The organism is Hymenobacter edaphi (genome assembly GCF_003258365.1).
In the GTDB taxonomy this organism is placed as follows: domain Bacteria; phylum Bacteroidota; class Bacteroidia; order Cytophagales; family Hymenobacteraceae; genus Solirubrum; species Solirubrum edaphi.
The window spans coordinates 1-57,671 of the sequence record NZ_QHKM01000001.1; the positions used below are offsets into that span (position 1 = coordinate 1).

General features: G+C 65.5%; 35 protein-coding genes and 1 pseudogene (1 of these 36 running past the window's edge). 17 read left to right on the plus strand and 19 right to left on the minus strand.

What is annotated here, in order from left to right:
- Nucleotides 1–14: 14 nt before the first annotated feature.
- The 5 genes from DLM85_RS00005 (at nt 15) to DLM85_RS00025 (ending at nt 8,600) form a co-directional block, all read left to right on the plus strand.
- Nucleotides 15–710 carry an L-ribulose-5-phosphate 4-epimerase gene (locus DLM85_RS00005; protein WP_111476022.1) on the plus strand — a complete coding sequence of 232 codons (696 nt, stop codon included), beginning with the start codon at nt 15–17 and terminating at the stop codon, nt 708–710.
- A gap of 255 nt (nt 711–965) precedes the next feature.
- Nucleotides 966–2,456, plus strand: a complete 1,491-nt coding sequence (araA, locus tag DLM85_RS00010) for an L-arabinose isomerase (protein WP_111476023.1) — start codon at nt 966–968, stop codon at nt 2,454–2,456.
- A 272-nt stretch (nt 2,457–2,728) separates the two neighbouring features.
- A complete protein-coding gene (locus DLM85_RS00015) occupies nt 2,729–4,432 on the plus strand; it encodes a sodium:solute symporter family transporter (protein WP_111476024.1) in 1,704 nt (567 codons plus the stop codon).
- Between the two features lie 222 nt (nt 4,433–4,654).
- Nucleotides 4,655–6,427 (plus strand): family 43 glycosylhydrolase, encoded by a 1,773-nt coding sequence (locus DLM85_RS00020; protein ID WP_111476025.1) that lies wholly within the window; start codon nt 4,655–4,657, stop codon nt 6,425–6,427.
- Nucleotides 6,428–6,524: 97 nt separating this feature from the next.
- Entirely contained in the window at nt 6,525–8,600 is a 2,076-nt protein-coding gene (locus DLM85_RS00025; RefSeq protein WP_111476026.1) for a glycoside hydrolase family 127 protein, read from the plus strand.
- Nucleotides 8,601–8,809: 209 nt separating this feature from the next.
- On the opposite strand, the gene tal is transcribed toward DLM85_RS00025, so the two are convergent.
- From tal to DLM85_RS00050, 5 genes are all read right to left on the minus strand, one after another.
- Nucleotides 8,810–9,967, minus strand: a complete 1,158-nt coding sequence (tal, locus tag DLM85_RS00030; protein WP_207890933.1) for a transaldolase — start codon at nt 9,965–9,967, stop codon at nt 8,810–8,812.
- A gap of 24 nt (nt 9,968–9,991) precedes the next feature.
- Nucleotides 9,992–12,043, minus strand: a complete 2,052-nt coding sequence (gene tkt, locus DLM85_RS00035) for a transketolase (protein WP_111476028.1) — start codon at nt 12,041–12,043, stop codon at nt 9,992–9,994.
- A 312-nt stretch (nt 12,044–12,355) separates the two neighbouring features.
- The gene (locus tag DLM85_RS00040; RefSeq protein WP_111476029.1) at nt 12,356–13,414 is read right to left on the minus strand and encodes an arabinan endo-1,5-alpha-L-arabinosidase; all 1,059 of its coding nucleotides are present in this window, start codon (nt 13,412–13,414) and stop codon (nt 12,356–12,358) included.
- A 7-nt stretch (nt 13,415–13,421) separates the two neighbouring features.
- Nucleotides 13,422–14,429, minus strand: coding sequence for a glycoside hydrolase family 43 protein (locus DLM85_RS00045; protein WP_111476030.1), 1,008 nt, complete (start codon nt 14,427–14,429; stop codon nt 13,422–13,424).
- Nucleotides 14,430–14,435: 6 nt separating this feature from the next.
- Nucleotides 14,436–16,508, minus strand: coding sequence for an alpha-L-arabinofuranosidase C-terminal domain-containing protein (locus DLM85_RS00050; RefSeq protein ID WP_111476031.1), 2,073 nt, complete (start codon nt 16,506–16,508; stop codon nt 14,436–14,438).
- 407 nt (nt 16,509–16,915) lie between these two features.
- Here DLM85_RS00050 and DLM85_RS00055 point away from each other — a divergent pair, with 407 nt between their 5' ends.
- Nucleotides 16,916–17,971, plus strand: coding sequence for a LacI family DNA-binding transcriptional regulator (locus DLM85_RS00055; protein ID WP_165821950.1), 1,056 nt, complete (start codon nt 16,916–16,918; stop codon nt 17,969–17,971).
- A 122-nt stretch (nt 17,972–18,093) separates the two neighbouring features.
- Nucleotides 18,094–19,719 (plus strand): family 43 glycosylhydrolase, encoded by a 1,626-nt coding sequence (locus DLM85_RS00060; RefSeq protein ID WP_243635824.1) that lies wholly within the window; start codon nt 18,094–18,096, stop codon nt 19,717–19,719.
- 285 nt (nt 19,720–20,004) lie between these two features.
- On the opposite strand, the gene DLM85_RS00065 is transcribed toward DLM85_RS00060, so the two are convergent.
- From DLM85_RS00065 to DLM85_RS00085, 6 genes are all read right to left on the minus strand, one after another.
- A complete protein-coding gene (locus DLM85_RS00065; protein WP_207890934.1) occupies nt 20,005–21,228 on the minus strand; it encodes a 5-(carboxyamino)imidazole ribonucleotide synthase in 1,224 nt (407 codons plus the stop codon).
- 23 nt (nt 21,229–21,251) lie between these two features.
- Nucleotides 21,252–21,785 carry a 5-(carboxyamino)imidazole ribonucleotide mutase gene (gene purE / locus DLM85_RS00070; protein ID WP_111476034.1) on the minus strand — a complete coding sequence of 178 codons (534 nt, stop codon included), beginning with the start codon at nt 21,783–21,785 and terminating at the stop codon, nt 21,252–21,254.
- 59 nt (nt 21,786–21,844) lie between these two features.
- Nucleotides 21,845–22,189 (minus strand): hypothetical protein, encoded by a 345-nt coding sequence (locus tag DLM85_RS24850; RefSeq protein ID WP_133256803.1) that lies wholly within the window; start codon nt 22,187–22,189, stop codon nt 21,845–21,847.
- Nucleotides 22,190–22,264: 75 nt separating this feature from the next.
- The gene (locus tag DLM85_RS00075; RefSeq protein WP_111476035.1) at nt 22,265–23,542 is read right to left on the minus strand and encodes a dihydroorotase; all 1,278 of its coding nucleotides are present in this window, start codon (nt 23,540–23,542) and stop codon (nt 22,265–22,267) included.
- 146 nt (nt 23,543–23,688) lie between these two features.
- On the minus strand, nt 23,689–24,669 hold the full coding sequence (locus tag DLM85_RS00080; protein ID WP_111476036.1) for an aspartate carbamoyltransferase catalytic subunit: 981 nt from the start codon (nt 24,667–24,669) through the stop codon (nt 23,689–23,691).
- A gap of 794 nt (nt 24,670–25,463) precedes the next feature.
- Nucleotides 25,464–26,498 carry a quinone-dependent dihydroorotate dehydrogenase gene (locus DLM85_RS00085; RefSeq protein ID WP_111476037.1) on the minus strand — a complete coding sequence of 345 codons (1,035 nt, stop codon included), beginning with the start codon at nt 26,496–26,498 and terminating at the stop codon, nt 25,464–25,466.
- A gap of 859 nt (nt 26,499–27,357) precedes the next feature.
- Here DLM85_RS00085 and DLM85_RS00090 point away from each other — a divergent pair.
- A pseudogene (locus tag DLM85_RS00090) lies at nt 27,358–27,678 on the plus strand (glycosyl hydrolase 2 galactose-binding domain-containing protein); the annotation flags it as partial.
- A 207-nt stretch (nt 27,679–27,885) separates the two neighbouring features.
- Here the strand turns inward: DLM85_RS00090 and DLM85_RS00095 are convergent.
- Together DLM85_RS00095 and DLM85_RS00100 are read right to left on the minus strand one after the other, a co-directional pair.
- The gene (locus tag DLM85_RS00095; protein WP_111476039.1) at nt 27,886–31,500 is read right to left on the minus strand and encodes an ABC transporter permease/M1 family aminopeptidase; all 3,615 of its coding nucleotides are present in this window, start codon (nt 31,498–31,500) and stop codon (nt 27,886–27,888) included.
- A complete protein-coding gene (locus tag DLM85_RS00100; protein ID WP_111476040.1) occupies nt 31,497–32,453 on the minus strand; it encodes an ABC transporter ATP-binding protein in 957 nt (318 codons plus the stop codon). Before DLM85_RS00100 ends, DLM85_RS00095 begins: the two co-directional genes overlap by 4 nt.
- Before the next feature lie 238 nt (nt 32,454–32,691).
- On the opposite strand from DLM85_RS00100, the gene DLM85_RS00105 reads away from it, so the two are divergent.
- Both DLM85_RS00105 and DLM85_RS00110 read left to right on the plus strand, forming a co-directional pair.
- A complete protein-coding gene (locus DLM85_RS00105) occupies nt 32,692–33,717 on the plus strand; it encodes a sensor histidine kinase (protein WP_111476041.1) in 1,026 nt (341 codons plus the stop codon).
- Complete coding sequence (locus DLM85_RS00110) at nt 33,686–34,414, plus strand: LytR/AlgR family response regulator transcription factor (protein WP_111476042.1); 729 nt, start codon at nt 33,686–33,688, stop codon at nt 34,412–34,414. Before DLM85_RS00105 ends, DLM85_RS00110 begins: the two co-directional genes overlap by 32 nt.
- A gap of 89 nt (nt 34,415–34,503) precedes the next feature.
- Here DLM85_RS00110 and DLM85_RS00115 read toward each other — a convergent pair whose 3' ends face one another.
- The 5 genes from DLM85_RS00115 to DLM85_RS00135 all read right to left on the minus strand — a co-directional run bounded on the left by DLM85_RS00115 (nt 34,504) and on the right by DLM85_RS00135 (nt 42,653).
- Nucleotides 34,504–35,736: an NADP-dependent isocitrate dehydrogenase gene (locus tag DLM85_RS00115; RefSeq protein ID WP_111476043.1), complete on the minus strand. Its 1,233-nt coding sequence runs from the start codon at nt 35,734–35,736 to the stop codon at nt 34,504–34,506.
- A 234-nt stretch (nt 35,737–35,970) separates the two neighbouring features.
- Nucleotides 35,971–36,681: a dihydrofolate reductase family protein gene (locus DLM85_RS00120; RefSeq protein WP_111476044.1), complete on the minus strand. Its 711-nt coding sequence runs from the start codon at nt 36,679–36,681 to the stop codon at nt 35,971–35,973.
- Between the two features lie 156 nt (nt 36,682–36,837).
- Nucleotides 36,838–38,274, minus strand: a complete 1,437-nt coding sequence (locus DLM85_RS00125; protein ID WP_111476045.1) for a TolC family protein — start codon at nt 38,272–38,274, stop codon at nt 36,838–36,840.
- Nucleotides 38,267–41,458 (minus strand): efflux RND transporter permease subunit, encoded by a 3,192-nt coding sequence (locus DLM85_RS00130; protein ID WP_111476046.1) that lies wholly within the window; start codon nt 41,456–41,458, stop codon nt 38,267–38,269. Before DLM85_RS00130 ends, DLM85_RS00125 begins: the two co-directional genes overlap by 8 nt.
- A 106-nt stretch (nt 41,459–41,564) precedes the next feature.
- A complete protein-coding gene (locus DLM85_RS00135; RefSeq protein WP_111476047.1) occupies nt 41,565–42,653 on the minus strand; it encodes an efflux RND transporter periplasmic adaptor subunit in 1,089 nt (362 codons plus the stop codon).
- 753 nt (nt 42,654–43,406) lie between these two features.
- On the opposite strand from DLM85_RS00135, the gene DLM85_RS00140 reads away from it, so the two are divergent.
- Nucleotides 43,407–46,040, plus strand: coding sequence for a GDSL-type esterase/lipase family protein (locus tag DLM85_RS00140; protein WP_111476048.1), 2,634 nt, complete (start codon nt 43,407–43,409; stop codon nt 46,038–46,040).
- 161 nt (nt 46,041–46,201) lie between these two features.
- Here DLM85_RS00140 and DLM85_RS00145 read toward each other — a convergent pair whose 3' ends face one another.
- Nucleotides 46,202–47,245, minus strand: a complete 1,044-nt coding sequence (locus tag DLM85_RS00145; RefSeq protein WP_111476049.1) for a LacI family DNA-binding transcriptional regulator — start codon at nt 47,243–47,245, stop codon at nt 46,202–46,204.
- 233 nt (nt 47,246–47,478) lie between these two features.
- On the opposite strand from DLM85_RS00145, the gene DLM85_RS00150 reads away from it, so the two are divergent.
- From DLM85_RS00150 to DLM85_RS00175, 6 genes are all read left to right on the plus strand, one after another.
- Nucleotides 47,479–48,075 carry an RNA polymerase sigma-70 factor gene (locus tag DLM85_RS00150; protein ID WP_165821951.1) on the plus strand — a complete coding sequence of 199 codons (597 nt, stop codon included), beginning with the start codon at nt 47,479–47,481 and terminating at the stop codon, nt 48,073–48,075.
- 636 nt (nt 48,076–48,711) lie between these two features.
- Nucleotides 48,712–49,719, plus strand: coding sequence for a FecR family protein (locus DLM85_RS00155; RefSeq protein ID WP_111476051.1), 1,008 nt, complete (start codon nt 48,712–48,714; stop codon nt 49,717–49,719).
- Nucleotides 49,720–49,775: 56 nt separating this feature from the next.
- Nucleotides 49,776–53,201 carry a SusC/RagA family TonB-linked outer membrane protein gene (locus tag DLM85_RS00160; protein ID WP_111476052.1) on the plus strand — a complete coding sequence of 1,142 codons (3,426 nt, stop codon included), beginning with the start codon at nt 49,776–49,778 and terminating at the stop codon, nt 53,199–53,201.
- Nucleotides 53,202–53,225: 24 nt separating this feature from the next.
- Nucleotides 53,226–54,689, plus strand: a complete 1,464-nt coding sequence (locus tag DLM85_RS00165; protein WP_111476053.1) for a RagB/SusD family nutrient uptake outer membrane protein — start codon at nt 53,226–53,228, stop codon at nt 54,687–54,689.
- Between the two features lie 348 nt (nt 54,690–55,037).
- Nucleotides 55,038–56,309, plus strand: a complete 1,272-nt coding sequence (locus DLM85_RS00170; protein ID WP_111476054.1) for a sugar MFS transporter — start codon at nt 55,038–55,040, stop codon at nt 56,307–56,309.
- Between the two features lie 29 nt (nt 56,310–56,338).
- Nucleotides 56,339–57,671 carry the 5' portion of a glycoside hydrolase family 30 protein gene (locus DLM85_RS00175; RefSeq protein ID WP_243635825.1) on the plus strand. 128 nt of this gene lie beyond the right edge of the window, so only the first 1,333 of its 1,461 coding nucleotides appear in the window; the start codon lies at nt 56,339–56,341; its stop codon lies beyond the right edge, outside the window.

The following is a 57,671-nucleotide window of genomic DNA, read 5'->3' on the forward strand; positions in this document are numbered from 1 at the left end:
TGACAACTCCCAACATGTACCAAGACCTGAAACAGGCCTGCTACGAGGCCAACATGCAGCTGCCCCGGCTCGGGCTGGTGCTCTTCACCTTCGGCAACGCCTCGGTGGTGGACCGCGACAACCGCGTTTTTGCCATCAAGCCCAGCGGCGTGCCCTACGAGACGCTGCGCCCCGCGGACATCGTCGTCGTGGACTTCGCCAACCACATCGTGGAGGGCAGCAAGCGGCCCTCGTCGGATACCAAGACCCACGCGGTGCTCTACGCGCACTGGGAGCACCTCGGCGGCATCGTGCACACGCACAGCACCTACGCCACGGCCTGGGCCCAGGCCCAGCTCGACATTCCCCTGCTGGGCACCACCCACGCCGACCACCTCACCGTGGACGTGCCCTGCGCCCCGCCCATGGCCGACCCGCTCATCCAGGGCGACTACGAGCACCAGACCGGCTGGCAGATCCTCAACGAGTTTCAGCAGCGCGGCCTCTCGCCCGCGGAGGTGGAAATGGTGCTCATCGGCAACCACGCGCCCTTCACCTGGGGCACGACCGTGGCCAAAGCCGTCTACAACAGCGCCGTGCTCGAGGAAATTGCCCGCATGGCCTACCTCAGCTGCACCCTGCGCCCCGGCGTGCCCCGCCTCAAGGACGCGCTCATCCGCAAGCACTACGAACGCAAGCACGGCGCCGGCTCTTACTACGGGCAGAGCTAGCAACGGCAAGCTTCAACGTTACAGCAGGCCGTCGTGTCGGCCACAGCCGAGACATCCCGCGGGCCGATGTTGCACGACAACACCAGTCTTGTCATGCTTCGACTCCGCTCAGCACGACAAGACTGGCCGTCGAGATGTCCCGGCTGCGCTCGGAATGCCGTGCCGATGTCCGTTTCACACAAGCGCTAATTCAATACCACCCAACCTACCCGCGTGGCTGTCACCCTCAGCAGCGCGCCCAACTTTTTCCCTCTCATGATTGACATTTCGAAGTACGAAGCCTGGTTTATCACCGGCAGCCAGCACCTCTACGGCCCCGAAACCCTGGAGCAGGTGGCGCAGCACTCCCAGCAGATTGCCGAAGCCCTGGGCACGGCGCTGCCCATCAAGGTGGTGTACAAGCCGGTGCTGACCGGCCCCGACGAGATTTATAAGCTGATCCAGGAGGCCAATACCACTCCGAACTGCGTGGGCCTGATTGCCTGGATGCACACCTTCTCGCCGGCCAAGATGTGGATCAACGGCCTGAAGATCCTGCAAAAGCCGCTGGCCCACCTGCACACGCAGTTCAACCGCGACATTCCGTGGTCGGACATCGACATGGACTTCATGAACACCAACCAATCGGCGCACGGCGACCGGGAGTTTGGCTTTATCGGGGCGCGCATGCGCATCAAGCGCAAGGTGGTGGTAGGCCACTGGCAGAGTGCCGACGTGCACGAGCGGCTGAGCATCTGGGCCCGCGCCGCCTGCGCCTGGGCCGACTGGCAGGGGGGGCGCATCGTGCGCTTCGGCGACAACATGCGCTACGTGGCCGTGACCGAGGGCGACAAAGTGGAGGCCGAAATCAAGTTTGGCTACTCCGTCAACACCTACGGCATCGGGGATTTGGTGGCCACCATCAACACCATCAGCGACGGCGAAATCGAGGAGCTGCTGCGCGACTACGAGGCCGAGTACCAGCTGGCCGACACGCTGCAGGACGGGGCCACGTTCCGCTCCTCCCTGCGCGAGGCGGCCCGCATCGAGCTGGGCATGCGCCGCTTTCTGAAGGACACCAACGCCATCGGCTTCACCGACACTTTCGAGGACCTGCACGGCATGGCCCAGCTGCCCGGCATTGCCACCCAGCGCCTGATGGCCGAGGGCTACGGCTTCGGCGGGGAAGGCGACTGGAAAACCTCGGCCCTGGTGCGCGCCATGAAGGTGATGGGCGCCGGCCTGCCCGGCGGCAACTCCTTTATGGAGGATTACACCTACCACTTCCAGCCCGGCAACGAGCAGGTGCTCGGCTCACACATGCTGGAAATCTGCCCGAGCATTGCCGAGGGCAAAGCCAAGGTGGAAGTGCACCCGCTGGGCATCGGCGGCAAGGCCGACCCGGTGCGCCTGGTATTCAACTGCCCCGCCGGCCCGGCCCTGAACGCCACCATCGTCGACCTTGGGCACCGCTTCCGCCTGGTGGTGAACGAAGTGGAGGCCGTGGCGCCCGAGCAGGAGCTGCCCAAGCTGCCCGTGGCCCGCGTGCTCTGGAAGGTGCAGCCCGACCTGGCCACCGGCGCGGCCGCCTGGATTTACGCCGGCGGCGCCCACCACACCGGCTACAGCCAGAACCTGACCACCGAATACCTCGAGGACTTCGCCGACATGGCCGGCATCGAGTGCGTGGTTATCGACGAGGACACCAAGCTGCGCCGCTTCAAAAACGAGCTGCGCTACAACGAGGTAGCCTTCAGCCCGCGCTAATACTTGGGCGTCGGCCGCGCCAGCGGCCGACGCTTTTTTTCGTCGCCTCAAGCGCACCCCGCTCCCCCCACAATACCTGAGTCGAGCACCGCTGCGGCCGCCCCCGGCCACAATTGGTGAGTGAATGGCCCCCGGCTGCGGCGCAGGGGTGCTTGGCCCGGGCCGGTCGGCCCCGCGCGGCTTCGGCCGCCCCTACCAAGGCGTTTTTTGAACCCCGGGCACTGGCCGTTTGGCCGGTTGCCAGCTCCCTTATTGCCTTCCCACAGCCCCGTATGAACGCTTTCAACTCGCTCGACATAGCGGTTTTCCTTTTTTACCTCGTGGGCGTGTCAGCCTACGGCTACTACGTCTACCGCAGCAAGCAGAAGGCGCAGATGGACACCAAGGACTACTTCCTGGCGGAAGGCTCGCTGACGTGGTGGGCCATCGGGGCCTCGATGATTGCCTCCAACATTTCGGCCGAGCAGTTCATCGGCATGTCGGGCAACGGCTTTACGGTGGGCGTGGCGGTGGCCGCCTACGAGTGGGTGGCGGCCATCGTGCTCATCATCGTGGCGGTGTTCTTCATGCCCATCTACCTGAAGCAGAAGATTTACACCATGCCGCAGTTCCTGGAGCAGCGCTACAACGCCACGCTGAGCCTGATCATGAGCATCTTCTGGCTGTTCCTGTACGTGCTGGTCAACCTCACCTCCATTCTCTACCTCGGCGCGCTGGCCATCAGCAACCTGGTGGGCGGGGGCGGCAACGCCTTTCACCTCATCATGGTGGCCCTGGCCGTGTTTGCTCTCGTCATCACCCTAGGCGGCATGAAGGTGGTGGGCTACACCGACGTGATTCAGGTGGTGGTGCTCATCGTGGGGGGCCTGGCCACGACCTACCTGGCGCTGACCTTGGTCAGCGAAAAGTTTGGCCTCGGCCACAACGCCGTGGCGGGCTTCAACATGATGATGCAGGACGCGGGCGACCATTTTCACATGATCTTCGAGAAGCCCGCGCCGGGCGACCCGCAGGTGGAAATCAACAAGTACCTGATGTTGCCGGGCATTGCCATGTACCTGGCCGGGCAGTGGATCGTGAACCTGAACTACTGGGGCTGCAACCAGTACATCACGCAACGTGCCTTAGGTGCCGACCTCAAGACGGCCCGCACCGGCATTCTGTTCGCCGGCCTCTTGAAGCTGTTGATGCCGGTGATTGTGATGCTGCCCGGCATTGCGGCTTACGTGCTGCACAAAAACGGCGGGCTGCAGGCCGAAATGAACTCAACGGGCTCCTTCAACCCCGACAACGCCTACTCGGCCATCCTCACCTTTTTGCCCAACGGCCTGAAGGGCCTTTCGCTGGCCGCGCTGACGGCCGCCATCGTGGCCTCGTTGGCCGGCAAGGCCAACTCGATTTCCACCATCTTCACCCTCGACATCTACAAGCGCTACCTGCGCCCGGAGTCGGACGAGAAAAAGCTGGTGTGGGTGGGCCGCATGACGGTGCTGGTGGCCATGCTGCTGGCCGTGGCCCTGACCTGGCAGGACTTGCTGGGCATCGGCGGGGAAGGCGGCTTCACCTACATTCAGAAGTACACCGGCTTTATCTCGCCGGGCATCGTGGCGGTGTTCATCCTGGGCTTGTTCTGGCAGCGCACCACCGCGCCGGCCGCCATTGCCGGCATCCTGTCGGGTTTCCTGCTCTCGGTGTTCTTCAACAACTACGCCCCGGCCGTCTTCGGCCACGAGACGCTGTTTTACACGGCCTTCCCCAACGGCAAGGGCGGCTACGAAATTCCCTTCCTGATCTGCATGGGCCTCTCCTTCGCCTTCACCTTCGCGCTGATGGTGGGCATGAGCCTGGCCGGGCCGGTGGTCAACCCCCGCGCCCTGCACTTCGACGCGCGCATCTTCAAGGTCAGCCCCGCGGTGATGTCGCTTATCGTGGTGACCATGCTCATGATTACCGCCCTCTACGTGAAGTTCTGGTAAGTCCGCCGGCACGGCTCCGGCCCGTCATCTGTTTACTACTTCCAACTCCACGGAGGCGCGGCTGCTCAGGCGGCCTGTCCAGAAAGTCTAGCGCGGCAAGCTCAGCATGACGCTCCTTGTTTAGCTCGGACGAATTTCCTGAGAAGTTACTCCGGCGGCCCGCCCCCGTGCTGCTTTCCCCTCGTCTACTCGCTCCCATGTACCACAACCAACATTCCCACCATGACCCCAACCCCTACCACGCCGCGCCCGACCCGGGTGGGCCGACCCTCTTTTGCCGCCGCTGAGCGCCTGGCCCGCGGCCTGCGCCTGCTCGTGCTGCTGCTCGCACTAAGCGCCCTGAGTAGCCCCGGCGCCCACGCCCTGCAGGGCAACGACAACTGCCACGACCCGTCGAGCATCGTCAAGGACGGCGGCAAATACTGGGTTTTCACCACCGGCACGGGCATCTACGGCATGTACTCCACCGATTTGGTGACCTGGCAGTCGGGGCCGCGGCCGGTGTTCGAGGCCGGGCAGTACCCGAGCTGGATCAACGGCCGGGTGCCCGGCTTCTCCGGTGACTTCTGGGCCCCGGAGTGCGTGTACCGCAACGGCAAGTTCTACCTGTACTACTCGGTGTCCACCTTCGGCTCCAGCGTGTCGACCATCGGGCTGGCCACGAACGTGACGCTGGACCCCGCCAGTCCCAACTACCAGTGGATCGACCAGGGCGAGGTGGTATCGAGCACCACGGGCAGCGCCTGCAACGCCATCGACCCGGCCGTGGTGACTGACGCCAGCGGCGGGCTGTGGATGAGCTACGGCTCGTTTTTCAAGGGCCTGGGCCTCATCAAGCTCGACGCCACTACCGGCAAGCGCTCCGGCACGAGCTTCTACTGGCTGGCCGGCAACCTGGCCGCCGACGGCGTGAGCCGCAGCAACAGCGGCAGCGAGGCGCCCTACATCGTGCGCAACGGCGGCTACTACTACCTGTTCCTCAACAAGGGCGCCTGCTGCCAGGGCTCGAGCAGCACCTACTACATCCAGGTGGGCCGCTCCACCAGCGTCACCGGCCCCTACCTCGACCGTAACGGCGTGGACATGAACCGCAACGGCGGCACCACGCTCATTGCCACTCAGGGCAATTACGTGGGCCCGGGCCACGTGGGGCTGTTCGTCGAGGGCGGCGCCAACTACCTCAGCCACCACTACTACGACAGCAATCAGAACGGCCGCGCCCGCCTGAGCGTGGGCAACCTGGGCTGGGACGGCGCCGCCTGGCCCTTCATTACCCGCGACTGGCTGGCCGCCGGCCGCTACACGCTCACCAACCAGAACAGCGGCCAGGTGTGGGATGCCTGGGGCTGCAGCGGCGTGCAGGGCCAGGCCATTGCTCAGGGCACCGCGGCCGGCCTCAACTGCCAGCAGTGGAACCTGACGCCCGTCGGCAACGGCGAGTACAAGATTACCTCGGCCGTGGGGGCGGGCTTGGCCGCCGACGTCATCGGCAACAACCCCAACAACGGCGCCAAGCTGAACCTGTACCCCTACAGCGGGGCGGCCAACCAGCGCTTCAAGATCGAGCGCAGCGCGGGCGGCGGCTACGTGCTGGCCTCCGTCAACGGCAACCGCGTGGTGGAGGTGCCGGCCTGCGCCACCACGGCCGGCGTGCAGCTGGCCCTCTACGACTACCTCGGCAACGCCTGCCAGAAGTGGACCATTGCGCCCGCCCCGGCGGCCCGCGCCCTGGCCACCGCCGCGCCGACAGCGGCTTTATTTAGCGTGTACCCCAACCCGCTTACCGGGCGCCGCTTCGTGGTGGCGCTGGACGCGGAGTTGGCCGCCGCGCCCGTCGGCATCCGCCTGACTGACCTGCGCGGCCGCACGGTGTACGCCCGCCGCAGCACCGGGCAGGCCTCGGTGGCAGTGGAAGCCGACCTGCCGGCCGGCCTCTACGTACTGCACGTGGAAGGCGCAGCGGGCAGCCAGACGCAGAAAGTGGTTGTGCCTTAGCTTGTTGTCCGACCGGGCCGCGCTCCGCTGGGGCGGCAATACATGGGACCCGCTGCTGGCGCAGCGCGGCCCGGCGAAACGCTCATTCCCCTGCTCCATGACCTTACCCTTGTCTCACTGCTGCCGGAGCGCCGCGCTGTGGCTGGTCGCCGCCGCCCCGGCGCTGGCCCAGCCCGCCAAACCCGCCCGGCCCGCCGATTACCCCATTCAGGCCGTGTCGTTTACCCGGGTGAAGCTGGCCGACAACTTCTGGCTGCCGCGGCTCAAGACCAACACCGAGGTGACCATCCCGGCCTCGTTTCAGCGCTGCGAGGCCACCAACCGGGTCAAGAACTTCGAAATGGCGGCGGCCCGCACGGGTAAGTTTGCCACCATCTTTCCCTTCGACGACACCGACATCTACAAGACCCTGGAAGGCGCCGCGTACTCGCTCCAGCTCTACCCCGACGAAAAGCTCGACCAGTACATGGACGCGCTCATTGCCAAGGTGGCCGCGGCCCAGGAGCCCGACGGCTACCTCTACACCGCCCGCACCATCGACCCGGCGCACCCCCACGACTGGGCCGGGCCCGAGCGGTGGGTCAAGGAGCGGGAGCTCAGCCACGAGCTCTACAACGCCGGCCACCTCTACGAAGCCGCCGTGGCCCACTACGAGGCCACCGGCAAGAAAACCCTGCTCACCATTGCCCTGAAAAACGCCGATTTGGTGTGCTCGGTGTTCGGGCCGGGCAAGCGCGCCGTGGCGCCCGGCCACGAAATCGTGGAAATGGGGCTGGTGAAGCTCTACCGCGTCACGGGCAAGCCCGAGTACCTGCGCACGGCCCGGTTTTTTCTGGAGCAGCGCGGGCAGCACTCCGGCTACGACGCCAAGAGTCCCGACCCCTGGCGCAACGGCTCGTACTGGCAGGACCACCAGCCCGTGGTGGCCCAGAAGGAGGCCGTGGGCCACGCCGTGCGCGCCGAATACTTGTACTCCGCCATGGCCGACGTGGCCGCGCTGACCGGTGACCAGCGGATGCTGGCGGCCGTGGACTCCATCTGGCAGAACATGGTCGGCAAAAAGCTGTACGTGACGGGGGGCACCGGCGCGGTGCCCGGCGGGGAGCGGTTCGGGGGCAACTACGAGCTGCCCAACGCCACGGCCTACAACGAAACCTGCGCTGCGGTGGCCAACGTGTACTGGAACCAGCGCATGTTCCTGCTCCACGGCGAGGCCAAGTACATCGACGTGCTGGAGAAGGTGCTCTACAACGGCCTGATTTCGGGCGTAGGGCTCGACGGCAAGTCGTTCTTCTACTCCAACGCCCTGCAGATCAAGAACTCAGCGAGCTTTCCGCAGACCGAGCCCCAGCGCGCCGGCTGGTTCGACTGCTCCTGCTGCCCCACCAACCTGGCCCGGCTGTTTCCGGCCCTGCCCGGCTACGTCTACGCCCAGCGCGGCCGCGACGTGTACGCCAACCTCTTCATCAGCGGCACGACCGACCTGACCGTCGATAAACAGGCCGTGCGCGTCACCCAGCAGCACAACTACCCCTGGGACGGGCAGCTGAAGTTTACCGTCAGTCCCGCCACGGCCACCGAGTTCAACCTGCTGCTGCGCCTGCCCGGCTGGGCCCGGGGCGAGGCCCTGCCCTCCGACCTCTACCGCTTTGCCGACGCCCCGGCCGCCCCGGCCATCGGCATCCGCGTAAACGGGCAGCCGGTGCGCTACGCCATGCGCAACGGCTACGCCGTGCTGGCGCGCAAGTGGCGCAAAAACGACGTGGTGGAGCTTGTGCTGCCCATGGACGTGCGCCAGGTGCTGGCCAATCCCCGCGTGGTGGACAACCAGGGCAAAGTGGCTCTGCAGCGCGGCCCGCTGGTGTACTGCGCTGAATGGAAGGATAACAACGGCAAAGCCAGCAACCTGCTTGTGCCCGCCGCCACCGCCTTCACCGCCCGCTACCAGCCCGCCGAGCTCAACGGCATCGTGCAGCTCACCGCCACCGTGCCCGCCGTGCAGGTCGATGCGGGCAGCAACAGCATCAGCACCGCCCGCCAGACGCTGACGGCCATTCCCTACTACGCCTGGGCCAACCGCGGCCCCGGCGAAATGACCGTGTGGTTTCCCGCCCGCATCCTCGACGTGGACCTGGTAACGCGCCCGGCCCTGCAGGCTGAGCAGAAGAAGTAAGCGGCGGCGGAATCCTTGGGCTGAAGCCGAGTGCTGTGCTGCGGGCCGGTTCAGAAGCTGCTACTTACTGAGGCGTAAGGCTGCGCTCAGCAGGGTCCTGCTTCGGCTGCGCTCAGCAGGACATAGGCCTAAACCCAGACCAGCCCGAAACCGAAAGCGCGGCGGCCAGTTCTGGCCGCCGCGCTTTCGGTTTCGGGCAAGGAGTAGGGCTAGCTTGCCGGTTGGGCTTCCGGCTCGGCCAGGGCTTGCAGCCGCTGCGTTTCCAGCACGGCCAGCAGCTTGCCGAAGGGCTCGGTAAACTTCTGCGCGCCCTCGCGCTCCAGCTGCTCGGCCGTGGCCTCCACGTCGATGCCCAGCTGGCGCAGCCCATCCAGCACGTCGAGGGGCAAAGGCTCGGCCAGGCGGGCAGCGGGCTGGCCCTTGGCGCGGTAGAGGTCCAGGGTTTCCACCGGGATGGTGTTGACGGTGTCGGGGCCGATGAGCGCCTCCACGTACTTCAGGTCGTCGTAGCGCGGGTTTTTGTTGCCGGTGCTGGCCCAGAGCAGGCGCTGGGGCCGGGCGCCGTAGGCCCGCAGGGTCTGCCAGCGCGGGCCGGCCACAATTTCCCGGTACACCTGGTAGGCTTCCTTGGCGCTGGCAATGGCCACCTGCCCCACCAGTTGCCGGGCCAGTTCCGCGTCGGGGCCGCTGGCCGCGGCCAGTTGCTCCAGCCGCGGGTCCAGCAGCACGTCGATGCGCGAGAGGAAGAAGCTGGCCACCGAGTCGAGGCGCTGCACGGGCTGGCCGGTCTGCACCCGGTCTTCCAGGCCCAGCAGGTAGGCCTGGGCCACGGCCCGGTACCGCTCCACGCTGAAAATCAGCGTCACGTTCACGTTGACCCCGGCCGCAATCAGCTGGCGGATGGCGGGCAGCCCGGCTTTGGTGGCCGGCACCTTGATCATCAGGTTGGGCCGGCCGACGGTTCGCCAGTAGTGCAGCCCTTCGGCCACGGTGCCCGCCGTGTCGTGAATCAGCGCGGGCGACACTTCCAGGCTCACGTAGCCGTCACTGCCGTAGTCGGGCTGGTCATAGAGCGGGCGCAGCAGGTCGCAGGCCCGCTGCACGTCGGCCACGGCCAGCGCGGCGTAAATCTGCTCGGCCGAGTGGCCCTGTCGGGCCAGCGCCTGGATGTCGGCGGCGTAGTCCTGACTGCCGGCAATGGCTTTTTCGAAGATGGCCGGGTTGGAGGTCACGCCGCGCAGCCCGTCCTCGTCGACGAGGCGTTGCAGCCCGCCGTTGTGCAGGATGTTGCGGCGGATGTAGTCCAGCCAGATGCTCTGCCCAAAGCCGTGCACGGCCTGGAGCGGGTTCATTGACGAAGTCGTCATCAAAGGGAAGAATAGGTAAGCAAATCAGGACAGCACCTGCTTGGGCTCGACGCCGGCCGGCTGGCCTTGCAGCACCAGCCGGGCCTGTTGCACCACGTTGTCGACGGTGAAGCCGAAGTACTCCAGCACCTCCTCGCCCGGCCCGGAGGCGCCGAAGCTGTTCAGGGCCACCACGGTGCCCTCGTCGCCGGCGTACTTGTGCCAGCCCATGGGCGAGCCGGCCTCGATGGCCACACGCATCCGTACGGCCGGCGGCAGCACCTGCTGGCGGTAGGCGCGGTCCTGCTGCTCAAACAGCTCCCAGGACGGCATGCTGACCACCCGCGTCGGGGTGCCCTCGGCTTCGAGCTGCGCCTGGGCCTGCAGGGCCAGCGTTACTTCCGAGCCCGTAGCCATTAGGATAAGCTGCGGCTGCCCGCCCGCGGCTTCCCGCAGGATGTAGGCGCCGCGCGCTACGCCCTCACGGGCCGAGCCAAACCGGCTTTGGTCGAGCACCGGCAGCTTCTGGCGCGAGAGAATCAGCACCACCGGCGACTTGGGCGTGGTCAGGGCTACGCGCCAGGCTTCCACGGTTTCGTTGGCGTCGGCCGGGCGCAGCACCACGATGTTCGGAATGCTGCGCAGGGCGGCCACCTGCTCCACCGGCTGGTGGGTGGGGCCGTCCTCGCCCAGGGCAATGCTGTCGTGGGTAAACACGAAAGTGGCGGCCGACTCGGCCAGGGCCGTCAGGCGGATGGCGCCGCGCATGTAGTCGGAAAAGGTGAGGAAGGTGCCGCCGTAGGGGCGCACGCCGCCGTGCTGGGCCAGCCCGTTCAGGGCCGCGCCCATGGCGTGCTCACGCACGCCCCACCACACGTTGCGGTGCTCGTAGCTGCCCGGCTGAAAGCTCGCGGCTTCGCTGGTGGGCATTTCGTTGGAGCTGGCCAGGTCGGCCGAGCCGCCGAACAGGTAGGGCACGGTTTGCTTGAGCGCGTTGAGCGCCTTGCCCGAGGCCTGGCGGGTGGCCAGGGCGCCGTCGGCGGCGGTAAAAACGGGCAACGAGGCGTCCCAGCCCGCAGGGAGTTCCCCCGCGAACGAAGCCCGAAACAGTTCCCACTCCGCCTGGAACTTCTGCCGGTACGCCTCTGATTGCCCTTGCCACTCGGCTTGCAGGGCAGCCCCGCGCTGGCCGGGCTCGGCCAGGTGGGGCCGCACCTCGGCGGGCACCACGAAGGAGGCCGCCGGATCGAAGCCGAAAAACGTTTTGGCCTGGCGCAGGTTGTCGGGCCCGAGCGGGGCGCCGTGCACCTTGCTGCTGCCCTGTTGGGGGCTGCCGTAGCCGATGATGGTTTTGACGGAAATCAGCGAAGGCCGCGTGGTTTCGGCCTGGGCCGCCCGGATGGCCGCCTCGATGGCGTCCAGGTCGTTGCCGTCGGTTACGCGCTGGGTGTGCCAGCCGTAGGCCTCAAAGCGGGCCAGCGCGTCCTCGGTGTACGAGAGGCTGGTGGGCCCGTCGAGGCTGATGTCGTTGTCGTCGTAGAGGTAGATGAGCTTGCCCAGCTGCAGGTGCCCGGCCAGCGAAGCCGCTTCGGCGGCAATGCCCTCCATCAGGTCCCCGTCGCTGACGATGGCGTAGGTGTAGTGGTCGACCAGCGCGTGACCCGGGCGGTTGTACACCGCGGCCAGGTGCGCTTCGGCCATGGCCATGCCCACCCCGTTGGCGAAGCCCTGGCCCAGTGGCCCGGTGGTGACTTCCACGCCCGGCGTTATGTTGCTCTCGGGGTGGCCCGGCGTGCGGGAGTGCAGCTGCCGGAACGCCTTCAGGTCGTCGAGCGAGAGGTCGTAGCCGTAGAGGTGCAGCAGGCTGTAGAGCAAGGCCGAGCCGTGCCCGGCCGACAGCACAAACCGGTCCCGGTTGGGCCACTGCGGGTCCTGCGGATTGAAGCGCAGAAAGCGCGAGAACAGCACGTAGGCCATGGGCGCTGCGCCCAGCGGCAGGCCCGGGTGGCCGGAGTTGGCCGCCTGCACCATGTCCGCCGACAGCAGCCGGATGGTGTTGACGCTCCGCTCCGCCAGGGAAGTCGAGGTGTGAGTCATCTTAATCAGGGAAAGAAGGTCGGAAAACGGGTAGGGGGTATTCGTTGCACGTCATGCTGAGCTTGTCGAAGCATCTCTACCGCTTCGTTGCGCCTGGTGTGCGCCTCACCCCCCGGCCCCCTCTCCGAAAAGGAGAGGGGGAGCCAGACGAAGCGGTAGGAAGTAGATTCGGGTGTTCAGCTTTCCTCTGAATGACGTTCTGATTGTGTCGTTCAACGAAGCAGTAGAGATGCTTCGACAAGCTCAGCATGACGGCCTTTTTGCTCAGTAGCTCAACACAAACGATTGTGTTTGCGCGGCAAAAAAACGTGGTTACGGCTGCACTACGGGCCAGCCGGCCGCATCCCAGCCAAGCTTTTCCAGGCGCAGCTTGGAGCGGCCTTGGTCAGCCGCGTCGTAGCCATGGAACACCAAGTAGTCCGCGCCGTCGAAGGTGTAGACGGAGTTGTGGCCCAGGCCGTACCAGTTTTTGTCGCCGCTGAGCACGGGGGTGCCGCCGCCTTGCTCCAGGGGCAGGCCGGCCCGGTCGAGGTAGGGGCCGGTTACGGCCTTGGAGCGGCCCACCACGATGCGGTAGGTGCTCTGCGGACCGCGGCAGCAGTAGTCGAAGGAGGTGAAGAGGTAGTAGTAGCCGTTTTTACGGAAGATGAACGGCGCTTCGATGGCTCCGTCGCCGGGCTGGGCGTCGGGCAGCTTCGGGTCGCGGGGGCGGCTGGCCAGGGTGCGCCACTGTTCGGGCTGGGCGGGGGCGCGCAGGTCGGGGCGCAGCTGCACCAGCTTGATGCCGCCCCAGAAGGAGCCGAAGCTCAGCCAGGGCGTGCCCGCTTCGTCGCGGATCAGGTTGGGGTCGATGGCGTTCCAGTTGTCGCGCCCCGGCACCGACTGCAGCACCTTGCCCTGGTCTTCCCAGCGAAAATCCGGGGAGCGAGGGTCCAGGGTTTTGTTCGTGGCCAGCCCGATGCAGGAGGTGTTCTTGCCGAAAGCCGAGACGGAGTAGAACAGGTAGTAGCGCCCGTTGTGAAAGGAAATGTCGGGCGCCCAGATGTGGTCCTTGAAGCCCGGCACGGCCTGCTGGGCCCAGGCCGGCGGGGTGGCAAACACCGGCGCCTCGGCCTGCCAGGTTTTGCGGTCCTTGGACGACCACACCGCAATGCCGCGGCCGGTGCAGAACAGGTAGTAGGTGCCGTTCTGCTGCGCCATTACCGGGTCGTGGGCCGGAATCAGCGCCGGCGTTTTGGTCTGAGCCGCCGTGGGTTGCGCCGGGGCCGGCGGCGTCGTTTGGGCGGAGCCCGGCCGGGTGGCCAGGCCCAGCAGCAAGGTCAGCGCCAGCAGGCGGCCCGGCGTGGTGAGCGAAGACGGGGAGTAGCTCATACCGCTTTTACTGCACCGGTTTGACGCCCTCCGAGGTCATCTGCACCCGCTTCATCGTGCCGTCCTGGTTGTAGTACAGGTAGTCGATGCACACGGAGCGGCGGAACGAGCCCCCGTCGGTGGGGATGCTGCCGTTGTGGTAGATGAAGTAGCTCTGCCCCTTGAAGTCGATGATGGCCTGGTGGTTGGTGTTGGAGTTGCCGGCCACCTCGTTCAGCAGGCCCTTGAACTCCCAGGGCCCCTCGGGGCTGCGGCTCATGGCGTAGGCTATTTTCTCCGGAAACTGGTAGGCATAACTCAGGTAGTACCAGCCGTTGCGCTTATGTAACCAGGGCGCTTCGGTGAAGCTGGGCAGGGTCTTGATCTGGTTGATCGGCCCGTCCAGCTCGGTCATGTTGGGCTTGAGTTTGGCCCAGTAGCAGATGGTGTTGCCCCAGTACAGGTAGGCCTGCCCCTTGTCGTCGATGAACACGGTGGGGTCAATATCGTCCCAGCTGATTTTGGCGTCCGTGGTCATGTTGTTGGTAATCAGCGCCGAGCCGCGGGCATCCTTGAAGGGCCCGGTGGGGCTGTCCGACACGGCCACGCCGATGGCCTTGCCCGGCACCGTGCCGTGCTCCACGGCCGCGTACCAGTAGAACTTGCCGCCGCGCTCCACCACCTGCGAGGCCCAGGCGTCGTCCTTGGCCCAGCCGAACGCCTTCACGTTGAGCGGCGACGGGTGCTCTTTCCAGTTGACCATGTCGGTGGAGGAAAAGCACAGCCACTCGTGCATCACGTAGCGCTGCTCGGGCGCCGGGGCCTCGTCGTGGCCGGCGTAGAGGTACACCGTGCCCTTGTGCACCAGCGCCGCCGGGTCGGCCGTGTACTTGTGCTTGATGACGGGGTTGCGGGGCGCCGGGGGCGCGGGCAGTTGCTGGGCCTGGCTCAGGCCAGCTACAGCCAGCAGCCCGGTGAGCAGCAGGGGGCGCAGCCCACTGGCCGCGCGCCCCCGCAAGGAAATCTGCTTGTTCATGGCCGCTTAGCGTTTGCCGGGAATGCGCAGAGTGGTAAAGGAGTAGGGCGCCAGCGTGTAGCTCACCTTGGGCGAGGCCACCTGGAAGCTTTCCTCCTTGGGCGCCACGTTGGTGGGCTGCTCCAGGCTGTTCACCGCGTTCAGGTCGGTCGAAGCCAGCACGATGGCCTTGCCGGCTTTGCCCAGCTTTTTGGCGCCCTGCAGGTTCAGCGTCACGGGGCGGGCCTGGGCCGAGTAGTTCACCAGCTTCACCACGATGTCGCCGGTTTGGGCGTCGACCACGGCGCTGCTGAAGAGGTTGTCGTCGCCGTTCTTGGCACCCGCGCCGCGCTGCACCGGCAGCACCGCGCTGCCGCGGTTGGTGCCGAACAGCTTCTGCACGTAGTAGTTGGGCGTGCCGTAGGCGCGCAGGTTGTCAAACCAGATCATGTCCGGCGTCCACTGCCAGGCATCGACGTGGGCGAAGAGCGGCGCGTACGAGGCCATAACCACCACGTCGGCGTTGCGCTCGAGCCCGGTCATGAACGCGGCCTCCGAAATGGCGCAGTCCCAGCTGTTCTTGTTGTCGGGCGAGCCGATGGCCACGCTCTGGGCGGCGTACTCGCCGGCGAAAATCTTGGGCCCGGTGCGGGCGTAGCTGTCGTAGCGGCCGGCGTTCTGGCGGAACCACTCCGGCTTGGCGTAGTAATGCTCGTCGATGAGGTCGGCCTTTAGCTCGCCCAGGCGCTTGGATGCGGCCGTAAACAAATCCCCGTCGGGGCTGGGGCCGGCGCTGCTCACAATCTTGATGTCGGGATACTTGGCGCGCAGGGCCTTGGCAAACGGCTCGTAGCGCTCCAGGTACTGCGGCCCCCACTGCTCGTTGCCGATGCCCAGGTACTTCAGGTTGAAGGAGGCCGGGTGGCCCATGGCGGCGCGCTTGGCCCCCCAGGGCGAGCTGACGGGCCCGTTGGCAAACTCCACCAGATCAAGCGCGTCCTGGATAAAGATGTCCAGCGACACGTCCCCGGTGCCGGGACCGGCTTCGCCCGCGTTGGGGCCGCCGGCGCGGCTCATGGGCGCCAGCTCACCGGAGTTGAACTGGCAGGCCATGCCCACGTTCAGCACCGGCAGCGGCTCGGCGCCGATGTCCTCCGAGAGCTGGAAGTACTCGAAGAAGCCTAGTCCGAACGACTGGTAGTAGTCGGGCGTGGAGCGGTGCCTAAACTCCATGTTCCAGCGGTTCACCAGCGGCGTGCGCGCGCCCACGTCGCCGATGGTGGTCTTCCACTGGTAACGCTCGGCCAGGGTGCGGCCCTCCACGATGCAGCCGCCGGGAAAACGCAGAAAACCCGGCTGCATGTCCTTCAGCAGCTGCACCAGATCGGGGCGCAAGCCGTTGGGGCGCTGGTTGTAGGTATCCTTGGGAAACAGCGACACCACGTCCAGGTCGACCACCCCGGCTCCGTCCAGGGAAATGTCGAGGTGGGCCTTGGCCGTGGTGCCGGTGGGGCGTAGCGCCACTTTGTACTGCTTCCACTCGCTCGTCAGCCCGGTAATCTTGGTTTCGGCCAGCGCCTCGCCTTTCTCGTTTTCCAGCCGCACCAGCAGGCCGCTGAGGTTGCTGCCGGCCGGGCGCCGGGCGTACAGCGAGAGGGTGTACTCGGCGCCCTGCTTTACGCCCATACCGCGGAAACCCTCGTTACTCACCCCCGCGTCGGCATTGGCCGTGCGGGTGCCGATGCGCAGGTAGTGCGGGTTGGCGGCGCTGAGGGGCTGCTGGCTCATCACCGCGTAGGTTTCCAGCGTGAAGCCGCCCTTGCGCGCCTTCCAGCCCACCAGGGCCTGATCGGGCACTTCAAACGACTTGTTTTTCACCAGCTCCGGGTACAGCCCGCCGTCGGCGGCGAAGTTGATGTCTTCGAAGAACAGGCCGTACATGGTCTTGGACACCGGCGCGCCGGGTTTATCGACCTGCACGGTGATGGTGTTGCTGGCCGAAGGGGCCTGGGCTTGCACCAGCGCCGGCGCGGCTACTGCGCCGGCCAGGGCCAGCGGCAGCGCCCGCAACGCAACGCGAACGGGAGAAGCAGTCAGCATGGATTGTGGGAATGACGGGTGTGGGAAAGTAGAACCGGGCCCAGCCGTCGGCCGCGAGTAAACCGCGGGCCGTGCGGCGGTAAGCCGGACCAATATTAACAAGTTGTTTTCACAAACGATTGTGTAAAGCGCAATTTATTCTTCGGCCCTCCGCCGCTTACCCCCTTTCAACCGGGGCTGATCTGCTTACTGGCCTGACTGGCCCTGATTCTCTACGTTTACTGAAACCTACCGCAGCGAGGATAGAAACAGCTTGCCCTTCAAGCCGTAGGGCCACGCGTCTAGGTCTGCCTCGTCGCAGTGCTATTTATCTGCGGCTTTGTTTATCTTTACACAAAGCATTGTGTAACCATTGTTGTATGGCTCCCCGGAAAAAAGCTACCTCCGTGCCAAATTCCCCCGTATCCATGGCCGATTTGGCCCGGGAGCTGGGCGTATCGATGACCACCGTTTCGCGGGCCCTGAGCGACCATTTCAGCATCGGGCCCGAGATGAAGCTCAAGGTGCAGAAGCTGGCCAAGAAGTACAACTACCAGCCCAACCGCATGGCCTCGGCCCTGCGCAAGGGGCAAAGCAAACTGCTGGGCATCATCGTGCCCTACCTGGAAGGCCGCTTTTTCCCCAAGGTGGTGCGCGGCATGGAAACGGCCGCCAGCCGCGCCGGCTACAACGTGGTCATCTGTCAGTCGAACGAGGACTTGACCCACGAGCGGCGCAACATCGAGTCCTTGCTCAGCGCCCAGGTGGCCGGCATCCTGGTCTCCGTTTCGCGCACCACCGACGACTTCCGCCACTTCGAGAAAGTGCGCGGGCGCGGGCTGCCGCTGGTGTTTTTCGACCGCATGATGCCCGGCGACGCCCTCAACGCCGTCGTGCTCGACGACCGGGAAGGCGGCTACTTGGCGACCCGCCACCTGCTGGCCCAGGGCGGCCGCCGCGTGGCCCACTTCGGCGGCCTGCAGCAGTTGACCATCTACCGCAACCGCTACCAGGGCTACCGCGACGCGCTGGCGGAGGCCGGCTTGCCCGTAGAAGAGGAGCTAACCTATTTCGGCGACAACACCGAAGAGGCCGGCGCCGAAGCCATGCGCCGCTGGCTGGCCCTGCCCAATCCGCCCGACGCCGTGTTTGCCGCCGGCGACTACGCCGCCCTCGGGGCCATGCAGGAAGCCGAACGGCAGGGCCTGGTGGTACCCACTGATATGGCCGTCGGTGGTTTCAGCAACGAAACGTTTACCCCCATTGCCAAGCCTTCCATCACCACCGTCGACCAGCGCTGCGATGAGATGGGGCAGGCAGCGGTGCGGCTGCTGCTGGAGCTCATCGACGCGCAGGCCCAGGGCCTCGACTTTGCTTCCCGGCAGCTCGTGCTCCGGCCGGAGCTGATCATTCGAGAGTCCTCGCAGCGTCTGGGCCGCCTCAGCCCCACGCCCGAGCCGCTGGCTGATGCCGCCGTGCAGTAACACGCCGGCTCCATTCGCGCGGTAAGGCCAGGGCGCCGGGTGGTCGCGCTGGCGGCACGTCTTCACTCTGTTCAAGAGGAAATAGCCCTTTCCTGATGCCTGCACCTCTCTTTCCCGCCCGCGTGTTCCCATTTTTCCGCCTTTCCCTCGCCGCCCCGCTGCTGACCGCGGGTATGCTGGGCCTGCTGCCTGCCTGCCGGCAGCCCGCCGCGCCGTCGCACAAAACGACCGCGCCGAAACAGGCTGCGGCTCCGCCCGCTACGGTCGCCGCCCCCATCAGCAACCCCGTGCTGCCCGGCGACTACCCCGACCCGTCCGTCGACAAACTGGGCGACACGTATTGGGCTTCGGCCACTACCTCCAACTGGGGGCCGATCTTTCCGTTGCTCAGGTCCAAGAACCTGAGCGAGTGGGAGCTGGTCGGCCACGTCTTCCCCGATAAGCTGCCCGCCTGGGCCGACTACTACTTCTGGGCGCCCGAAATCAGCTTCGAGAAGGGCAAAACCTACATCTACTACACCGCTCACAAGCGCGGCGGCAACCTCTGCGTGGCCGTGGCCAGCGCCGACCGGCCCGAAGGCCCCTACACCGACCACGGCCCGCTGGTAGGGCAGGAGGTTGGCTCCATCGACGGCTTCCCGATGCGCGACGAAAACGGGGTGCTCTACCTGATCTGGAAGGAAGACGGTAACAGCCGCAACCGGCCCACGCCTATCTGGGCCCAGCAGCTGAGCGAGGACCGCAAAAGCCTGCTGGGGCAGCCGCGGGAGCTGTTTCGCAACGACCAGCGCTGGGAGGGCAACCTGGTGGAGGGCGTCTCCATGGTCCGCCGCGGCGACTATTTCTACGCCTTCTACGCCGGCAACGGCTGCTGCGGCAATGCCTGCACCTACGGCACCGGCGTAGCCCGCGCCAAAAAGCTGCTCGGCCCCTGGGAAAAGTACGCGCAGAACCCGGTGATGCTCAGCAACGATACCTGGAAGTGCCCCGGCCACGGCAGCGTGACGCAGCGCAACGGGCAATGGTTTCTCCTGCACCACGCCTACCACAACCGCGGTTGGGAGTACGTGGGCCGGCAGGGCGTGCTCAGCGAATTCCGCTGGACGGCTGCTGGCTGGCCCGAATTTATCAACCAGCGCACGTCGGGCACCCCCGGCGTGCCCACCACCCAGAGCCGGCAGGCCGTCCGGGACGAGTTCGAAGGCCGCGCACTGGGCCGTGCCTGGCAGTGGCCCGTCGAAGCCAAGCCCACCTTCGCCCTGAAAGACGGGCAGCTGCGCCTCACGGCCCGCCCCGATGCCGGCGGGGCCGCGCTCGGCCACCCCGTTTACACTGCGGATTTCACGGCCTCGACCACGCTGCTGGCGGCCAGCCAGCTACCCGCCGGCGCCGCGGCCGGCCTGGCCGCCCTGGGTGACCCGGAAAACACGCTGGCCCTGACCGCCGGCGGCGGCAAGCTGCAGCTCTGGCAGCTGGAAAAGGGCAAGCGCCGGGTGCTGGGCGAAACGGTCTTACCGGCCGTGCCGGCCGTCACGCTGCGCCTGGAAGCGCAGGGCGGCAAGCAGTACCGCTTCAGCTACAGCACCGACGGCGGCAAGGCCTGGCAGCCCCTGCCCGCGGGCAACGCGCCCATCGACGGCGCCTACCTGCCGCCCTGGGACCGGGGCGTGCGCGCCGGCGTGCTGGCGCTGGGGCCAGCTACAGTAACGGCCGCCTTTGACGACTTCGTGCTGGATGGTAAGCCGTAACGCTTAATACATTCGATTATTAAGCGTCGCTGGTTAATTCAGGGATTGACGGGCAACGGAACGTGCTTAATCTACACGACGGTATTGTGGTTGACCACCAGCCCGTCCTTGCGCAAGCCCATCCCGCTCTTCCTGGGGAGCAGGAGAGCCACGGCGGCACGACCAGAAACGATTATTGCTCAAGGGAACAGCGGCGTTGGCCAGGCCCTGGCGGTGGTTAGGGCCTGGCCAGCAGCAGGTCGAGAAGCACCGGTTATCCGCCTGATCAAGTTCAGACAATGGCCCCTAGATGGCGTCCAGCCCCGGCAAGCCGAGCAGATCGGCGGCGCGGCGCGCCACAGTTTTGACACCGGCGACGTCCGGACCGGTGATGGTCAGGTGGCCCATCTTGCGGCCTGGGCGTGCGTCCAACTTGCCGTACAGGTGCAGGTGCGTACCCGGCAGGCTCAGCACGCCCTGCCAGTCCGGCTCCTGTAGCTGCCCGTTGGCGTCAAACCACACCTCACCCAGCAGGTTGAGCATGATGGCCGGGGAATGGTGGCGCGGCTGCGGCAGGGGCAAGCCCGCCATAGCATGGACCTGCAGGTCAAACTGCGACGCGTCGCAGGCGTCCAGGGTATAGTGGCCGCTGTTGTGCGGGCGCGGGGCCATTTCGTTGACCACCAGGCCGCCGTGCGCGCTGCCGTCGTCCACCACAAAAAACTCAATGCACAGCACCCCGACGTAGCCCAGATGCTGCGCGATGGAAACGGCCGCCTCGCGGGCTCTGGTGGCCAGGACGGGCGGCAGATTGTCTTCGTAGGCGTGGGTCACGGCCAGAATGCCGTCGACGTGCACGTTGCGCTGCGGAGCGAAGCTGACCACTTGCCCGTCCCAGCCGCGCGCTACCAGCACCGAACACTCGGCGGTGAGCGGCAGCATCTTTTCCAGCACGCAGGCGACGCCGCCCAACGCCGTCCAGGCGGCGGCCAGCTCTGCGGCGGTCCTGACGCGGACCTGGCCCTTGCCGTCGTAGCCCATGCGCGCGGTTTTCAGGATGCCGGGCAGCAAATCCGCCCGGTCGGCCTGCACGGCCTGCAGCTGGGTCGGCGTTTCAATCACCGCGTAGGGCCCGCAGGTCACCCCCGACACGGCCGCGCAGGCCGCGAAGTGGGCTTTTTCCTCAATGCGGTTTTGGGCAATGCCCACCGCGCCCGCGCCCGGTGCCACGGGGCGAGTCTGCGCCAGCGTTTGCAGAACCAGGGCCGGCACGTTCTCAAACTCGGTGGTAATGGCCTGGCACAGCTGCGCCAGCTGCGCCAGCCCGGTCGGGTCGTCGTAGCTGGTCCGGATGTGATGGTGACTCACCAGTCCGGCCGGGCTTTGCGCGTCCGGGTCCAGCACGGCGGTGAAGTACCCCAGGCGCTGGGCGGCGTGCACAAACATGCGCCCCAGCTGGCCGCCGCCCAACACGCCCAAGGTAGCGCGCTGGCCCGCGGCGTCCACACTGCCCGGGTAAATTGGCATCATGGCTGCAACGTGAATTTCGTCGTTCATACCGGCAGCTTCATGGCGCGGGCGGCTTCCGTTTGTTCGGCGCGAAACGCCAGCAGCTTGGCCGCCAGGTCCGCATCGTGCAGGGCCAGCAGGCTGACGGCAAACAGCGCCGCATTGGCCGCCCCGGCATTGCCAATAGCAAACGTGGCTACCGGTATTCCTTTGGGCATTTGCACGATGCTGTGCAGCGAATCCACCCCCTGCAAGTGGCGGCTGGCTACCGGCACGCCCAGCACGGGCACCGTCGTTTTGGCAGCTAGCATGCCCGGCAGGTGGGCCGCCCCGCCCGCGCCGGCAATGATGGCCTGCAAGCCGCGCGGACCGGCTTGTTCGGCGTAGGCAAACAGGTCGTCGGGCATGCGGTGGGCCGACACCACGCGCGCTTCGTGGGCCACGCCAAAGTCCGTGAGAATCTGCACGGCGTACTGCATGGTGTCCCAGTCGCTGCTGGAGCCCATGACCACGCCGATAAGCGGCTTGCCTAGGGCGTCGCTCGGGGTGGAGGTATCGGAGGTGAAAAGGGTACTCATCGAAAAATGCTTTGTGTCTGCTTGCCGAAGCATCTTTACCGCTTCGTTGGGGTTCAAGATTAGCTGCGTTTTAGTCCATAAGACATGACGCCAATCTTGTTGAACTTCATAGCCTTTGTAAACGAGGTATTGCAGAGCAATATGTCTGTCGATATCAAAAGCTCACTCACCTTCTCTAGCGCTTCTGCTAAAGTTGACAAGTATGAGTCGTGACGTCCGATAACGACATACACCTCTTCTTGATCGAAGAGCGAACGTGCACATTCCGCAACCTCTTCTGCTTTGTACTCATTTGCCTGTGCATGATTCAAGCCCACATAAATCAAGTCTGACCATTCGATATTAGTTAATCGATGTTGGCTGGAAATGAAGATGTTTCTTGAATCCATAGACTTAGACTCCATAAGCTTTTTTAGAATCAACTGAGCCCCGCGAAGCGGTAAAGATGCTTCGCGGGGCTCAGCATGACTTTCTGCGTATCAGCGCTCCAGCAGGATTTCCGGGCCCAGAATCACCAGGTCTACCCGGCCTTTCAGCGTCTGGTCGATGAAGGGCGTGTTCTGGGATTTGGATTTCATGAACTCCTTCGTGAAGGTCGTTTCCGCTTCGGTATCGAACAGCACGCACTCGGCTTGCTGGCCGACCTCGATGGTGGGCACCGGCAGGCCCATCAGGCGGCGGGGCTCGGCCGAATAGCGCTTCACCACCAGGTCCCAGCCGAACTTCTCGGGCCGCACGAAGTAGTGGTAGAGCGACACCAGGGCTGTATCCAGGCCGGTGATGCCGTTGGGGGCGCTGATGAAATCCTGGGCTTTTTCGTAGGGCGTGTGCGGCGCGTGGTCCGTGGCAATGAGGTCGAATACGCCTTCCTTGAGCCCTTCGAGCAGCGCGTCACAATCGGCCTGCGTGCGCAGCGGCGGGTTCATCTTGTAGTTCGTGTCATAGTCGCCGATGTGCTCGTCGGTGAACAGCAGGTGGTGCGGGGCCACTTCGGCCGTGACTTTCACGTCGCCGCGGGACTTCCACCAGCGGATGGTTTCCATGCCGAGCTTGCTGGACACGTGCTGGATGTGAATGTGGGCGCCCGCCGCCCGGGCCAGGCGAATGTCGCGGTCAATGATGATTTCCTCCGCGCAGGCCGGCGAACCTTTGATGCCGAGCCGGTAGCTCATCACGCCTTCGTTGAGGGCGCGCGGCCCGGCCAGCTCCGGCACCTCGCAGTGGCTGGCGAAAAACATCCCGAACTCGGTGGCGTACTGCATGGCCCGCAGCAGCACGGCCGGGTCGTTGGTGGTGTCCCCGTCGTCGGTCAGCATTTGCACGCCGAGCATGCGCATGCCGTCGATTTCGGCCAACTCCTTGCCCTCGCGGTTCTTGGTGACGCAGCCGGAAGTGTACACCGGAATGCGGGAGCGGAGTTTGGCATTGTCCAGCACGGCCGCCACCACCGCCGCCGAGTCGATGGCCGGACGGGTGTTCGGCATCATCACCACGCCGGTCACGCCGCCGTTGATGGCCGCTTCGCTGCCCGTGGTAATGGTTTCCTTGTTCTCGAAGCCCGGGGCGCGGAAATGCACGTGGGCATCAAACATGGCCGGCATCAGCACCCGGCCGCGCGCGTCGATGACGCGGGCGCCCTCGGGAACGGCAAGGCCGGTGCCGATTTCCTGAATTTTTCCTTCGACAATCAGGACGTCGCCCTCGCGTAGTGCAGGTGAATGTTCGGAGGCGATGCGGGCGTTTTGCAGGAGGAGCATGAAGGGTTGATTTCGGTAAACGGGCAAGGGAAGGGTGGGAGGTCCGGGCTATCGGAGCTGCAAAGAAAGAACGGAATCAGCTGCCGCCGGCGTGCAAGGCACGAGCCGTGGAGCTAGCCCGCTGTCGTGCGGCGGCCAGGACCGGGCTAGGCCGTCAGGTGCGGAAGCTGCGCGAAAGACCGCTCGAACGTCGGCTCCGACTTCGGGGCTTCGCCGCCCGGCGTGAGCCAGTCGAGCACGGCCATCCGGATGGCAATGCCGTTTTCGACCTGGTTGTTGATCAGGCTTCGCTCATAATCCATGACGGCGTCGCACAGCTCGACTCCGCGGTTCACGGGGCCGGGGTGCATGATGTAGAGGCCGCGCTGGCGAATTTCCGCCAGCCGGTCGTTGGTGATGCCGTAGATCCGGTGGTATTCCCGCAGGCTGGGGAAAAACTGCACGTCCTGGCGCTCCATCTGCACGCGCAGCAGGTACACCACGTCGGGCGCCCAGGCCATGGCCTCTTCGTAGTTGGTGAAGCGGCGGATGTTTTCCGGGCCATATTTGGGCACCAACGAGCCCGGACCGAGGTAGGCCACGTCGAGGCCCAGCTTTTTCAGCAAAGTGCTGGTGGAGCGCGCGACGCGAGAATGGAGAATATCCCCGATGATGAGGACTTTTTTGCCCACGGGATTGGGGAATTTCTCCCGGATGGTGAAGGCGTCCAGCAGGGCCTGGGTGGGGTGCGCGTGCGCCCCGTCGCCGGCATTGATGACGGAAGCCTTGGTGAGGCGGGCAATCATGCCGGGCAGGCCCGAGCGGCCGTGGCGGACGACGATGTAGTCGGTGCGCATGGCCTGGAGCGTTTCGACCGTCTCGCGCACCGATTCGCCCTTGGTGATGGAGGACTGGGCGATGTCGAAATTCGTCACCTCGGCAGAGAGGCGCTTGGCCGCGACTTCGAAGGAGGTGTGCGTGCGGGTGCTGGGCTCGTAAAAGAGCATGAGCACGGACTTGCCCTCGAGGGAGGGGACTTTCTTCACCGAGCTGGTGAACTGTTCCTTAAAGGACGTGGACTGGTCGAGCAGGAACTCGATTTCCTCGCGGTGAAGAGATGCAATGTCGAGCAGGTCTTTACGGGCCATACCGGAGTGGAGGAAAAGTGAGGTCGTCTGGCTAAAACGGACGGTGTGAAGGCTGATCTACTGCTGCCCAGGCCGGAGACGCGGGCGGCCGGCGCGGGCTGCGGGGCTGGGGGCCGCTGCCACGCTTGAGGGCGAGGAGGCTGGCGTTCAAGGGCAGTTTGCGGGGCGTGCTTGAGTTACGGCGTGGCTGCGGGGCGGCCGCCGACGAACCCGACGGACATAAAAAAACCGTTTCGAAATCCGAAACGGTAGCGGGGCAACACCCAGAAAAAACAACGGAAATGCCAGCGGCAAAATCGGGAGAACCGATGGGGGCGAGGACCTTCTGGCCCCCTCGCGGTTCCTTGCCGAGCACGGCCCCGCGCTTCATCAACGAGTTTTTTGGTTGAAGCACGGTGCAAAGCTACGGCAATGTTACGCCCGCCAATTCATCGGCAATGTTAATTTTTTTCCACCGCGGGTTTCTCAACTTTTGTTTTCGGGCTAAGGGGCTGAACGACGCATTCTTTGTCATGCTTTTCGGCATCAAAACAAATGATGGCTCGCGTAACCAATTGCTTTGCAAGTACAAGCCAGCTTACTTTGGCTCTTTGTTCCACTGCCCTGGCTGGCGGGCCGCCACTCTCCGGCGGCCAGCAGCACCTGAAATACCCCACCCGGCCGCTGCCCCTGCGGGGTTCCGGCTGAAACGTGGGGAAAGTCGATTTCTCCCGGTACGTGCGGCCTTGCCAAGCCCCGCCGCACCTCTCATGGAGTAGGGACCGGTTTAAGGGGCAGCAAAGGGCGCGGCAAGGCTACTCCTGAATCAACGCCTTATTGATCCGACTCACCAGCGCCGGCCCTTCGTAAATAAAGCCCGTGTAAAGCTGCACCAGCGACGCGCCCGCTGCTAGTTTTTCCTGCGCATCGGCCGCCGAGTGGATGCCGCCGGCGCCGATGATAGGCAACTCGCCCCGGCTGCGCTGGTGCAGGTAGCGAATTACTTCGGTGGCCCGCGCCCGCAGTGGCCGCCCGCTCAGGCCACCCGCCCCCAACGCCGCCACCTGCCCGGCATCCGTGACCAAGCCCTCCCGGCTGATGGTGGTATTGGTCGAAACGAGCCCGCTGAGCTTGGTTTCGCGGGCAATATCGAGAATGTCGTCCAGTTGCGAATCCGTCAGGTCCGGGGCTATTTTCAGCAGCAGGGGGCGCGGTTGGGCGCGGCTCAGGTTCCGTTCCTGCACGCGCTGAAGCAAGTCGATCAGGGGTTTTTTCTCCTGCAGCTGACGTAGGTTGGGCGTGTTGGGCGAGCTGACGTTCACCACAAAGTAGTCGACTACCTCTGCCAGCGCCTCAAAGCAGGCCACATAGTCCTCGGCGGCCCGTTCGTTGGGCGTGTCCTTGTTCTTGCCAATATTGCCGCCGATGAGCAGCTGCCGGTTCTGGCGCCGCGCCAGCCGCGCGGCTACGGCCGCCGCGCCGTCGTTGTTGAAGCCCATGCGGTTCACCAAGGCCTCGTCCTGCGGCAGGCGGAACAGGCGCGGCTGCGGGTTGCCGGGCTGCGGCCGGGGCGTTACCGTGCCAATCTCCACAAACCCAAAGCCCAGCGTCGCTAGCTCATCGGTAAGGGTTGCATTCTTATCAAGCCCCGCCGCCAAACCCACCGGGTTCGGAAACTTTAGCCCGAATACCTCTCGGGCCAAGCTTGGGTGCTGAAAGTCGTACAAACCCCGTAGCACGGCCTTAGCGCCCGGCACGCGGGCAGCCCGCCGCAGGTTATCGAAAACAAAGTGGTGGGCGCGCTCGGCGTCGAGGTTAAACAGTGCAGGTTTGACGAGTGCCTTGTACATGTGCGATGGTAGCCGGTCCACAACTTGCGCGGTCGAGGCGGCGGGAGTGGGGGGGATAGGTCCAGGGTGAGCTGGAGGGGGTGGCAAGCGAAGATAGCCGGGTTTTCTGGTGTTGGTCGGATTGAGCTGTATAAGGGCGCGGGGCTTGACGGCCGGGAAGAGGATAGACGACGGCGTCATTTGGCAGCGCCTTCCTGCTGCGCGGTCGGATAATCAATCGTCGGGATTGACGAGGTGAAGGCCGCAATCTGGCCGCTTGGCCTAGAACGGTGGCCCGTAGCGGCTGGAAGACCTCGTTTCCGCAAACGCGTGTTTAGCAAGCCCAGTGCCCGGCAAATTGCCGAAGTGGTACTTAAAAAACGCGCAGACGCGGCTCAATCTAGGCGCTTTGCTTTTAGTGTATACTTGCTTGATGGATAAGCGAGGTAAACTTAATGCTATAATCAACTCCTGTGAGCTTGTCTTTGGGCGTGGGGCCGCCAGCAGTTGGAAACATAGTGATTTTGTCGACCTAAGCCGTGATATTCTGCGCGATACAAAAACTAATATCAGCCCGAATACGCTTAAGCGTATTTTGGAAAGATTTCCGTTGACGACGACTATTGGCCGCAGCAGGCTACTATTGAAGCGCTTGAGCGATTTTGCGGCTACTCCACGCAAGAAGCCACTCGGTCCCGTTTAATCCAGGTTTCTCAACATTAAGAGTTTGTGCCGGTTGTTGAACCGCCTGCGGCTATTGCCATAGAACCTGTTGCCGGCCCTAAACCTGGGAGCTTCAACAAGCGCAAAGCCGGGTTTGCTCTAGCGGCTATTATCCTGGCCTTTCTGGGCCTGCTAACCTTAAAACCGCGAAACCTTCCGGGCCGATGCCGGCTGTAAGGGCAAGCGGGTGCTGCTCGATTTCGAAGGCATCATGCTCAACGGGGAAGTCTGGCTGAACGGCCAGAAAATCGGGCGGACCGACTACGGCTACTTGGGCTTTGAATCGGACATTGCTGCGGTGCTCCGCTACGACGCCGACAACGTGGTGGCCGTGCGGGCCTCGACGGGCGAAACCGGCAGCTCCCGCTGGTACACCGGCGGCGGGCTGTTTCGGGATGTGCACTTGGTGGTGAAAGACACGCTGCACAACGGCTTTGCCATGGCCATTCTGCGGGCTGGTCAGAAAGCAGGACTGTAAAACTGAAAGTCAGCGCGGCGGGCCTGAAAGGCGTTGATAAAACCTTGCGCGTCGGCTCGGGCCGGTAGGGCGGGGCCGCTGGGGTAAGCGGTTAGCCCATCGAACAATCAGGCCGAGCGCAGCGAACCGAAGGTCGATGCAGGCAAGCAGGACGTTCAACGGGCTTTCTGGCCGCCCAGCCGGGGTATTGGACTGGGGGCCAGAGGTTCAGCGCACGGCTTTGTTGTTATCGGTTAAATTCCAGTCAATGAGCAGATGGCGGGGGTCGAACCCAGCTGTAGCGGGGCGGTGCGGTACGGACAACACAATCGTCTGCCGGCCGGATTTGATCCGGTGCTTTTGCAGGTAGAGCGGCTTGCCGACCTGCTTACCCGCTTCGGCGGGGGCGAAGACACCGATTTCCACCCACTCCTGCATCGGGCGTTGCGTCTCGGTGCCGATGCTGTCCACCACCTGCTTGCTGGCCTGCAGGGTGAGCGTGAGCTGCCAGGTACCGCCTTTGAGCTGCTTGGCGGTGGCGGCTTCCGTCGTCAGCTCCCAAAAGGTATTGGCCCGGAACAAGTCGTGCAGCAGCGGTTGGAGCGAGTCGGGCGTGGCCAGCTGCAGCTCCCGGTAGAGGTCCAGCGACGTGGGCCGGGGCAGCGTGCCGGGGCGGTGGTGCGCCAGCAAGTTCCGCAGCGCCCCGTTGACCCGGTCCCGGCCCATGTACTGGCTCAGGGCGTACAGCGCCAGGGGGCCTTTGCGGTAGTTCTGGTAAAAGTCGCCATCAGCCTGCAGCAGCGGCTTGGCCGCCCGGGTGCGCGGAGTTTCGTTTTCTTCCCGCAGAAAACGCAGCAGCGCCTGCAGGTGCTCAGCACCGTACTGATCTTCCAGCATGCCCATGGCCGAGTACCACGCCAGGCTTTCGGTAATCAGGCCGGCGCCTTCCACGTAGGCCTGTTTGAGCTGGTTGCCCCACCACTGATGCGCTACCTCGTGCGCCACCACGGCCGTCACCAGGTCGAAGCCCCGCTCATCAGCCTGCGGATTCAGCAGGAAAAAGCCCTCCTCCGCCGTGATGTCGATGGGCGCGGCGTGGTGCCCGAAGGCGTAGCTGGGATGGGCCACGAAGCGGAGCTGCCGGTGCGGGTAGGGCCCGAACTGCGTGGCGTAATAGGCCAGCGACGCCTGGGCGCTGCGGACCATGCGCGCCGGGTTCTGCGTCTGCCCCGGGGGGTAATAAACCTGGATGGCAACGGCCTGCCCCGGGCCGGCCGCGGGGTTGGGCCATTGCCCTTCCTGCACCGCGTAGTTGGCCGAGAAAATGGCGTATTCATTCCGAATGGGCGCATCCGTAGCGTAGTGGAAGTAGCGGCGCCCGCTCTGAGTCCAGGTCCGGCGCAGGGTGCCCGGCGCCACCACCGTCTGGCCCGCATCCGTACCCACAATGGCCTCGAAGCGGATTTGCTCGGCAAAGGGAGCGTAGCGGCGGGCGGCCACATCGTAGAGCGAGTAGGTAGCGGGCCGGGGCGGAAGGCCATAGGCTTTGCGGGGACCGGCCTCGTCCAGTTCCCGGTAGGGCTGGTACCCGATAACGGGAAGCCACTCCAGGTTCCGGAAGCTGGTGCCATTTGCCAGCACCTGCGCGTCGGCGCCGTCGTTGGAAAAGCCCCGCGCCCGGTGTTTTACTTGGAAGCGCAGGCGCAGCGTGTCGCCGGGGGGCAGGGGCTGCGCCAACGCGTAGATGCGGTGGCCCAGCGCCGCGTCGACGAGCACCGGCCTGGCGGGCTGGCTGAAGTGCACCGCGGTGGTTGCCACGCCGGCGCCCGTTCCCAGGTGAACCGAGTCGATGGGTACCTGGCTGTTATTTACCAGCAGATAGGTGCCCTGCAGGTCGACCGCCCGCTGCCGGGGGTAGATTGCGACCTGCAGGTTTACGCCGGTCAGCACGGGCTGGGGAGTGTGCTGGTAGCGGCGGTAGCGCTGCTCGTAGGCCGCCCGCTGCGCCGTGGCGGCGGCGCGGCTGGTGTAATCGTGCAGCACGTTGGTGTTGTAGAAAATAAACCCGCCGCCCGCCAGGATGCCTGCCCCGGCCGCCGCCGAAACCAGAACGGCAGAACCCGTGAAGCGTCGCCGCGCCAGCTGGAGCCGGGCGGCCCCGCTGCCTTCCCGGCCCCGCACCCAGAACAGCATTGCCAGCACGGCCAGCAGCAGCGCCCACGCCACCCAGTAGCCCTTAAACCACAGCCAGGGAGCCAGCGTCGGCCCGAAGCCGGCCATGTCGGTGTACGTCCAGGGCGGGGCGGCGCCGAAGATGAGCAGCTTGTGCTCGATGCCCAGCGTAGGCGCAAAGCACATGAACCCGTAGACCAGCAGGGCCACCAGATGCCCCACAAACTTCTGATTCACCAGCACGTGCACGGTGAGGGCCAGCAGGGCCAGCAGCAGGCAGTCGATTAGCTGCAGTCCGAACAGGGCCCGCACGTACAGGCCGATTTCAGGGGCAGCACCACCGATGGCCGTCTGGGCCACCAGGCCCGCCGTCATCAGGAAGGCCAGCCACACCACCAACACCAGGGCCAGCGCCAGAAACCGGCTTAGGAAAAGTACCCACTCGGGCACCGGCGCCGCGTTGGCCATGTCGCTCAGGCCGGTTTCCCGTTCCCGCCACACCAGCTCGCCGGCATAGAAAATAAGGAGCAACACGATGAGGACCCAGAAAGCGGCCGGCCCCGCCAGCGGCGCGGTCAGGTACTCCAGCACAAAGTCGGTGCGGGGCAGCAGGGGCACGCCCCGGCCCTTCAGGTTCCCGGGGATGGTCAGGCCGATCAACAGGGCCAGCAGGGCCAGCAGGGGAAGACCGGCCTTGCTTTTGGCGAGTTGCAGAAAGGACTTCCAGGTGATGAGGCGCAACTGGCGCAGCTCGGTGGCCCAGCCGTACGTTCCCCGGGCCGGCGGCAGCGCTTCCCCGGAGCCCCAGTTCAGTTTTTCCCAGGCCGCCACTGCGGCGGGCAGCGGTTTACCCGCCGGCGGTTTGTGGCCGGTTTCGGGCAGCACAAACTGAAACCGGAAGTAGGTAAACGCGAGCAGGCCCAGCGAAATGCCGAACCACAGGAGGCGGTTGGCGAGAAAGGAGCCCTCCAGCAGCAAAAAACGCGTGTTTTTCTCCTGCGGGCTCCAGTCAACGGACAGATGGCTCAGCACCGGGCCAAAACTCATCGGGTCGGCCAGATTGCCCCATTCGCCCCCTTTCTCCAGCAGCGGCCAGATCGTGTAGGCCGCCGCGAACAGGGCCGCTCCGACCAGGTAGCTGGCCAGGGCCCGGCGGCTGAGCGCCGCCGCCGAAAATTGCATGGCCGTCGCGAAAAAGGCGTTGGGCAGCGCAATAAAGCAAAAGGTAGTCAGGTAGGGGGCCACCCGGAACGGCCCCAGAATCTCGGCTTCTACCCCGGCAAAGTGCATGGCCAGCAGCATTCCCACCGGGATGGCGAGCAGCTGAAAGGCGCTGAGGGCAAAGGCGGCCAGGTAGCGCCCGCCCAGGTAGGCGGCTTTGCTGGCGGGGGCCGCGTAGGTGAGCAAATGCATGCGGGTCTGCACGTCGCGGGCCGCCGCCTCGCCGGCCACGGAGGCGCCTATCACCAGCCAAAACACGCAGCAGATAACCGTGACGGCTGCCATGACGATGGGCGCATTCAGCAGAATGTACCCGTCCCGCGCATCGGAGGCATAGTTGGCAATGACCACCAGAAACGTGATGAGCAACAGGACCCCGAAGTAGAGCCAGGTGGTGGCCCGGCGCAGCTGGTAGCGGAATTCCAGCGCAAAAATCCGTTGGAACTTCATAGCGCTACCTCCTCCGCTTTCAGTTGCCGGCTGGCCGGGCCGAGGCAGCCGGTCAGGGCGCTGAAATAGACGTCCTCCAGATCCGGCTCCACCGGCTCGAACCCGGGGGCGGGCCGGGCCGGGCTGTGCACGTGCACCAGGGTGCGGCCGCTCAGCAGCTTGGCCGAAATGATCCGGTGCTCCTGCGCCAGCGCGGGCAGGGCGTGTTTGTCGGTCAGCTTGCGCCAGATCTGGCCTTGCAGCGCCGCCACGGCCGCCAGCGGCTGGGCCTCCAGCAGAATCCGGCCCTGGTTGATGATGGCCATGTTCGTGCACAGCTCCGCCACGTCCGCCACGATGTGCGTGGAGAGAATCACGACGCTGTTTTCCCCCAGTTCGCTGAGCAGGTTCAGGAAACGCACCCGCTCGGCCGGGTCCAGGCCCGCCGTGGGCTCGTCCACAATCAGCAGGCGGGGGTTGCCCAGCAGGGCCACCGCCACGCCGAAGCGCTGCTTCATGCCCCCGGAGTAGCCGCCCAGGTTCTGCTTGCGCTTGTCCCACAGATTGGTTTGCCGGAGCAGCGCCTCGGTGGTTTCGCGGCGCACCGTCCGGTCGGTGATGCCCTTGAGCACCGCGAAGTAGTCGAGCAGCTCCTGCGCGCTGGCTTTGGGGTACACCCCGAACTCCTGGGGCAGGTAGCCCAGCGTCTGGCGCACCGCCTCCTTCTGCTGCACCACGTCGATGTCGCCCAGCAGCAGCTGCCCGGAATCGGGCTCCTGCAGGGTGGCGAGCGTGCGCATCAGGGTTGATTTGCCGGCGCCGTTCGGGCCTAGCAGCCCGTACATGCCCGGCGGAATATCCAGCGACACATTCTGCAGGGCCTGCACGCCATTCGCATACCGTTTGGAGACGTTGCGGATGGTCAGGCCACACGGGGGCTTTACCACGGTATCGGATGTGCTTCGGTTCAACATGTAAGAGGAGGGAAGTGGAGCACCCAGGCCGAGGCCTGCTGATGCTAATTCAGTCCAAAGCAATTCCGGCCGCCTCGGACGGCGAAAACCGATATGCTGATGCGGTGAAGTAATCGACCAAGTCGGGGTTTGCTTCCGCCAACGCGCTGGCCGGCTCCTTTTCCCCGCCCGTAGATTCGCCCGGGCCGCTGGTCGAAACGGAGGGCCCGGGCCGGGACGGAAAAGGCAACTTTGTGCTATGGAGCGCGTCAAAAAAATCTTCTGGCTGATTCACCTGTCCGTTTGGGTCCTGTTCACCTTGCTGGCCGGCCTGCAGCTGGGCAGCGAAGGTGATGCCTACTGGCTTAGCACGACGGCGGGGTTTATTGCGACCTGCCTGTATATCTTCTACAGTCATTTCGGCCTGCTGACCTGGTACACGGGCCAGCGAAAAGACCGGGGCTACTGGCTCCGACTGGCGGGAATCGGGTTAACCGGGCCCTTGCCCTTCCTGCTCGTCCACCAAAAGCCGTTTGATTCAGATTATTATCTGATGCACCTGGTCACGACGGTTCCCATCTTTCTCTTCCTGAGCTGGCTGGCCCGGGTCACCGAGACGCTGGTGCTGAACACCATCAAGAAAGAGCAGCTGGAAAAGCAGGCCGTGGAGGCGGAATTACATTATCTGAAGTCGCAGATCAACCCGCACTTCCTCTTCAATACCCTCAACAACATTCACACGCTGGTGTACAAACAGGCCCCGGCCGCCCCGGAGGCGGTGGTGCAGCTGGCCTCGCTGATGCGCTACATGATTTACGAGTCCAATGCCGCCACCGTGCCGCTGACCCGGGAAATGGACTATTTGCGGGACTACGTGAGCTTGCAGCAGCTGCGCTACAAGAACAGTCCGGTGGTCGACCTGCAGCTGGACGGGGCGGCGGAATCCTGCTACATTGCCCCCCTGCTGTTCATTCACCTGCTGGAAAACGCCTACAAACACAGCCCCGCCCGGCTGGCGCCCGGCGACCTGCGGGTGCGGGTGGCCGTCAACGAGGACACGCTGACGTTTTGCGTGCAGAACCCCGTAGCGCCCCCAACGGCTAATCCGCTGGAAGAGCCGGGGGGCATCGGGCTGCCCAACGTGCGCAAAAGGCTGGCGCTGCTGTATCCGGGCCAGCATACGCTCACCATTCAGAACACCGGCGCCACCTTTACGGTCACGCTCACCATTCACGGCCTTCACGCCCCGGCTCATGAAAGACAAGCTCACCTGCTACATCATTGAGGACGAGCATCTGGCCCAGGAAATACTGGAGGAGTACATCCGCAAGGTGTCGTTTCTGGAGCTGAAAGGGTGCTTCATGAGCCCCCTGGAAGCCGCCGGACCTTTGGCGGCCGACAAACCCGATCTGCTGTTTCTGGACATCAACATGCCGGATCTGGATGGGCTCAGCTTTATTCCGATGCTGAATCCCAAGCCCATGATCATCCTCACGACGGCCTATGATCAGTACGCGCTGAAGGCGTACGATCTGGAGGTCAAGGACTACCTGCTCAAACCCTTCACGTTCGAGCGGTTTTACAAGGGCGTTTTGCGCCTGTACCAGGAGCAAAGCCCCCGCCCGGCCCTGGACAAGCCGGGGGAAAAAGCGGAGCCGAAGCCGGAGCAGGAGTATATCTTTCTCAAGGTGGGCCACCGCATTCAGAAGGTGGCAGTCCGCGACATTCTCTTTGCGGAGGGCATGAAAGACTACCTGCGCATTCATACCACCGACGAGAAGCTGATGACGCTGCTCAGCTTTGCCAAGCTGGAAGAGCTGTTGCCCGCCCCGGATTTTGTCCGCGTGCACCGCTCCTTTCTGGTCGCCGTCGACAAAATCGACCACATCGAGAAAAACCGGATTCAGATTGCCGACCAGGTTATTCCCATCAGCGACACCTATGCCGAGGCTTTTTACAAAATGCTGAGGGGGTTCCACTAGGGCGGCGGCGGGCCCAGGTGCGGCGTAAGGCCCCAAACGAAACAAGCCCACCCGGTTTCCGGGTGGGCTTGTAAGGGCCGGCGGCGGGCTTATTTGCCGAGCTTGGCTTTCAGGTTGGTGTCCAGGGCTTCCAGGAACTCCTCGGTGTAGAGGTAGTCGCGGCCGTGCTCCACCTTGTTGCCGTGGATGCAGACGGCCAGGTCCTTGGTCATCTTGCCGCTTTCCACGGTTTCGATGCACACGGCTTCGAGGGCCTTGCAGAAGTCAATCAGCTCCTGGTTGCCGTCGAGGATGCCGCGGAACTCCAGGCCGCGCGTCCAGGCGAAGATGCTGGCAATCGGGTTGGTGGAGGTGGGCTTGCCCTTCTGATGGTCGCGGTAGTGGCGCGTCACGGTGCCGTGGGCGGCTTCGGCTTCCATCGTCTTGCCGTCGGGCGTCACCAGCGTGGAGGTCATCAGGCCCAACGAGCCGAAGCCCTGCGCCACGGTGTCGCTCTGCACGTCGCCGTCGTAGTTTTTGCAGGCCCACACGAAGTTGCCGTTCCACTTCAGCGCCGAGGCCACCATGTCGTCGATCAGGCGGTGCTCGTAGGTGATGCCGGCTTCCTGGAACTTGGCTTGGTAGTCCTGCTCGTAGATTTCCTGGAAGATGTCCTTGAAGCGGCCGTCGTACTTCTTCAGGATGGTGTTCTTGGTGCTCAGGTACAGCGGCCAGCCCTTCATCAGGGCCTGGTTGAAGCAGGCGTGGGCGAAGCCGCGGATGCTTTCGTCGGTGTTGTACATGGCCAGGGCCACGCCGTCGCTCTTGAAGTTGAACACCTCAAACGACTGCGCCTCGCCGCCGTCCTCCGGCTGGAAGGTGATGGTGAGCTTGCCCTTGCCCTTGGTCACGAAGTCGGTGGCGCGGTACTGGTCGCCGAAGGCGTGGCGGCCGATGCAGATGGGCGCGGTCCAGTTCGGCACCAGGCGCGGCACGTTCTGCATCACGATAGGCTCGCGGAACACGGTGCCGTCCAGGATGTTGCGGATGGTGCCGTTCGGCGACTTCCACATCTGCTTCAGGTTGAACTCCTTCACCCGCTCCTCGTCGGGGGTGATGGTGGCGCACTTGATGCCCACGCCGTACTGCTTGATGGCGTTGGCCGCGTCGATGGTCACCTGGTCGTTGGTTTCATCGCGGTACTCAATCCCGAGGTCGTAGTACTTGATGTCCAGCTCCAGGTAGGGGGTAATGAGCTTGTCCTTGATGAATTTCCAGATGATGCGCGTCATTTCGTCGCCATCCAGCTCCACAACGGGGTTTGCTACCTTGATTTTGCTCATTTCAGCAGTTGAAGGGGGTTGTTGTTTGATTCAGCGGGTGAGCCCACGGCCCACCGGTGGCGGCCCCGGCGCCGACGGCGTCGTTTCCGGGGCTAAACTTAAGGCAGATTTGCTAGTCGGCCGCGGCGGGTGTGTTCCGCCCGGCCCGGCCGCGGCGCCGGGCCGCACCGCCGGCGCCGAAGCCGGCGCCGATGCAAGGCACGCAGGCGGCTGATCATAAGGGTGTTGGCCTGGCTACGCCGCGGCTGGCCGGAAGCGGTACTTCAGCCACACCACGTCGTGGTCGAGGGGCTGCACCTGGGTCAGGTGCAGGCGCGTGGCCGGGCCTTTGCGCAGGTACTCGCTGACTTCGAAGGTGGTCGGCGACCGGGGCGTGCCGTCGGCTATGGGCAGCAGCAGCAGGCTCAGCTCGTCGATGAGGCCGGCATTGAGCAGGGAGCCGTTCAGGTGCCCGCCGCCCTCCAGCATCAGCGTCTGGATGGGAAACAGCGCGGCCAGCTGCTCCAGGGCCGCGGCAAAATCAATTTCCGTGGCGCCGGCAAACAGGTAGGAAATGCGCCGGCGCTGCAGGTAATGAAGATAGGCGTCGCTCACCTGCTCGGTCAGCACCTCGATGATATGGTCGCCGCCGGTGGTGTTGGCGTCCCAGCCGAGCTTGCCGTGGGCATCGACGGCAATGGCAAAGGAGCGGGCCTGCGCGTCGCCGATAAACGGCTCCCGCGCTATCGGCTGCGGGGCCGGCAGCAGCTCGGGCTGTACCCCGCCCGAGAAGTCGCGCTCCATGGTGATGCGCCCGCACATCCAGGCCTGGCTGGTGAAGGTGTCGTGGTACTGCTCGAAATACCCGGCGAAGGTGCGGGTCAGCTCCGCGTCGCGCCAGTTGGCCGAGAGGATTTTGCCGTCCACCGAGGACATCATGTGGCAGATGACGTAGGGTCGTTTCATGGGTCTGGCATTGGTTAGGCCTCCTGATACGGCACTGGCGGCCCCGCGGGTAGAGGGCCGGGCGCCCGGGCCGCCCCGGCGGTGCCCAAACGCGAGGGGCTACGCAGCGCCGCTGCGTAGCCCCTGGTGCCTGGTAGCGGCCTGATGCGAAGGCGGTTAGCGCCAGCCGCCGCCCAGAGCCCGGTACACGTTCACCGTAGCGTTCATCTGCTGCATCTTGGTTTCGATCAGGTCGAACTTCGATTCCAGGGCGTCGCGCTGGGTGAAGAGCACTTCCGTGTAATCGGCGCGGGCCGAGCGGAAAAGGCTGTTGGAAATCGTGGTCGACTCGTTCAGGGCCTGCACTTCCCGGGTTTTTTCGCCGTAGCTCTTTTCCAGGTTGTTGATGCTGGCCAGCTGGTTGGACACCTCGAGGTAGGCGTTGAGCACCGTGCGCTCGTACTGGTACACGGCCTGGGTCTGGCGGGCATTGGTACTGTAGTAGAGCGCTTTGATGCCGTTTTTGTTGATCAGCGGCGCGGCCAGGTCGCCGGCCAGCGAGAGGAGCAGCGACTCGGGCATGGTGGTGAGCAGAGCCGGATTGAACGCCTGCAGGCCCACGGCGCCGGTGATGCGCAGCGCGGGGTAGAAGTTGGCGCGGGCCACCTGCACGTCCAGCCGGGCGGCGGCCAGGTTCTGCTCGGCCTGCCGGATGTCGGGCCGGTTCTGCAGCAGCTGCGCGGGCACGCCGCCCCGAAGGGCCTGCGGCACCAGGTCGTTGAACGAGGCGTCGTCGCGCGCAATCGGCTGGGGGTAGCGGCCGGCCAGGAAGTTGAGGCGGTTTTCGGTTTCGACGATGCGCTGCTGGATGCTGTACTGAATGCTCTGGGTGTGGTGCAGCTGGGCCTCAAAACGGCGCACGGCCAGCTCGGTGGTGCGCGCCGATTCCTTCTGCAGCTTCACTAGCTCCAGCGCGTTGCGCTGAATGTCGATGTTCTGCCGGACGATGAGCAGCTGGTTGTCGAGGGCCAGCAGCTCGTAGTACGCGGTGGCCATTTCGGCCACCAGGTTGGTCACCGTGAAGTTTTGGCCTTCCACGGAAGCCAAGTAGCGCAGCGTGGCGGCCTGGCGGGCGTTGCGCAGCTTGTGCCAGATGTCCACCTCCCAGCTGGCAAACGCGCCCACCCGGAAATCCGTCAGCGGGTCGGGCGTGCGGCGGGCGGGCCGGATGTCGACGTTTTCCTCCGTGGCGCCCTGAATGGTGTAGCGGCCCACCTTTTCGGCTCCGGCGGCGGCGCCCAGGCCCACCGTGGGCAGGTACTCGCCCTTGCGGGCCCGCACCTCCTGCCGGGCAATGTCGATTTCCTGCCGCGTGATGTTCAGCTCCTGGTTGCGCTGCAGGGCCGTGTCGATGAGGGCCACCAGGTTCGGGTCGGTGAAAAACTGCCGCCACGACACCCGGGCCGCGTTGGTCGAGTCTGCGGGGGCGCCGGCGTAGCTCACCGGCACGGTCTTGTTCGCGTTTTTCTGCACCAGGGTCGGCGTTTTGCAGCTCGCCACCGCTAAAGCCAGCACGGCCGCGCCCAGGCCCTGATAAATACGTTTCTTAAGCATGCGACTCAGCAATTTCTTCAACTAAAACGTGGGGCTCGAACTCGGACAGCGGGTGCTCGTTCTCGTCGTGGATCAGCTTGCGGCCGTCGGCCAGCGTGCCGAAGATGTAGTACAGCCCCGGCACGATGATGACGCCGAAAATCGTCCCGAACAGCATCCCGCCCAGGGCCGAAGTGCCGATGGTGCGGTTGCCGATGGCGCCCGCGCCGTGGGCCAGCACCAGCGGAATCAAACCGGCAATGAAGGCGAAGGAAGTCATCAGGATGGGCCGGAAGCGCACCTTGGCGCCTTCAATGGCCGCCGCGCGCACCGTCATGCCCTCCTCGCGCTTCTGCACCGCAAATTCCACGATGAGCACCGCGTTCTTGCCCAATAGCCCCACCAGCATCACCAGCCCCACCTGGGCGTAGATGTTGTTGGCCAGCCCCATCCCCTTGATGAGCAGGAAGGAGCCGAAGATGCCCGCCGGCAGGGAGAAGATGACGGCCAGCGGCAGCAGGAAGCTTTCGTACTGGGCGGCCAGCACCAGGTACACGAAGGCCAGCACCACCAGGAAGATGTAGATGGCCTCGTTGCCGCGGCCCACCTCGTCCTTGGAGAGGCCGCCCCAGTCGATGTCGTAGCCGCGGGGCAGGGTTTTGGCGGCCACTTCCTGCACCGCCTTAAGGGCCTCGCCCGAGCTGTAGCCCGGGGCCGCGTCGCCGCGGATGGAGGCGGTGGGGTACATGTTGTAGCGGTTGATTTCGTTGGCGCCCTGGCCCTTCACGATTTTCATGAAGGCCGAAAACGGTACCATCTCGCCCTTGTCGTTCTTCACCCACATGTCCAGGATGTCCTTGGGCAGGCGGCGGTACTCGGGCGAGGCCTGCACGAACACCTTGAAGAAGCGCTGGTACTTGATAAAGCCCAGCTCGTAGGTCGAGCCCACCATGATGCTCAGGGTGTTCATGGCGTTGCCGATGCTCACGCCCTTCTGCATGGCCAGCTGGTTGTCGATCTGCAGCTCGTACTGCGGGTAGTTGGCCGAGAAGAAGGTAAAGAGGCCGGCCAGCTCCTTGCGCTTTTTCAGCTCGGTCATAAACTCCTCGTTCACCTTTTCCAGCGCCTTGTAGTCGCCGGTGCTGGTTTTGTCGAGCAGCTGCAGCTGGAAGCCGCCCGCCGCGCCGTAGCCCGGTACTGCCGGCGGCTCGAAGAACTCGATGGTCGCGCCCGGAATTTCCTTGGCCTTTTGCTCCAGCCCCTCCACGATGTCGTGAATCGACTGCTTGCGCTTGTCCCAGGGCTTGAGGTCGATGAGCAGGGTGCCGGCGTTGGAGCCGCGGCCCTCGGTCAGCACCTCGTAGCCGGCCAGCGAGGAAATGCTTTCCACCCCGGGCACTTCCTTGGCCAGCTTGGAGAGCTGCTGCGAAAGGGCGTTGGTGCGCTCCAGCGTCGAGCCGGGGGGCGTTTGGATGATGGCGTAGAGCATGCCCTGGTCTTCGGCCGGAATAAAGCCCGAGGGCAGCGTGGCCGAGATGCCGAAGATGCCGAAGCCGAACAGTGCCAGGATGCCGAAGGTGATAAGGCGGCGGTCGACTACCTTTTCCAGGAAGTTGGTGTAGTGGCCGGTCAGCTGCTCGAAGCCGCGGTTAAACCAGTCGATGAAGCGGTTGATGGGCGTTTTCTTGCGCGGCTGCCCGTGGGTGTTCTTCAGAATCATCGCGCAGAGCACCGGCGTCAGGGTCAACGCCACGATGCCCGAAATGACGATGCTGGAGGCCATGGTGATGGAGAACTGCCGGTAGAAAATGCCCACCGGGCCGCTCATGAAGGCGACGGGCACGAACACGGCCGTCATCAGCACGGTAATGGCAATGATGGCGCCGCTGATTTCGCCCACCACCTCGCGCACCGCGCCGTAGGGCGAGAGGTGCTTTTCCTCCATCTTGGCGTGTACCGCCTCCACCACCACGATGGCGTCGTCGACCACGATACCGATGGCCAGCACCAGGGCGAAGAGCGTAATCATGTTGATGGTCATCCCGAAGGCCTGCATGGCAATGAAGGCCCCGACCAGGGACACCGGCACGGCAATAATGGGAATCAGCGTGCTGCGCCAGTCGCCCAGGAACAGGAACACCACCAGGGCCACCAGGATAAAGGCGTCGCGCAGGGTGTGAATCACGTTTTCCGTCGACGCGTCGAGGAAGTTCGACACGTCGTAGCTGATTTTGTAGTCCATGCCGGGGGGCATGGTTTTTTTCAGCTCCTCCAGCTTCGACTTCACGCGCTTAATCACGTCGGAGGCGTTCGAGCCGTAGGTTTGCTTGAGCACGATGGCGGCCGAAGGGTAGCCGTCGAGGTTGGAGTAGATGTCGTAGAACTCCGAGCCCAGCTCTACATTGGCCACGTCCTTGAGGCGCAGCGTCTCGCCATTCGAGTTGGCCCGGATGATGACGTTCTTATACTCCTCCACGTCGTTGAAGCGGCCCTTGTAGGTCAGCACGTACTCCAGCGCCGAGGCCTCCTTGCCGTCGGAGCGGCCGATGCGGCCGGGGGAGCCGATGACGCTCTGGTCGTTCAGCGCCTCCATCACGTCGTCCACCGACAGGTTGTAGGCCCGCATGCGGTCGGGCTTCAGCCACACGCGCATGGCGTATTGCCGGCTCCCGAGGATGCTGGCGCGCCCAATGCCGTCGATGCGCTGGATTTCGGGCAGCATGTTTACCCCGGCAAAGTTGAAGAGGTACCGCATGTCGGTATTCTTGTCCTTGCTGTAGAGGTTCACGTACATCAGCATGTTGGGCACCACGCGGTTGACCACCACGCCCTCGCGCTGCACCAGCACCGGCAGGCGGTTCAGGATCTGCGCGATGCGCGTGTTCACGTTCACCACCGCCTGCTCCGGGTCAGTGCCGAGGTTGAACACGATCTGGATGTTGGCCTCGCCGGCCGATACGGCGTCGGAGGTCATGTACTTCATGCCGGGCACGCCGTTGATGGCCTGCTCCAGCGGAATGAGCACCGACTCGGTCAGCACTTTGGCGCTGGCGCCCGGGTAGGCCGTGCTCACCATCACCATGGGCGGCGAAATCTCCGGGAACTGGGAGTTCGGGAGGGTATTGATGGCCAGCACGCCCAGGAACATGATGACCACCGATATGACGATGGCAAATACGGGCCGGCGAAGGAATCTACTGAACATGTTTATGCGCTTGTTGCTAGGGTAGGGGGGGAGGCGGGTAGGAGGGTAGGAGGCAGAGCACGTAACTCTTACCCTCCCACCCGCCTACCCTCATGCCCTTCAAATACTACTCCGAGTAAGTTTTCAGGTGCGGAATCACCGCTTTCGGGTCTTCGTACTTGAAGTCGATTTTGTCGCCGTCTTTCACCTTGCGGATGCCTTCGAGCAAAATGTTGTCGCCCGCTTTCAGGCCGCCGGTGACGACGAACAAATCCGGCATTTCGGCCCCCACGGTGACTTCCGTCTGGTGCACCCGCCGCTTGGCGTCGACCACGTAGACGAACTTCTTCTCCAGCACTTCAAAGGTGGCTTTCTGCGGGATGATGAGGGCGTTTTTCAGGGGCACGGTCATCAGCACCGAGCCGGTTTCGCCGTTGCGCAGCAGGCCCTTGGGGTTGGGGAAAGTGGCCCGGAAGGCGATGTTGCCGGTTTCGTTGTTGAAGTCGGCCTCGATGGTCTGCACCACACCGGGCTGGTCAAACACCTCGTTGTTGGCCATGCGCAGCCGCACGTTCAGCGGGCCAGCGGCCTGGGCGTGGGTTTTGTAGGCCAGGTACTCGGCCTCGGGCACGTTGTAGTACACCCACATCTTGCTGTTGTCCGACAGGGTGGTCAGCAGGTCGCCCTCGTCGACGAGGCTGCCCAGCCGGGCCTGGAAGTGGTCCATGATGCCGCTGAACGGCGCCCGGATGGTGGTGAAACCCAGGTGCGTCTGGGCCAGGGACACTTCGGCGCGGGCCTTTTCCAGCTTGGCCTGCGACAGGGCCAGCTCGTTGGCCGACACCACGTTCTTGTCGGCCAGCTTCTTGGTGTTCTGGTACTCGATGCCCACGAACTTGGCCTCGGCCTCGGCTTTTTTCAGCTCGGCCTGGTAGAGCAGCGGCATGATCTGGAACATGAGCTGCCCCTGCTTCACTTGCTGCCCTTCATCGACGAAAATCTTCTGCAGGTAGCCTTTTTCCAGCGCCCGCAGCTCGATGTGCTGGATGGAGTGAATCTGGGCCACGTACTCCTTGGTAATGGTCGTGTCGCGCTGCAGTGGGCTGGTAACCAGGAATTTTACCTTTTCTTCCTTGGCCTCTTGGTGTTTCGAGCAGCTTGTGGTGCAATACCAGACAACCAGGCTCATCAGCATGAGCAGGAATGTTCTTTTCATGAGAATCTGGAAAGTGATTCTAGCGGATGTGGAGTGGTGGAGAAGTGCGCAAAACGGGGTGCCGGGCCGCTGCCTCGGGGCACCCGGCGGCTGCCGGGGATGCCCCGGCAGCCGCCGACGTAGCCGGCCGGGGGATATGCATGCGTTGTAAGCGGCCCTGCGCCCGCCGCCCGGCCTGCGCCCCCGGGGGCAATGCCCGCCCCGGCCTTGATCGGGGAAGACAAATTGGAGGGGCAAGAGCGGCGCGGCAGGGCTTAGGTGGTGAGTTGACGCTGCAAACCAAAGCAGGCAGGCATGAAGCGGATATGAAGCAAGGCGCTACCTGGCTGCCGCACTCCGGACATCCGCGGGCGCCGGGCGCAGCGACAAAAAGCCGGCGCGGGCGGGCCGCCGGAAATTTATGCGGTGCGAGTAGGGGTGATGGGGCCGATGGGTGTAGTACCCCAAACGTTTGCAGCAGCCGGTCACAAACGTTTGGGGCTGCGGCCGCTACTTCGGCGTGGTCCGGGGCCCACCCGGCGCCCTTTCCCAATCCTTGTTCAATGGCTCACCCATGCTTCCGCATTGCCCGGCCGAATCCCGGGCGTAGCCGCCGCCAGCGGCGGCTGCGCCTGGGTGGTGAAGCAAAAAGGCAGTCGGCAGTTGCGGGTGGTCGATTAGCAGGCTGTTCTGATGCAGCCCGCTCCCAACTGCTGACGGCCCGTCGCTGGCAACTCAAAACGGACAACTCCCACCCCTCTTTCCCCAATTTTCATGCGTAGACTGCTACTTCTACTGGCCTGGAGCGCCCTGATGGGGGGCGCGGCGCGGGCGCAGGCCGTGCGCTCGGTGCTGGCCGATTTCGGGCCCAACGACGTGACCAACGGCAACATCACGCCCAGCCCCGACGCCAACGGCAATTACTGGAACAACATCCTGAACCAGACCGGCGTGGCCGATACCTTCCGCCTGGTCGACCGCGCCAACGCGGCCACCGGCATCAAGCTCAAGGTGGGGGCCAACTTCCTCACCAACGGCATTGCCACCGGCGGCCTGCTCGCGCCCGACCCGGCCTTGCTCGGCCAGTACGCCATTGCCACCGCCACCCAGGACTACTTCTTTCTGCAGGGCACCGGCGCCACCAGCGTGGGCACGCTGCGCCTCAGCGGGCTGGACCGCTCGAAGCGCTACGTGTTTCACCTCTTCGGCAGCCGCGTGGCCACCGCCGAAACCCGCGTGACGCAGTACAAGCTCACCGGCAGCACCGTCAACACCCTCACCCTGACCACCACCGGCCCGGGCGTGGGCGCGGGCGGCTACGCCGGCAACAACAACACGCTGGCGCACTCCGACACGCTCACGGCCGACGCCAGCGGGGCCATCGTGCTCGAAGTCAGCAAGGCCGCCGGCTCGTTTGCCTACCTGAACCTGCTGCGCATCGACGTGGTGCCCGGGCGCCCCGCGGGGGTGAGCTACGCCTTCCAGAACACCGGCTTCGAGCTGGGTAACCTGAGCTTCTGGACGGCCACCGGCAACGCGGCCGGCGCCTCGGTAACCACCGTCACCAAACACCTGGGCGCCTACGCGGCCCGGCTCAGCGGCGCCAGCGTGGGCCTGCAGCAGCAGATCAGCTACCGCCCCGCCGCGGGCGTGACGAGCTACCGCCTCAGCGGCTACTTGCTGAACCCCAGCGGCGCCGAGGCCCTGCGCGGTGCGCAGTCGGCCCACCTGGAGCTGCTCTACTACGACCAGGCCCTGGCGCTGCTCGGGCGCTTCCGCTCCGATTCGCTGGTGGCCGCCTCGCCCGCCAATGCCTGGACGCGCCTCGACGCCATCGGCACGATTCCGGCGGGCACGGCCTTCGTGCGGGCCGCCGCCGTGTGGCGCAACGCCGCCGGGGCCGCCGGCAGCGCCTACTTCGACGACCTGGAGCTGGCTCCCTACGTACCCCAGAACCCCTTTAAGCTGACCTACATCGGCTCGTCGGGGGCCTACGGCACGGGTGCCACCAACAACCGCGGCTACACCACCCTCTACGCCGAGCTGCTGACGCGCCGCAACACCGCCGGCCGGGGCGCGCCCTGGGTGACGGCCAACGTGTGCGTACCCGGCAACAACACCGTGGACGTACTCGGCCGCTTCGAGCGCGACGTGCTGCCCCAGAACGGCCGGTACGTGATGATCGGGCTGGTGCTCGGCAACGAGGGCATCATCACCGGCGGGCAGGCCACCTTCAACCAGTTTCGCACCAACCTGATCCAGCTCATCACCCTGGCCCGCGCCAACGGCCTGGTGCCCATCGTCAACAACGGCTACACCCGCAACGACTACACGGCCACCCAGTACACCTTCACCCGGCAGATGAACGCGCTGATCCACGGCTGGAACGTGCCCAGCGTGAACCTGCTCGGCGGCGTAGACGACGGCAACGGGCGCTGGGCCGAGGGCTACTGGTGGGACGCGCTGCACCCCAACGACCGGGGCCACGCCGAGCTGTTGTACACCGTGGTGCCCTCGCTGCTGGACGCGCTGCACGCGGGCAAGGCCCTGCCGACCCGCCGCGCGAGCAGCGGTATCGTGCTGCGCAACGCCGCCACGGCCCCGGCCGACCTGATCCGCCTGACGCCCGAAGAGGTGGTGCACCCCTTCACCACTGCCTTGCGCTTCCGCACCGCGCAGGCCGGCCGCCTGGTGGAAGTGCAGGACAGCGCCGGCCTGAGCGCGGGCACCATCCGCATTGCCAGCAACGGCAAGGTGGTGTACCAGTCGGCCCGGGGCAACACCATCAGCGGCACGGTGACGGTGACGGACAACCGCTGGCACCAGCTGGTGCTGACCCACTACTACGCCCGCGGCGCCACCCAGCTCTACGTCGACAGCGTGCGCGAGGGCACCGTGCAGGAGCGCCTGCGCCCCACGCGCCTGGACCTTGGCGGCAACCAGGCCCCGGCCCGCCTGCAGCTGCGCGACTGGCTGTTTTACCGCGCGGGCATGAACCAGGACGAAATCCGGGCCCTGGCCGCCGACTCGCTGCTCAAGTCCAGCCAGGAGCTGTACGCCCCGCTCGACGGCCGCCGCGTGGTCAGCGCCGACTCGCTCACCAACCAGGCCCAGAGCCTGAACACGCTCACGCGCATCAGCAGCCCGCTGGCCGCGCGCGAATCGGCCCGGGCCGCCCTCGTCAGCCTCTACCCGAACCCGACCACCGGCGCGCTGACGCTGCAGGCCCCGCTGCACCTGGAGGGCGTGCCCGTGACGGTGTACGACCTGGCCGGCCGCGCTGTGCTGACGGCGCCGGTGCGCCACGGCCGCCTGAGCGTGGCCCGGCTGCCGGCGGGCATCTACACCCTGGCGTTGCGGCTGCCCGGCGAAACCATTCACAAGCGCCTGGTGAAGCTGGGCAACTAACCCGGCCCGGGGCGGCCAACAACAGAAAAGGCGGCTGCCCGGTTGGGCAGCCGCCATTTTGCATACGGGCCACGGGCAGAAGCAGCGCCAGGCTTTCACCCGCGGCCGCCAGACCACCGCACCAGGTGCCACACGCAAGCATGAGGCCGGGCCGCGCGGCGCTACTTCCGCGGCTTGCGCAAGGACGACTCGCGCACCAGCAATTGGGGCTTGAGCACCACGTTGCGGGGCTGGGGCTGGCGGTGCTCGGCGGTGTGGTGCAGCATCTGCTGCAGCAGGCGCACGGCCGAAATGCCCATCGTCTCGCAGCCCTGGTCCACGCTGGTCAGGTTGGGCTCGGTGAGGGTGGTGAAGGTTTCGTTGCTGAAGCCGGCCACGGCCACGTCCTGGGGCACGCGCAGCCCGGCGGCCTTGATGACGCGCATGGCGCCCACGGCGGCCAGGTCGTTGGAGGCAAACACGGCGTCGGGCGGGGCGGGCAGCTCGCGCAGCAGGCGCTGCATGGCCTCGGTGCCGCCGGCCTGGCTTTGCTCGCAGAACACGATGAGCTGCTCGTCGAGGGGCAGGCCGTGGTCGCGCAGCGCGTCGCGGTAGCCCTGGTGGCGGTTTTTGTGGATGCTCATGTGCAGCGGCCCCGAGAAGTGCGCAATGCGCCGGCAGCCCTGCTCGATCAGGTGCTGCACCACCTGGTAGGCGCCGGCGTGGTCGTCGAGCACCACGGCCGAAACGTTGGCCCCGCGGAAGTCCTCCACCACGCGGTCGAAGAACACCAGCGGCACGCCCTGCTGGCGCAGCTCCTCGAAGTGGCTGATGTCCTGGGTGGTATTGGCCAACGACACCATGATGCCCTCCACCTGGTTGTGGCGCAGCAGCTCGATGTTCTTTTTCTCCTGGGCCGCGTCCTCGTTGGATTGGCAGATCATCACCGTAAAGCCGGCCTTGCTGGCCTCGGTGGCAATGCCGTGCACCACCTGCGGGAAGAAGTGCCCGGTAATGTGGGGCACCAGCACGCCCAGCGTGTTGCTGCGCCCGCGGCGCAGGGCCGCCGCCAGCTGGTTGGGCTGGTAGTTCAGCTCCTGGGCCAGCTTGCGCACCCGGGCTTTGGTCGCCTCGCTCACCTCGCTGTGGTCGGCCAGGGCCCGCGACACGGTGGAGGGCGACAGGTTGAGTTGTTTGGCCAGTTCCGTCAGGGACACCCGCTGCATCGTCGTCGTTGGTTAAGTCAAGTTGCGCCGCGTGAAAACCCGCGCCGGCCGCTGGGGTTACGATTGCCCCGGTGGCGGCCAACGGCCCCACGGGCGCAGCACCGGGCCAAGTTACCGCCCCGCGCCCGATAATCGGCACGCCGAGTATCGGGCGGGTCCGAAATGGGATTCTGCCCCGCCACCCGCGTGATTTTTTTGTTAATTTTAGTGCCCTTTTTCAACCCTCCGCCCGAGTGGAAGTAGCGCGTGACTTTTCTGAACTGGACTGCCTCCGACGGCTGCGGCTGGGCGACGAGCGGGCCTTCGACGCGCTCTTCCGGCACTACAGCGCGCTGGTGTACCGCTTCGCCTACAGCTACCTCAAGGCCCGGCCCGAGGCCGAGGAAATCGTGCAGGAGTGCTTTCTGAAAATCTGGGAAAAGCGCGCGCAGATTCACGACGACGTGCCGCTGAAGGGCTACCTCTTCACGGTGGCCCACCACGCGGTGCTCAACCAGCTGCGGCGGCGCCAGCACCACCTGCGCTTCCAAGCCTACACCACGGCCGCCGCGCCGCAGCACGCCCAGGTGGGCAACGAGGCCGAGTTTGCCGAGCTGGAAACGCTCTACCGCTCGGCCCTGGAGCAGCTGCCGCCCAAGCGCCGCGAAATTTTCGAGCTGAGCCGGCAGCAGGGCCTCTCGTACCCCGAAATAGCCGCCCAGCTCAACCTCTCGGTGAAAACCGTGGAAGCGCAGATGTCGCACGCGCTGAAATTCATGCGCGAGTATTTTCAGGCCCACGGCGAAGGCGCCGCCGGGCTGGTGCTGGTGCTGGCGGTGGCCGGGTGGTAACCGGGCGGTTGCGGGCGGTGAGGGAGTGGCGTCTGGCCCGCAATGCAGCACGTCAGGCCGAGGGCAGCCGAGGCATCCTCGCGGGCTGACCATTTACCTGAACGCAAGCCGCGTTATCCTGAGCAGAGCGAACCGCAGGTCGACGTAGTCAAGGACCTGGCTCGAACCATGACTGCTAAGCGCAGCCACCATGCCCAATCGTTTGGGCATGGTGGCTGCGCTTCGACGTTCACGCGCTCCTCAACAGCGTCTGCACTTCGTAGGCAGCGGCGGTGCAGGGCGCGACCCGGGTCTTGCGTCCTCGCTTGATGCGCGATATGCTCCGGGTGACGGGCTTTTTGTCCGTTCAACAGATCAATCAACGCCTGCGCAGCCATCCAGCTACCGGCCAAAAAGTGCTGTTCCAGCCCTGGCGGCCGCACTGACGGCACAGCTGGCCGCACTTTATCGGGCTGAGACAGAACGCACTTGCATTTTTTTTCGGGGTAGAGTAGGGGGGATGCCCCCCAGCGGTGTAGTACTGCAAACGATTGGGGAATTCACTCCCAAACGTTTGGGGCGCCACCCCGCCGCCGGCCGTGCGTGCCCGGCGCTGCATCACCCGGTAGCCCGCCCCTTTTCACCAGCCCCGACCCTATGCCCCTGGATATTACCCAAGACCTTTTTACCCGCTACGTGCAGGGTGCCGCCACCGCGGCCGAATCCGACGCCGTGCGCGCCTGGCTGGCCCAGCCCGCCAACCAGTTGCTGGCCCAGCACTGGATGCGCCAGCACTGGGACGTGCTGGCCGACGCGCCCGCCCAGCCCCTGGCCGACGAGCCCGACTACGACGACCTGCTGGTGAACCTGCACGAGCAGCTGGGCTTTAGCCGCGACGAGCTGCCGGTGGCCGCGCCCTGGTGGCGCCGCTGGGCCGCCGCCGCGGCCGTGGCCCTCACCGTGGGCGCGGGCGGCTGGCTGCTCTACTCGCAGCGCGCCGCCACGCCGCAGGAACTGGCCACCGACTACGGCCAGACGCGCACCGTGCAGCTGCCCGACGGCTCGGAGGTGACCCTGAACGGCCACTCCAAGCTGCACTACGCCCCGAAGTGGACCAGCGAAGGCCCCCGCGAGGTGTGGCTGGAAGGCGAGGCCTACTTTTCGGTGAAGCACCAGCCCAACCACCAGCGCTTTTTGGTGCACACCCAGGCCGGCTTCAACGTGGAAGTGCTCGGCACCAAGTTCACCGTGTACCGCCGCCGCGAGCAGGCCCGCGTGGTGCTGCTCTCGGGCAAGGTGCGCATCGACTTCGAGGACCATAAGCGCCCCGACGTCATCCTGAAGCCCGGCGAGCTGGTGGAAACCCGCGACGCCCAGCCCGCGGCCGTGGTGCACAAGGCCGTGCGCACCGCCCCCTACGCCTCCTGGAAAGACGCCCGCCTGGTGCTCGACGAAACGAGCATCGGCGAGCTGGCCACCCGCCTGCAGGACACCTACGGCATCACGGTGGAGGTGCAGACGCCCGGCCTGACCGAGCGCAAAGTCACCGGCTCCATGCCCGTGGGCGACCTGGACGTGCTGCTGCTGGCCCTGGAAGAAGCCTTCGACCTGCACGCCACCCGCGAGGGCAACCGCATCATCCTGGCCGACAAGGCCCGGCCCTAGACCCATCGGCGGGCCGCCGCCCCACCTCCCGACGCCATTCCCACACTTTTTCTGATATGAACGAGTCCTCTACGCCCCTGGGCCGGCTGCTGACGCGCCCGACCACCCTCACGGCGGGCATTCTGCTGCAGGCGCTGCCCCTGGCCGCCTCCGCGCAGCTGCTGGCCGTCAACCACGCTGGCGGCCAGCACCCCGCGGTGGCGCCGGCCGTGGCCGAAAGCGTGGCCCTGAAGTCCCTGCTGCGGCAGTGGGAAACCGAGTACCGCGTCACCATCTTCTACGAAAGCAACGTGGTGGGCAACAAGCGCGTGCTGCCGCAGGCCACCGGCTCGCTCGAAGACAAGCTCAGCGCCGTGCTCCCGCAGGCCGAGCTGCGCTTCAAGAAGCTGCGCGACGACTACTTCGTGGTGGTGAGCGAGCCGGCGGCCGGTGCCGCCAGCGCCACCCCCAGCGGCGCCGCCACGGCCGACGTAGCTGTATCGGGCCGCGTGACGGGCGCGGGCGGCGAGGCCCTGCCCGGCGTGACGGTGCTGGTGAAAGGCACCGCCATTGGCACGGCTACCAACGCCGACGGGCAGTTCGCGCTGAACGTGCCCGAGGGCAGCACCCTGGTCTTCACGGCCGTGGGCTACGTGCGCCAGGAAGTGCCGGTGAGCGGCGCGGCCTCGGGCCTGAGCATCACCCTGCAGGAAGACCTGCAGGCGCTGAGCGAAGTAGTGGTAGTGGGCTACGGCACCCAGTCGCGCCAGGCGCTGACGACCTCCGTGGCCTCGGTGAGCAGCGAAGCCCTGGAGCGGCAGCCGGTGGCGGGCTTCGACCAGGCCCTGCAGGGCCAGGCGGCCGGCGTGCAGGTGACGGCGCCCTCCGGCGCGCCCGGCGCGGGCATCAACGTGCGCATCCGCGGCAACGCCACGGTGAGCCTGAACGCCTCGCCGCTCTACGTCATCGACGGGGTGCCGGTGCTCCCCACCTACGACCAGGAGCTGGGCGTGAGCGGGCAGCGCCCCAACCCGCTGAACGCGCTGAACCCGAACGACATCGAGAGCATCGACGTGCTGAAGGACGGCGCGGCGGCGGCCATCTACGGCCTGCGCGCTTCCAACGGGGTGGTGGTCATCACCACCAAGCGCGGCAAGGTGGGCAAGGCCCAGGTGGGCTTCAGCATGTACTACGGCCGCCAGACGCTGCGCAAAAAGCTGGACGTGCTCAACGGCCAGCAGTTTGCCGCCCTCTACAACGAGATGCGCGCCAACGACGGGCAGGACCCGGCCTACCGCCCCGACACGGTGCGCACCACCGACTGGCAGGACGAGGTGTACCGCACGGCCAGCATCCAGAACTACCAGCTGAACGTGTCGGGCGGCACCGACAAGACCCGCTACTACCTGGCCGGCGGCTACTTCAAGCAGGACGGCATCAGCCTGAACTCGGGCTTCAACCGCTACAACTTCAAGCTGAACCTGGACCAGCAGCTCGGTACGCGCTTTCGCGCCGGCACCAGCCTGAACCTGAGCCGCACGCTGAACAACAACAGCACCCGCAGCGAAAACGGGGCCGGCAGCTCGGGCACCGTGCTCGGCACGCTGGCCTACATCCCGACGGTGCCGGTGCGCGCCGCCGACGGCTCGTACGCGCTGAACCCCTTCGCCCGCAACTTCGACAACCCGGTGGGCAACCTGCTGGAAAGCCGCAACCTGGCCACCATCTACCAGGTCATCGGCAACGTCTACGGCGAGCTGGACATTCTGAAAAACCTCACGCTGCGCTCCACGGCGGGCATTGATTTCCGCTCGCAGATCGAGAACGAGTTCTGGACCCGCGACTTCCCCGGCAACCCCGCCGACCCGGCCGCCCGGGGCCGCGCCCGCACCAGCACCAACCAGCAGGTAATCTGGCTGCAGGAAAACACGCTGACCTACCGGCCTGACCTGGGCGAGAAGCACGACCTGACCCTGCTGCTCGGCGAGTCGATGCAGGCTTCGGACCGCTTCACCTCCAGCGCTAGTGCTAATGGGTTTGCCACCAGCTCAGTGCCCTATCTGCTAGCCGGCTCAAAGTTTAGCGCGCCGAGCAGCTACGAAGACCAATGGGGCCTGGTGAGCTACTTCGGCCGCGCCATCTACAACTTCGACCGCCGTTACCTGCTCACCCTCAGCCTGCGCGCCGACGGCTCCTCGCGCTTCCGCGACGGGGAGAAGTTCGGCTACTTCCCGGCGGTGGGCCTGGGCTGGCGCGTGTCGGAAGAAAGCTTCTTCCCCAAGGGCAAGACCGTGTCGGAGCTGAAGCTGCGCGGCTCGTTCGGGGCCAACGGCAACCAGGAGTTCTACACCTACGCTCGGTTTCCGCGCTACAGCAGCAGCAACCTTACCTATCCCGGCGTGGGCACAAACGTAGCTGCGGGCGTGACGCAGACCGACATCGGCAACCTGGACCTGAAGTGGGAAACCACCAAACAGTACAACCTGGGCCTGGACGTAGGCATGTTCGACGACCGGCTCACGCTGACCCTGGATGCCTACCGCAAAGACACCCGCGACCTGCTCACGGACGTGGACATTCCGCTGAGCACCGGCTCGAGCAACACGAAAATCCTGCAGAACGTGGGCCGCATCCGTAACCACGGCGTGGAGCTGGGCCTGACCACCACCAACGTGCGGGCCGCCGACAACGGCTTCGGGTGGACCACCAACCTGAACCTGACCATGAACCGCAACGAGGTGCTGGATCTGGGCCAGGTCATCAACACCGACGGGCGGGCGGTGGACCGCCGCCTGCCCAGCGGCAACGGCTTTACGCTGGTGGGCCAGCCGCTCGGCGTGTTCTACGGCTACCAGGTGCAGGGCATCTTCCAGAGCCAGGCGGAGGTCGACGAGGCGCCCTTCCAGGCCTCGGCCACCGCGGCCGGCGACATCCGCTTCCGCGACCTGAACGGCGACGGGAAAATCACCGACCTGGACCGCACCATCATCGGCAACCCCAACCCCAAGGCCATTGGCGGGGTGACCAATACGTTTACCTACAAGGGCCTGGAGCTGAGCGTATTCTTCCAGGGTAGCTTCGGCAACGACGTGTACAACCAGAACCGCGAGACGCTGGAATCGATGGCCAACCCCATCAACCAGACCACCCGCGTGCTGAACCGCTGGACGCCCACCAACCGCGACACCGACGTGCCCCGCGCCGTGCTGGCCGACCCCAACGGCAACGCCCGCTACTCGGACCGCTTTATCGAGGACGGCAGCTACGTGCGCCTGAAAAACCTCACGCTGGCCTACAACGTGCCCGCCGGCCTGACCCGGCGTGCCTACATCAGCGGCCTGCGCGTGTACGCCACCACCCAGAACCTGGTGACCTGGACCAAGTACTCCGGCTACGACCCGGAAGTCAGCTCCGACCCCTTCTCCACCACCGGCTTCGGCCGCGACTTCGGGGTGTACCCGCAGGCGCGCACCTACACCGTGGGCCTCAACGCCACGTTCTAAGCCGCTTCCCACGCCTTCGTTCCCATGAAAAAGCTAGTTATTCCCGTTCTCGCCCTCGCGCTGCTCGCCTCCGGCTGCAACGTGCTGGACAAGGAGCCGCTGACGACCCTGGCCCCGTCGAACTTCTTTAAGACCGCCGAAGACGCCGAAGCCTCGCTGGCGGCCGTGTACGACGGGCTGCAGGCCAAGGGCTGCTACGCCGAGGTGCTGATGCTGATGGGCACCATGCCCACCGACGACGGCGCCAGCGCCAACAACGACGTGGCGGTGCTGCGCACCATCAACTGGAACTCCTCGACCGGGCAGGTGTACGACATGTACCGCGACGCCTACCAGGTCGTCAACCGCGCCAACGCCGTCATCAAGTACGTGCCCGGCATCAGCGGCATGAGCAGCGGCCGCCGCGACCAGATCATCGGCGAGGCGAAGTTTCTGCGGGCCCTGGCCTACTTCAACCTGGTGCGCCTCTACGGCGGAGTGCCGCTGCGCCTGGAGCCCACCGAGAGCGGCGACCCGGCCATCCTGAACCTGCCCCGCGCCGCCGCCGACGAGGTGTACAATCTGATTGTGAGCGACCTGACGGCCGCCGCCGGGGCCGCGCCCGCGAGCAACCCCACCCGCGTGACCCGCGGCGCGGCCAACGCCCTGCTGGCCCGTGTGCAGCTGACCCGCCGCGACTGGGCCGCCGCCAAGACCGCCGCCGGCAACGTGCTCGGCGGGCAGGGCGGCTACACGCTCGCGCCGAGCTTCAACGCGCTGTTCCCGGCCGACAACCGGGGCGAGTCCATTTTCGAAATCCAGTTTTCGGGCAACACCGACGCGGGCACCTTCCACACCCTGCCCGACGTGGTGATGCCCAGCCCGCCGGCCACCTACGCCTTCCCCAAGTTCAACCGCCCCAGCGCCAACCTGCTGCAGGCCGCCGACACGGTGAACGACCTGCGCTGGAGCTTCCAGGGCAACACCAGCGCCGGGCGCAACTTCGCCAGCTTCGTGCGCCGCCCCGGCGGCGGCGACAACGGCGGCGACTTCTGCTACAAGTGGCGCAGCGACGGCAACAACTTCAACTCGCCCGACAACAGCTACCTGCTGCGCCTGGCCGACGTGCTGCTGATGTACGCCGAAGCCAGCAACGAGCAGGGCGGCCCCTCGCAGGACGTGCTCGACAAGCTGAACCCGGTGCGCCAGCGGGCCGGCCTGGCCCCGCTCACCATGAGCAGCCCGCAGCTGGCCAGCAAGCAGGCCCTGCGCCGCCAGATCGAGCTGCAGCGCCGCCTGGAGCTGGCCTTCGAGGGCGAGCGGTGGTTTGACCTGGTGCGCTACGCCCGCCACGAGCAGGCCGACCCGAGCGCCGACCACGCCTGGACGGCCCTCGACCAGATTCAGCAGCAGCGCAACGGCCGCCGCGACGAAAACTACCTGCAGCTGCCCATTCCGCTGAGCGAGCTGAACACCAACACCCAGATTCAGCAGAATCCGGGGTACTAGGGCGCCTCTTGAGCGTCATGTGGAGCATGTCGCGACTCAAGCGCGGCCCCGCGGCACCTCGCGGGCTGAGGCCGGCTAGTCATTCCGGTTCAACCAGGCCGGCATGATCCGGCGAAATGCCCCGGCCTGACGGCCGGCGTGGCCGACGATAACGCACACCGTTTTAGCCGTTCCGGGGCAGCGGGGAACAGGGGAATAGCATAACCCTGCCCTGGGACGGTACTTTTTTGTGGAGAAGGGGAACTGCAGGGACCGGCAGCCGGTGGCCCGCCGCGAGGTGAGTGGCGCGACGACGCCACCGGCTGCCTTCCCGGCCCTCCGCCTCATCTTCCATCTGCTTTTGTTTCTATGGCACCTGGCATTACCACGCTGGCTCCGGCCGACACCGCGGCCGCTCCGGCCACCGGCACCCAGCCGCGCTACACTTCGGCCCTGGCCTCGCTGACGGTGCTGTTCTTCATGATGGGCTTTATCACCTGCCTGAACGACATCCTGATTCCCTACCTGAAGGCCATCTTTCAGCTCAGCTACACCCAGGCCAACCTCATCAACCTCTGCTTTTTCGGGGCCTACTTCGTGATGGGCATTCCGGCGGGCCGGGTGGTGCAGCGCCTGGGCTACAAGGGGGGCATGCTGCTGGGTTTCGTGGTGGCGGCGCTGGGCTGTTTCCTGTTCTACCCCGCCGCCGATGCGCGCAGCTACCCGCTGTTCCTCGGCGCCCTGTTTGTGCTGGCCACGGGCGTGGTGCTGCTGCAGGTGGCCGGCAACCCCTACGTGGCCGTGCTCGGGCCCGCCCGCTCGGCGCCGGCCCGCCTCACGCTCACGCAGGCCTTCAACTCGCTGGGCACCACCGTGGCGCCGCTGCTGGGCGCGGCCCTCATTCTCTCGCGCCTGCCCGACCTCGACGCGGCCCGCGCCGCCGAGGCCATCGACGTGCGCGCCGTGCAGGTGCCCTACCTCTGCATCGGGGCGGTGCTCATCGGCATCAGCCTGCTGCTGGGGCGGATGAAGCTGCCCGTCATTCACCACGAAGAAGGGGCGGACGACCACGCCGGCCGCCGCGCCTGGCACTACCGCCACCTGGTGCTCGGCATGGTGGGCATCTTCGCCTACGTGGGCGGGGAGGTGGCCATCGGCTCGCACATCGTGTCGTACCTGGGCCTGTCGGACGTGATGAACCTCTCGCCCAAAGCCGCCGGGGAGCAGATTGCCTACTACTGGGGCGGGGCCATGGTGGGCCGCTTCGCCGGGGCCTACGTGCTCAGCAAGGTGAACCCCGGCCGCCTGCTGGCCCTGACGGCGGTGGGGGCGGTGGCGCTGCTGCTCGCATCGATGCTCACGCGCGGCGAGCTGGCCATGTGGACGCTGCTGGCCGTGGGGCTGATGAACTCGATCATGTTCGCCACCATTTTCACCCTGGCCGTGGCCGGGCTCGGTCGCCACACCAGCGCCGCCTCGGGGCTGCTGAACGTGGCCATCGTGGGCGGGGCGGTGGTGCCCATGCTCTTCGGGCTGGTGGCCGATGCGGCCTCGCTGCGCCTGGCCCTGCTGCTGCCGGTGGCCTGCTACGTCTACATCATGTGGTACGGCCTGCAGGGCCACGCGCGCCGCGCCGCCTAAGACTTCCTTCGCTTTTCCCCAACACGCCCGTGCCTACGCTTTCCTTCGTCCGTTTTCTTGCCTGCGCCGGCTTGGTGCTCGGTGCAGCCTTGGCGCCGCAGCCGGGCTTCGCCCAGGCGCCCGCCAAAGTCGGAACGGCCAAACCCGCCAAAGCCGGCCCCGCCGCCACGCTCTGGCTGACCACGCCCGACCAGGCCCAGCTGCTGCGCGAGCAGCCCGGCAAGCTGGCCTTCCGGCCCGCCGCGGCGAAAACGACCGGCCCGGTTATCGAGCTGAACGACGCACAGCGCTACCAGCGCATCGACGGCTTCGGCTACTGCCTCACGGGCGGCTCGGCCGAGCTGCTGCACCGCATGGGCGCGGCGGAGCGGGCCCAGCTGCTGCGCGAGCTGTTCGCCATCGACGGCACCAATATCGGCGTGAGCTACCTGCGCCTGAGCATCGGCGCCTCCGACCTCGACGCGCAGGTGTTCAGCTACGACGACCTGCCCGCCGGCCAGACCGACCCCGAGCTCAAGCACTTCAGTCTGCAGCCCGACCGCGCGCACCTGCTGCCGGTGCTCAAGGAAATCCTGGCCATCAACCCCCGGATCAAGCTGCTCGGCTCGCCCTGGTCGCCGCCGCCGTGGATGAAAACCAACGGCGAATCGAAGGGCGGCTCGCTGAAGCCCGAGTGCTACGACGCCTACGCCCGCTACTTCGTGAAGTACGTGCAGGGCATGGCCCAGGAGGGCGTGCGCATCGATGCCATTACCATTCAGAACGAGCCGCTGCACCCGGGCAACAACCCCAGCCTGCTGATGCCGGCCGAGCAGCAGGCCGAGTTCATCAAGAAAGCCCTCGGCCCAGCCTTCAAAGCCGCCCGGCTCGACACGAAAATCATCGTGTACGACCACAACTGCGACAAGCCCGAGTACCCGCTGACGATTCTGCGCGACCCGGAAGCGGCTCAGTACGTCGACGGCTCGGCCTTTCATATGTACGCCGGGCAGATCGAGGCGCTGAGCGCGGTGCACGACGCCTTCCCGCAGAAGAACGTGTACTTCACCGAGCAGTGGATCGGGGCGCCGGGCAAGTTTGCCGGCGACCTGGCCTGGCACGTGCGCACGCTCGTCATCGGGGCCACGCGCAACTGGGCCCGCACCGTGCTGGAGTGGAACCTGGCGGCCGACCCGCAGCAGAACCCACACACGCCCGGCGGCTGCACCGAATGCCTCGGCGCCCTCACGCTGGACGGCAACGCGGTGACGCGCAACCCGGCCTACTACATCATCGGCCACGCCAGCAAGTGGGCCCGGCCCGGCTCGGTGCGCGTGGCCTCTACCGAGCCCGACAAGCTGCCCAACGTGGCCTTCCGCACGC

What these genes read in the sequence shown, in the direction of transcription:
- DLM85_RS00005 (WP_111476022.1), top strand. Translation starts at nt 15, where the DNA reads ATGTACCAAGACCTGAAACAGGCCTGCTACGAGGCCAACATGCAGCTG.
- tkt (WP_111476028.1), bottom strand. Translation starts at nt 12,043, where the DNA reads ATGACTCACACCTCGACTTCCCTGGCGGAGCGGAGCGTCAACACCATC.
- DLM85_RS00160 (WP_111476052.1), top strand. Translation starts at nt 49,776, where the DNA reads ATGAACGAGTCCTCTACGCCCCTGGGCCGGCTGCTGACGCGCCCGACC.
- DLM85_RS00020 (WP_111476025.1), top strand. Translation starts at nt 4,655, where the DNA reads ATGACCCCAACCCCTACCACGCCGCGCCCGACCCGGGTGGGCCGACCC.
- DLM85_RS00040 (WP_111476029.1), bottom strand. Translation starts at nt 13,414, where the DNA reads ATGAGCTACTCCCCGTCTTCGCTCACCACGCCGGGCCGCCTGCTGGCG.
- DLM85_RS00115 (WP_111476043.1), bottom strand. Translation starts at nt 35,736, where the DNA reads ATGAGCAAAATCAAGGTAGCAAACCCCGTTGTGGAGCTGGATGGCGAC.
- DLM85_RS00170 (WP_111476054.1), top strand. Translation starts at nt 55,038, where the DNA reads ATGGCACCTGGCATTACCACGCTGGCTCCGGCCGACACCGCGGCCGCT.
- purE (WP_111476034.1), bottom strand. Translation starts at nt 21,785, where the DNA reads ATGAGTACCCTTTTCACCTCCGATACCTCCACCCCGAGCGACGCCCTA.
- DLM85_RS00155 (WP_111476051.1), top strand. Translation starts at nt 48,712, where the DNA reads ATGCCCCTGGATATTACCCAAGACCTTTTTACCCGCTACGTGCAGGGT.
- DLM85_RS00135 (WP_111476047.1), bottom strand. Translation starts at nt 42,653, where the DNA reads ATGAAAAGAACATTCCTGCTCATGCTGATGAGCCTGGTTGTCTGGTAT.
- DLM85_RS00130 (WP_111476046.1), bottom strand. Translation starts at nt 41,458, where the DNA reads ATGTTCAGTAGATTCCTTCGCCGGCCCGTATTTGCCATCGTCATATCG.
- DLM85_RS00075 (WP_111476035.1), bottom strand. Translation starts at nt 23,542, where the DNA reads ATGCTCCTCCTGCAAAACGCCCGCATCGCCTCCGAACATTCACCTGCA.
- DLM85_RS00085 (WP_111476037.1), bottom strand. Translation starts at nt 26,498, where the DNA reads ATGTACAAGGCACTCGTCAAACCTGCACTGTTTAACCTCGACGCCGAG.
- DLM85_RS00095 (WP_111476039.1), bottom strand. Translation starts at nt 31,500, where the DNA reads ATGAAGTTCCAACGGATTTTTGCGCTGGAATTCCGCTACCAGCTGCGC.
- DLM85_RS00165 (WP_111476053.1), top strand. Translation starts at nt 53,226, where the DNA reads ATGAAAAAGCTAGTTATTCCCGTTCTCGCCCTCGCGCTGCTCGCCTCC.
- DLM85_RS00080 (WP_111476036.1), bottom strand. Translation starts at nt 24,669, where the DNA reads ATGGCCCGTAAAGACCTGCTCGACATTGCATCTCTTCACCGCGAGGAA.
- DLM85_RS00110 (WP_111476042.1), top strand. Translation starts at nt 33,686, where the DNA reads ATGAAAGACAAGCTCACCTGCTACATCATTGAGGACGAGCATCTGGCC.
- DLM85_RS00050 (WP_111476031.1), bottom strand. Translation starts at nt 16,508, where the DNA reads ATGCTGACTGCTTCTCCCGTTCGCGTTGCGTTGCGGGCGCTGCCGCTG.
- DLM85_RS00055 (WP_165821950.1), top strand. Translation starts at nt 16,916, where the DNA reads ATGGCCGATTTGGCCCGGGAGCTGGGCGTATCGATGACCACCGTTTCG.
- DLM85_RS00100 (WP_111476040.1), bottom strand. Translation starts at nt 32,453, where the DNA reads ATGTTGAACCGAAGCACATCCGATACCGTGGTAAAGCCCCCGTGTGGC.
- araA (WP_111476023.1), top strand. Translation starts at nt 966, where the DNA reads ATGATTGACATTTCGAAGTACGAAGCCTGGTTTATCACCGGCAGCCAG.
- tal (WP_207890933.1), bottom strand. Translation starts at nt 9,967, where the DNA reads ATGACGACTTCGTCAATGAACCCGCTCCAGGCCGTGCACGGCTTTGGG.
- DLM85_RS00140 (WP_111476048.1), top strand. Translation starts at nt 43,407, where the DNA reads ATGCGTAGACTGCTACTTCTACTGGCCTGGAGCGCCCTGATGGGGGGC.
- DLM85_RS00145 (WP_111476049.1), bottom strand. Translation starts at nt 47,245, where the DNA reads ATGCAGCGGGTGTCCCTGACGGAACTGGCCAAACAACTCAACCTGTCG.
- DLM85_RS00125 (WP_111476045.1), bottom strand. Translation starts at nt 38,274, where the DNA reads ATGCTTAAGAAACGTATTTATCAGGGCCTGGGCGCGGCCGTGCTGGCT.
- DLM85_RS00045 (WP_111476030.1), bottom strand. Translation starts at nt 14,429, where the DNA reads ATGAACAAGCAGATTTCCTTGCGGGGGCGCGCGGCCAGTGGGCTGCGC.
- DLM85_RS24850 (WP_133256803.1), bottom strand. Translation starts at nt 22,189, where the DNA reads ATGGAGTCTAAGTCTATGGATTCAAGAAACATCTTCATTTCCAGCCAA.
- DLM85_RS00065 (WP_207890934.1), bottom strand. Translation starts at nt 21,228, where the DNA reads ATGATGCCAATTTACCCGGGCAGTGTGGACGCCGCGGGCCAGCGCGCT.
- DLM85_RS00025 (WP_111476026.1), top strand. Translation starts at nt 6,525, where the DNA reads ATGACCTTACCCTTGTCTCACTGCTGCCGGAGCGCCGCGCTGTGGCTG.
- DLM85_RS00015 (WP_111476024.1), top strand. Translation starts at nt 2,729, where the DNA reads ATGAACGCTTTCAACTCGCTCGACATAGCGGTTTTCCTTTTTTACCTC.
- DLM85_RS00105 (WP_111476041.1), top strand. Translation starts at nt 32,692, where the DNA reads ATGGAGCGCGTCAAAAAAATCTTCTGGCTGATTCACCTGTCCGTTTGG.
- DLM85_RS00120 (WP_111476044.1), bottom strand. Translation starts at nt 36,681, where the DNA reads ATGAAACGACCCTACGTCATCTGCCACATGATGTCCTCGGTGGACGGC.